This is a genomic window from Tabrizicola sp. T74, from assembly GCF_057219935.1.
The window spans coordinates 1-50,046 of the sequence record NZ_JBXVVT010000010.1; the positions used below are offsets into that span (position 1 = coordinate 1).

A 50,046-nucleotide genomic window follows, 5' to 3' on the forward strand; every position below is an offset into this window, starting at 1 on the left:
AGACAGTGAAGCTGACACTCACATCATCGGGCCGAAACCCTAGTGAGCCGATATGCAAACGTCTGACGCCGATGCGCCCAAACCGCCCGCATATCCCTTCATCTTCCAGCAATGTCAAAGAGCGCGGACACAAAACACGCAGCACGCCAGAACTTCTGGCTGTACTGCCATCTTGCCTCCGAAGATTTCGCGGCGTTTCACCACCGCTTCCGTCCCTTCCCGCCGCCGTTTCCAGCACCGTTCCGTTTCGGTGAGGCGGCTTTTAGTCCCGCGTCTCGGGACCCGCAAGCGGAAAATGACAGGAAGATGACGTTTTTTCAGGAACACGCCACTTCCCGCCTGAAATCAAGGCGTTATGCCGCCCCGCCCGCCATCCCGGACGGGTCATGCGTGACCCTGCCCCCGGCAATTGTCAGCGCGATTCCCGTCTTGCCCATCCGATCCGCCGGAATCGCCTCGATATCCCCGTCGATCAGCACCAGATCGGCCGCCATCCCTTCGCGCAGCGTCCCCGTCAGCCGCTCCATATGCGCGGCCCAGGCTCCGCCCGCCGTATAGGCGCGCAGAACCGCCATAAGGCTGACGCGCTCATCCTGGCAGCCTTCATAGGGTACACGGGTCAGCGCCGCCTGGATGCCGCGCATGACGCTGACATCCGTCACCGGCCAGTCCGAGGCAAAGGCCAGATGCGCCCCCTGCTCGGCCAGGGTCCGGGTCAGATAGGCATCCTTCCAGCGATGCTTGTGGAAGACGTGGTCCATCGTCGACATCGGGAAATCCATCGCCCCCGGCGGATGCGGCGGCTGGACCGAGGCCGTGATCCCCAGCGCCCCCAGCCGTGGCACATCGGCCCGGTCGATCAGCTCGATATGCTCGATCCGGTGGCGCAGGTCCGGTCGCCCCGCCGCCTCGTACCCGTCGATCGTCTGGCGCACCGCCCCGTCGCCGATGGCATGGACCGCGATCTGCAAGTCGCGGCGCGAGATTTCGCGGCAGATCTCCTTGAACCGCTCCGCCTCGAACAGGGGCTCACCCCGCTCGGTCGTCCCCGGATAGTTGTGCAGCATATAGGCCGTGCGGCTGTCCACCACCCCGTCCTGGAACATCTTGACGAAACCGCTGGTCACCCAGTCCCCCGTGAACTCCGCCGCCATCGTGGAGGCCCGGTCCAACTCCGACAGTTCCATATGCGGCTTGAAGTGGAACGGCACCTTGACGCGAGCCGTCAGCCGCCCCTCGGTCTCCATCTCGGCCAGGAGGACGCAGGTATAGCGGTTGCCGTCCATGTTCACCATGGATGTGATCCCCTGCGCCGCACAATGCGCGAGGCCCGCCGCGACCTTCGCCTTGTCCTTCGCGCGCTGCTCGGCGCTTGGCCAGGGGTCCGGCTCGCCGCCCGTGGCGATCCCCAGCTGCAGATGCAGGTCCCCGGTCAGCGCCAGCACCGGGCTGAACGCCTCGAACTCCAGCAGCTCCCCCGTCGCCGTGCCATCCGCGCCCATCACCACGACATGACCGGGGGGCATCGTGGCTCCGCGCAACAGCCCCGCCGCCGTCAGCGCCGCCGTGTTGGCCCAGACCGTGTGGTGATCGGGCGACATCATCGCGATGGGGCGGTCGGCGATGACCCGGTCAAGATCATGCCGCGTGAACGGATGGTCGAGGATCTCATAGGCCGCGCCCTGCGCCATCAACAGCGGTAGGCCCGGGTTCTTTGCCGCATAGTCCCGGAAGGCCGCCGCCAGCGCCTCAAAGCCCACAACTCCGCCCAACTGCAGCTGCGTCAACTCGTTCCCGCCCAGGACCAGATGCAGGTGGCTTTCGACGAAGCCCGGCAGCAGCGTCCGCCCCCCGGCATCCACCACTCGCGTCGCAGGCCCCGCCAGGGCCTCGACCTCGGCCTGGCTTCCGACCGCCAGGATGCGCCCGCCCGCGAAGGCCACCGCCTCGGCCCGCGGACGGCCCTCGTCCATCGTCAGGACCTTCGCATTGGTGATGATCGTTTCGGCAGCCATGCCAACCTCTTCCAGCTTGCTCTTTTGACAAATACTCCACGGGTAGCACATTGGGTTCGCCATTGGTTCAAGAAACCAATGTGCTGGGGGGTGTGAAACCCCCGCTCCGCCCTCAGCCCCGCGCGATCCGCTCGGCCATGACGCAGAGCATTTCGAACATCAGCGAAATCCCCAGCCAGGCCGTCCCGCCCGACTGGTCGAACGGCGGCGAGACCTCCACCAGGTCCGCCCCCACCACGTCCAGCCCGCGTAGCCCCCGCGCCACCTGCAATGCCTGCCAGGAGGTCGGCCCCCCCACCTCGGGCGTCCCCGTCCCCGGCGCGAAGGTCGGGTCGACGAAGTCGATGTCATAGGTCACATAGACCGGCCCTTGGCCGACAATCTCCCGCGCCTCGGCCATCACGTCCTCGGCCCCCCGGGCATGGAACTCGGCGATGGGGATTATCCGGATGCCGTTCGCCTCGGCGAAATCCCAGTCCTCGCGGCCATAGGCCGTACCCCGAATGCCGATCAACACATAGCGCTTGGGGTCCAGAAGCCCCTCCTCCACCGCCCGGCGGAAGGGCGTGCCGTGGTTATAGCGCGAAGTCCCGAAATAGATGTCGTTCAGGTCGGTATGGCTGTCGAACTGTATCATCCCCACCGGTCGCGCCTTCGCCACCGCCCGCAGGATCGGCAGGGAACACAGGTGATCCCCGCCCCCCGTCAGTGGCCGGATCCCCGCCGCCACCACTTTCGAATAGAACGCCTCCATCCGCGCCATCGAATCCATCAGGTCGCCCGGATTGGGCGCCACGTCCCCCAGGTCCGCACAGCGCGCCAACTGGAACGGCGCCACCCAGGTCGCCCCGTTCACGGCCCGGATCATCGTCGACAGGTCCCGCAGCTGGCGCGGCCCATGCCGCGGCCCCGGCCGGTTCGTCGTCCCCCCGTCCCAGGGCGCGCCGATCAGGCCGATCTGCACCTCCCCGAACCGTGGATGGTCGAACCCCACATGCGGCAGCCGCATGAAGGTCGGCACCCCGGCAAAGCGCGGCAGGTCAAAGCCCGAGACCGGCTGGAAGAACGCGTCCGACATCACTGCCCCCCTGATTCCCCGGCCATCTGACCAAACCGGCCCCGCCTTGTCAGGCCCCAATGCGACATTCCTCCCGGGGAAAGCTGCCGCCAGCCCAATCCGCCCCTTGACCCGACAACCGCTATCCGTCCTTATCAGGGCAGCGTTTCGCCCAAGGATTGCCTCGATGTTCTCCAAGACCTCCGACCCGACCTCGGCCCCGACCGCCCCTTCGGTCCCGCGCCCATCGGCCCCCGGCTCGAACTCCGCGCGGTCCGTGCTTGGCGCTGATCTGAAGATCACCGGCGAGATCACCTCCTCCGGCTCTGTCGAGGTGTTGGGTGAGATCGACGGCAACATCACCGCGAACGGCCTCATCATCGGGCAGGAAGGCCGGGTGAAGGGCACCGTCAACGCCCATACGGTCGAGGTAAAGGGCAAGTTCGACGGCAAGGTCACCTGCGAAAGCTTCACGCTGCGGGCCTCCTCCGTGGTCAAGGCCGATGTCACCACCGCCGCCATCGTCATCGAAAGCGGCGCGCAGATCGAAGGCCGGTTCCTCAAGCCCAAGGGCTGACATGTCCGCCCTTGTGACCCGAACCGACGCGGGCGGCATCGCCACCGTCACTCTCGCCTCGCCCGGCACGCTGAACGCGCTCTCCACTCCGATGCTGCAGGCGCTGGCCGACACCTTCACCGCCATCGCCGCCGATGACCGGGTCCGCGTCGTGATCCTTGCCGCCGAAGGCAAGGCCTTCTCCGCCGGGCACGACCTGAAGGAAATGCAGTCCTACCGCAGTGCCCCCGACGAAGGCCGCGCGCAGTTCCAGGCGCTCTTCGACCGCTGCTCTGCCCTGATGCAGCAGATCGCCGCCCTGCCCCAACCCGTCATCGCCCAGGTCCAGGGTGTCGCTGCCGCTGCCGGCTGCCAGCTTGCCTGCACCTGCGACTTGATCGTCGCCTCGGAAACCACCCGCTTTGGCGTGAACGGCATCAACCTCGGCCTGTTCTGCTCCACCCCCGCCGTCGCCCTCTCCCGCCGCATCGCCCCTGGTGCCGCCTTCGAGCTTCTGACGACCGGCGACTTCCTCTCCGCCCCCCGCGCCCAAGCAATGGGCGTCGTCAACCGCCTCTCCCCGCCCGACCGGCTGGAGGAAGACACCCGCGCCCTCGCCGCCCAGATCGCCACCAAAGACCCCGCCGCGATCCGCCTTGGCAAACGCGCCTTCCAGGCCCAGCTTGGCCTGCCGCTGAACCAGGCCTACCAGGTCGCCGGTGCCGCCATCGTCGAGAACGCGCTCCGCCCCGACACAGCGCAAGGCATCGAAGCCTTCCTCACCCGCAAGTAGGTCGGGGCCTGCCCCGACTCCCCCTCGCCCCGCAGATCGGGCTGTAGGTCGGGCTTCAGACCGACTCCCGCCGCGCCAGCAACGCTGCCATCAACGCCAGCCCCACCACCGCCAGCCCCAGGCAGACTGCATAGACCAGCCCCGCTCCGCCCAGCGCAAGCAAACCCGCCCCCACCGACGGCGCCGCCGCCGAGGCGAGGATCGGCGCCACCGCCGCTGCGCCCGAGATCGCCCCGAACCCCTGCCGCCCCAGCACCTCAGCGATCAGCACCGGCCGCAGGATCGAGGTCAGCCCGATCCCCGCCCCCTGTGCCAGCGCAAAGGCAAAGATCAGCAGCGGCGCGGCTCCGGCCATCCAAAGCAGCACTCCCGCCACCACGATCGACCCCAGAGAGGCCATCGTCGCCTGCCCCGTCGTCACCCGCGCCCCCGCGGCCAGCAGGACCAGCCGCCCCGCCACCTGCGCAGGCCCGACGCAGGCCGCCGCAAAGGCCGCCACGGCGGGAGCAGCCCCCCGGTCGGCGAACAGCACCAGCGCATAGGTGATCAGGATGCCGTGGTTGAGGTAAACCGCTAGGAACCCCAGCGCGATGGCCCAGAAGGCAGGGCGCCGCAGTGCCGCCTGCAGCACCCCCGGCGGGCTTGGCGGGATAACATGCCCCGCCCGCTCCCGCCGCCGCAACTGCCGCACTGCCACTGCGTTCAACGGTGCCGCCAGCAGCACCAGCCCGGCAAAAGCGACCAACGCCCCCTGCCCGCCCAAGGCAGTGCCCCACCAATGCCCCAGGGGAAAGGCCACCGTACCCGCAAACCCCGCAACCAGCGTCACCTGAGTGATCGCCGCCCGCGCCCCGTCACCGAGCCGCCGCGTCAGGAAGGCAAAGCAGGTCTCATACAGGCTTCCGGCCTGCGCCACGCCGATCAGAGCCCACAGGACCAGCCATCCGGTCAGGCTGCCCGTCAGCCCCAACCCCGCCACGCCCAGCGCGCAGAGGACCGGCAGCCAGACCAGCATCTCGCCGCCAAGGCCCCGGTCGACCAGCCGCCCGGTGAACGGTGTCAGTCCCGCCATGACCAGGAAGGCGAGCGTCGGTCCCAGCGCCAACTCGCCCTTGGTCCAGCCCGTTGCCGCAACCAGATCGGGCAGCAGGGCCGGGAAGGAATAATAGCAGCCCGCATAGATCAGCGTTTGCCCCAGCGCGAGCAACCAGACCGCCGATCCGCCCTTCTCCGTCACTGCAGCAAAACCTCCTCGTGCGCCTTCGGCTTCTCGTCGGCAGCGCGCCAGCGAGGAGGGACGAAGTCCAACGACGAGCGGTCGGGAGGCGCGGATTTCAAGACCTTAACATTCCCCTAACGTCCGCGAGCAAGTGCTTGATCCCAAAGGGAACGCGGCAACTGTCCACCGTGGACACGATCCCCGTCACACCCCGTAAATCGCCCCGAACTTCTGCTCCAGATAGTCCAGAAGTGGTCCCTCCGACGGCTCGAACCCGCAGGCCCGCCGCACGACGTCCCGGGGCTCATAGAGGCCCCCATGCCGCTGCAGCCGCTCCCGCAGCCAACCCGTCGCCGCCGAGACATCGCCCCGCGCCATCTGGCCGTCCAGGCCCGGAACCTCCGCCCGGAGCGCCTTCACAAGACACCCCGCATAGACGTTCCCCAGCGTATAGGTCGGGAAGTAGCCGAAGAGGCCGCAGGACCAGTGGACATCCTGCAGCATCCCGTTCGACGGCCGGTCCACCGCCACCCCGAAGTCCGCCCGGAACCGGTCATTCCACGCCGCCTCCAGGTCCTCAACCTGCAGGTCCCCGCGGATCAGCGCCCGCTCCAGATCGAACCGCATCATGATGTGGAGGTTGTAGTGGACCTCGTCGGCCTCGGTCCGGATATACCCCGGATGCACCCGGTTCACCGCCTTGTAGAAGGCGTCCGCGTCGGCAATCCCGAAATCCCCGAAGACCTCCCGCATCCGCCCGAACAGCCACCCGGTAAAGGCCCGCGACCGCCCCAGCTGGTTTTCATACGACCGGCTCTGGCTCTCATGCACCCCCATCGACACGCCCTGCCCGATGGGCGTCAGCGCGTAGGCGGGATCGATCCCCTGCTCATAGGCCGCGTGGCCCACTTCGTGGATCGTGGAGTAGAAGCAGTTGAACGGGTCCGTCTCCGACACCCGCGTGGTGATCCGCACGTCATGGCCGGAGCCCGAGGAGAACGGATGCACCGCCAGGTCCACCCGGCCCCGCGACCAGTCATAGCCAAAGACCGTCGCCAGTTCCTTCGACAGCGCCAGCTGCGCGTCTTGCCCGAAGGTGCCGACCACCCCTTTCGGAGCCTCCGCCCCCAGCACCTTCTCCCGCAACGCCACCAGCCTGGGCCGCATCGCATCGAACATCGCCGCGATTGCCGCCCCGGTCATCCCCGGCTCATAATCGTCCACCAGCGCGTCGTATGCGTCTCCCCCCGCCGCCAGCGCCGCGCCCTCGGCCCGCTTCAGCTCCACCACCTTCCGCAAGGTCGGCAGGAACCCCGAGACGTCCTCGCGCCCCCGACACTCCGCCCAGACACCCTGAGCCAGGGACATCGTCGTTGCGATCTCCTCCGCCAGCTTCGCCGGGACCTTCATCGTCCGATTGTAGGACCGCCGGATCTGCCGCAACTGCGCCTCGCCCACCGCGTCGGGGGCCTTTGCCGCCTCCAGCCAGCCCGCAATCCGCGCATCCGTCCGCCGCGCGTGCAGCACGCCCTCCAGCGCGCCGATCTCCTCGGCCCGCTGCCCGGCAGAGCCCTCGGGCATTACCGTCTCCTGATCCCAGCCCAGCCGCCCTGCGACCTGCGCCAATGCCTCGGTCTGACGCTGGAAGGCCATCAGTTCCTGAAACGCGCTCATGCCGTGCCCTCCCGGATCGATCCCGCGACCGGATACTGAGACAAATGCCGCGCCCGCAGGATCAGCACCCACAGGATCACCGCGCCGATCTGGTGCGTGATCGCAACATGGACATGCGCCACGGTCAGGACCGTCGCGATGCCCAGCGCCATCTGCACCACCATCATCGCCATGACCTGGTGGAAGGCCATCTGCGTCGCCTGGTAGCTGGACTTGCGGCCCCGCAACCACACGACCACGGCGAAAACGAACAGAAGATACCCGGACATCCGGTGGATGAACTGCACCATACCCGGGTTTTCAAAGAACGCGTGCCAGACCGGCAACGTCCCCCCGTTCCCGTCCGGCACATAAAAGGCATCCGCCGGGAAGAACTGCCCGTTCATCAGCGGCCAGGTCGGGAAGGCCCGTCCGGCGTCAATGCCCGCGACCAGTGCGCCCAGTACGATCTGCAGGAAGGCGAAATGCATCAGCCCGGTGGAGAGGCTGAAAAGTTTCGCCTCCCGCCCCCGCCGCGCGGTCATCAGCTCGGCCTCGGACCGTCCCAGCAGGAAGATGTACCACGCCAGCACGCCAAGGATGACGAATGCCAGCCCCAGATGCAGCGCCAGCCGGTAGGAGGCGACGTCCAGCATCGTGCCCGTCAGGCCAGAAGACACCATCCACCAGCCGACCGCACCCTGCACTCCGCCAAGGACGCCCGGCAGGATCAGCCGCCCGGTCCAGCCCGGCGGGATCGCCCGCGCCAACGCAAAGCCCAGAAGACCCACGAACCAGACCAGTCCGATCACCCGGCCCAGCTGGCGATGCCCCCATTCCCACCAGTAGATGACCTTGAACTCCTCCAGGCTCATCCCCTTGTTCTGCAAATGGTATTCCGGAATGGCGCGGTACTTGTCGAACTCCGACTGCCATTCCTCGGCACTCAGCGGCGGCAGCGCACCGGTAACGGGCCGCCATTCGGTGATCGACAGACCCGAGTCCGTCAGCCGCGTGAGGCCCCCCACCGCGATCATCGTCGCAACCAGCAGGAAAAGGGCCACCAGCCACAGTCGGATGCCGCGCCGCGCCCCCTTGGGTCGGGCGTCGATCCCGCCACCCGTCGGCGTGACCGCGGCCTGCTGCTCCGACCCGACCTCTTCGAAAATGCTGCGCTTGGTGGCCATCCGGAACCCCTTTCGTCCTGGCCGGGACACTAGGCCCCCCTACCCCCGCCTTCAAGGCCCTGCGACTTAACGCGCCCCCTTGGGGGCTCCTCGTCTCCTTCGTCGCTCGTCGCTGACGCCCCAGCGACGAGAAGCCGAAGGCGCACGAGGAGCGTTCCGGGGGACCCACGCTTGAGCATCCGCCCCGCTTCCTGTATCCCCGCGCTTCAACCGCGTCCCGAAAGCCCCTCAGATGAAGTTCCTCGACCTCGCCAAAGTCTACATCCGCTCCGGTGGCGGCGGGGCCGGCTGCGTGTCGTTCCGGCGCGAAAAGTTCATCGAATTCGGCGGCCCCGATGGCGGCGACGGCGGCCATGGCGGGTCAGTCTGGGCCGAGGCGGTGGAAGGCCTCAACACCCTCATCGACTACCGCTACCAGCAGCATTTCTTCGCCAAGTCCGGCCAGCCTGGCATGGGTAACCAGAAGACCGGCAAGTCGGGCGACGACATCGTGCTGAAGGTCCCCCTCGGGACCGAGATCCTGGACGAGGACGAGGAAACCGTCCTTGCCGACCTCACCGAACCCGGCCAGCGCGTCTGCCTTGCCGAAGGTGGCAACGGCGGCTGGGGCAACCTGCGCTTCAAGTCCTCGACCAACCGCGCGCCGGCCCGGGCCAACCCGGGGCAAGAGGGCATCGAGCGCACCATCTGGCTGCGCCTGAAACTCATCGCCGACGCGGGGCTTGTGGGCCTGCCGAATGCGGGCAAGTCCACCTTCCTCGCCGCCGTCTCGAACGCGCGGCCGAAGATCGCCGACTACCCCTTCACCACGCTGGTCCCGAACCTCGGCGTCGTCGGCATCGACGGGCACGAGTTCGTCATGGCCGACATCCCCGGCCTGATCGAGGGCGCCTCCGAGGGCCGGGGTCTGGGCATGCAGTTCCTCGCGCACGTCGAACGCTGCAAGGTCCTGCTCCATCTGGTCGACGGGACGTCTTCGACAATCACGAAGGATTTCAAGACCATCGTGACCGAACTTGAGGCCTACTCTGAAGTCCTGGGCGACAAGCCCCGCATCGTCGCCTTGAACAAGACTGACGCGATGGATGCCAAGCAGATCAGCGACCGCCGCCGCGCGCTGGAGAAGGCCTCCGGCGGCCCAGTCCATGTCATCTCCGGCGTTTCCGGCAAGGGCCTGCCCGAGGTCCTGCGCGCCCTTTACGCCACCATCACGGCGGAGGCCCCGGTGGAGGAGACCGCGCCGTGGCAACCTTGACGCTCCACGCGCCCGACATCCGCACCGCCAAGCGGCTGGTCGTCAAGATCGGCTCGGCGCTTTTGGTGGACCGCAAGACCGGCCTCAAGCAGAACTGGCTCTCCGCCCTCGCCCTCGACGTAGCCGAGGCGAAGACGCGCGGCACCGATGTCGTCCTCGTCTCCTCCGGCTCCATCGCCCTTGGCCGCAAGGTCCTCGGCCTGCCCGAGGGCGTCCTGACGCTCGAACAATCCCAAGCCGCCGCCGCTGTCGGCCAGATCCGCCTCGCCCGCGCCTATGAGGAGGTGCTCGCCCCCCACGGCATCACCACCGCGCAGGTGCTGGTGACGCTGGAAGACACCGAGGACCGCCGCCGCTACCTGAACTCCCGCGCGACGATGGAGACGCTTCTGGGCCTCGGCGTCGTGCCGATCGTGAATGAGAACGACACCGTAGCCACCGATGAAATCCGCTTCGGCGACAACGACCGGCTGGCGGCGCAGATCGCGGTGACGGTCGGCGCGGACCAGCTGATCCTCCTCAGTGACGTCGACGGCTTCTACACCGCGAACCCCAAGGAAGACCCCAGCGCCACTCGGTTCGACGTGGTCGACACGATCACGCCGGAGATCGAGGCGATGGCCGGCGATCCGATCAGCGGGCTCTCAAAGGGCGGGATGAAGACCAAGCTCCTCGCCGCCAAAACCGCCGTTGCGGGTGGTTGTGCGATGGCGATCATGGAGGGGTCGACCCTCCGCCCGCTGAAAGCGCTGGCCGAAGGGGCGACGCGGACCTGGTTCGTCTCGGCCGCCGACCCGCAGGTCGCGAGGAAACGCTGGATCAACGCGATGAAGCCGAAGGGCGAGCTGCTGCTGGATGCCGGTGCAGTGACGGCTCTCAAGGCCGGAAAAAGCCTGCTCCCGGCAGGGGTTACCAAAGTGACCGGCAGCTTCGGGCGGGGCGAGCCAGTGGCGATCCTGTCGCCCGAAGGCGTGGTTCTCGGCAAGGGCCTGGTGCGCTATACTTCCGCCGAGGCCCGCAAGATCGCCGGGCACCGGTCGGGCGAGATCGAGGCAATCCTCGGCTACCAGGGCCGCGCGGCGCTGGTGCACCGGGACGACATGGTGGTTTGAGGGGCCCAAATTCCTTGCGTAAGGAATTTGCCAAAATTCTTACTCAAGAATTTTGGCCCCCGGACGGAAACGGAGCGAGACAATGGACGGCCAGTTCACCGACCTGATGACCGACATCGGCCAAAAAGCCCGTGCTGCAGCGGCTGAACTCGCCTGCGCCTCGTCGGAACGGAAAGCCGCCGCGCTCATCGCCGCCGCCGATGCCGTCTGGCGGCGGAGGCAGGAAATTTTCGACGCCAACACCCTCGACCTCGACGCCGCCGACCAGCGCGGCATTACCCCCGCGATGCGCGACCGCCTGCGGCTGGACGACACCCGCCTGCGTGGCATCGTCGACGCGCTGCGCCAGATCGCCGAACAGAAAGATCCCGTTGGTCGCGTCCTCGCCGAATGGGACCGCCCCAACGGCCTTCACATCCAGCGCGTCGCCACCCCTCTCGGCGTCGTCGGCGTGATCTACGAATCCCGCCCAAACGTCACCGCCGACGCGGGCGCGCTCTGCCTGAAATCCGGTAACGCGGTCATCCTGCGCGGCGGCTCGGAAAGCTTCGAGACGTCCGAGGCCATTCACTCCTGCATGCTCGACGGCCTCAAGTCCGCCAACCTCCCCGCCGCTGCCATCCAGTTCATCCCCACCCGCGACCGCGAGATGGTGACGGCCATGCTGCAGGCCACCCAATACATCGACGTCATCGTCCCCCGCGGCGGCAAGGGCCTCGTCGGCCTCGTCCAGCGCGAGGCGCGGGTCCCCGTCTTCGCCCACCTCGAAGGCATCTGCCACGTCTATGCCGACCGCGACGCCGACCTTGAAAAAGCCCGCCGCGTCGTCCTGAACGCCAAGACGCGCCGCACCGGCATCTGCGGCTCGGCCGAGTGCTTGCTCATCGACTGGCAGTTCTACACGAAGCACGGCGGCGTCCTGATCGAGGACCTGCTGAAGGCCGGCGTCGAGGTCCGCACTGAAGGCGAGCTTCTGAAGATCCCCGGCACCAAACGCGCCGCGCCGGATGATTTCGGCCGCGAATTCTTGGACATGATCATCGCGGCCAAGCTGGTCGACGGCGTGGATCAGGCCATCGACCACATCCGCAAATACGGCTCCAGCCACACCGAAGCGATCCTGACCGAGAACGACGCCACCGCCGAACGCTTCTTCCAGCGCCTCGACAGCGCGATCCTGATGCGCAACGCCTCGACCCAGTTCGCCGATGGCGGTGAGTTCGGCATGGGCGCGGAAATCGGCATCGCCACCGGCAAGATGCACGCCCGCGGACCCGTGGGGGCCGAGCAGCTCTGCAGCTTCAAGTACCTGGTGACCGGCGACGGAACCGTCAGAACGTAAGCCGGATCGTCGTATCCCCGATCTCGGTAATCAGCCGCCGCCCCTGCCGCGCCAGCTCATCCGGCACCAGCGCGAAATGCACCTGGTTCGCCCCGATCTCGGCCGGGGCGCGCGGCTCGGTCAGCACCTCCCATAGCGCGGGGTCGACCTTCAGCCGCGGCGCCTCGGCCAGGACCTGCCAGCCATTGTCTGACCGCGTCGCGCTGATCTTGCCGCCGTAGGCCAGGGCACTTTCAAGGCATTGCAGCAAGAGGAACGCCAGCCGCACCTCGCGCCGGGACAGGTCCGTCGGGCTGGTCCAGGCATAGCTGATCCGCCCGCCGCGCCCGAGGTCGCCGAGGATCGACACCACCTCGGACCGCGCGATCCGCTGGTCGCTGGACGCCTGCCCGAAACACACCCGAAAGAACCGGATCCGCGCATTGGCATTGGCCACGCTTTCCGAAATCAGCGTCATTTCCGGGCGCACGCCGCCCGGCTCCATGGCCAGAAGCTCCACCCCGTTGCCTATCGCCCCGATCGGGCTGATAAGGTCATGGCAGATACGCGAGGCGATCAGGGCGGCGAGGTCGGGCTTGTCTTGCATCATCGAACCGGGCGAAAGGACTTCATTTGGCGGCGCTTCTTGAACCGGGCATGCTGGTGCGACACCCGGATCAGGCGGATTGGGGTCTTGGTCAGGTACAGTCGAACATCGACAACAAGGTGACAGTGAACTTTGAAAACGCCGGGAAAGTCGTGATCGACAGCAAGCGCGTCTTCCTTCTGCCAGTGGCGGGCCCCGATCACCCATAGTGCGAATCCGGCCGGGAAACTCAACCGGGAATTGCTTCCCCTGCGGCCTAACCGGCAAACGGTTGCATTGCTGCCGCCCCGTGTCTAAGTCAGACCCGTCGAACGCGTGATTGAAGGCCCGAGATCGCCGCGGATGTCTGCCGAAGAATCCCCCTATGTCGTTAGGCTGGCGACCTCGCCCGATGACCTGACCGCCGCGCAGTCGCTGCGCTATCAGGTCTTCGTGCGCGAGCTTGGCGGCGACGGCCCGTTGGTCGATCACCAGAAGGGCCTGGAACGCGACGCCTTCGACCCGCATTTTGACCACCTGATCCTCGTCGACCGCCGCATCGACCCGGCAACCCACGCCCATGTCATCGGCGCCTACCGCATCCTGCCCTGCGACCGCCGCCCCTCTGCCGGCCGGTTCTACTCGGAAACCGAGTTCGACCTCTCTCCCCTCCTCGCCTCGGGCCGCCGCCTCCTGGAACTTGGCCGCTCCTGTGTTCATACCGACCACCGGGGCGGCACTGCCATGTTCCATCTCTGGAACGGGCTGGCGGAATATGTCCTCGACCGCGGGATCGAGATCCTCTTCGGCGCCGCCTCCTTCCACGGCACCGATGTCGCCACGCTGGCGCAGCCCCTGTCCTACCTGCACCACCACCACCTCGCCCCCCCCGACATGCGGGTCCGCGCGCTGCCGCCGCACCGTCAGGACATGGACCTGGTCCCAGCGGCCAGCCTGGACCGCCGCGCCGCCATGTCGGCCACACCCGCGCTCATCAAGGCCTACCTGCGGCTTGGCGGCTTTGTCGGCGACGGCGCCTGGATCGACCGCGCCTTCAACACCACCGACGTCTGCCTCGTGATGGACACCGGCCAGATGTCGGCCCGCCATCGTGAGTTCTACATCCGCAAGGCCGGCCCATGACCGCCTGGCAGGACGTCCCCCCGCCGCCCTTGCGCGTCACGCCCCTCGGCTGGCTGCGCGTCCTCTGGCGTGGGACACTGGTGGGCCTTCTCACCTACGGTGGACTGGTCATCCACCTCCTCGTCCGCCTGATCGAATGGCCCCTTTTCGGCCAACAGCGCCCCGTCACCCCCCATATCACGCGCTTCGTCTGCCGCACCGCGCTCGGCCTCCTCCACCTGCCGCTCACGGTCCACGGCACCCCGATGACAAAGCCCGGAGCCATCGTCGCCAATCATTCCTCCTGGCTTGACATCTTCGTCCTGAACGCGGTCCAGACCATCTACTTCGTCGCCAAGTCCGAGGTCGCCAGCTGGCCCGGCATCGGCTGGCTCGCCCGCGCCACCGGCACCGTCTTCATCGCCCGCAAGGGGACCGAGGCGAAGAAGCAGCAGGACATCTTCGAACAGCGCCTCCAGGCCGGGCACCGCCTGCTCTTCTTTCCCGAAGGCACCAGCACGGACGCGATCCGGGTCCTGCCGTTCAAGTCGACCCTGTTCCAGGCCTTCTACTCCCCGGCCCTCGAACGGACGATGCATATCCAGCCGGTCACCGTGATCTTCCACGCCCCCGCGGGCGCAGACCCGCGCCACTATGGCTGGTGGGGCGACATGGACTTCGCCAGCCACCTACTGAAAACCCTCGCCACCGCCCCGCAGGGAAGGGTCGAGGTCATCTTTCACCCCGAGGTCCCGGTGGATGCCTTCGAGGGCCGCAAGGAGCTCGCCCAGCATTGCGAACGGGTCATTCGCACGGCGCATGTCAACGCAGTCGAATGATTCCCTGCAGCATTTGCCCTTGGTCAAATACTCCCGCCGGAGGCATCCAACGCCAGCCACCCCCGGGCAAAGGTCCGGTCAGCGCGTCAGCGTAGGGTGGGCGATCCGCCCACCGCCCGCTAAGACCTGCCGCAGCACCTTCGCCAAGGGTCGGCCCTTCGCCAGCTCGTCCACCAGCTTGTCCAGGATCCGGATCTCGCGCATCAAGGGCTCTTCGATCGACTCGATCCGCACGCCACAGATCACGCCCGTCACCCGGTCCCGGGCCGGATTCAGTCCCGGAGCCTCGGCGAAGAAGCGCTCCAGTGACGGTCCCTCCTCCAGGACCGCAGTCAGGCTCGCCGCATCATGCCCGGTCAGCCAGAAGACGACCTGATCCAGCTCCGCGCGGCTCCGGCCCTTCCGCTCCACCTTCGTCAGATAGACCGGATAAAGCTTGGCGAAGCTCATCCCGTAGATGCGATGCGCCACCTCTGTGCCTCCCGTAGGGTGGGCGATGCGCCCACCGCCCGTTCACTGCAACCGGCGGAGCAGCTCCAGCGACGGCTCGCCGGTCACCGGCAGCCCGACACTTGCCTGATAGGCGCTGATCGCGGCCCTCGTCTTCGCGCCGATCACCCCATCCGACCCCTCTGTGTCGAACCCCGCCGCGGTCAGCCGCCGCTGCAACTCCTGCCGGTCGGCCTTGGTCATCCCGCTTGCATCCGGCCCGAAGGCGGCCTGCACCGGACCCCGGCCCAAAAGCCGGTCCGACAGATGCCCCACGCCAATCGCGTAGTTCTGCGCGTTGTTGTAGCGCAGGATCGTGGCAAAGTTCTGCGTCAGCAGGAAATGCGGGGCCCCTCCACCATTCCCGCCCGCGATGATCGATCCGCCCGCCAGCGCACGCCCATCCGCAGACCGCACGCCCAGGCCCGCCCAGGCCTCGGCCGACTGCCCCTTGCCGCGCCCCAGAAGGCCTGCGTTGAACCCCGCAGGCAGCACGACCTCCATCCCCCAGGGCAGCCCGCGGGTCCAGCCGGACTGCGCCAGATAGGCTGCCGTGGAGGCCAGCGAATCCGTCGGATCTTCGCCCCAGATGTCGCGCCGCCCGTCGCCGGTGAAATCCACCGCATAAGCGAGGTACGAGGTCGGGATGAACTGGGTATGCCCCATCGCGCCCGCCCAGCTGCCCGTCATCGCTTGCGGAGAGATATCCCCCGCCTGCAGGATCTTCAGCGCCGCAACCAGCTGGCTTTCGAAGAACTCGCCCCGCCGCCCCTCATAGGCCAGCGTCGACAAGGCTGACACGACCGGAACATTCCCCCGCCGCGTGCCGAAAAAGCTCTCCAGCCCCCAGACCGCCGCCACGACATGACCCTCGACGCCGTAGCGGCTTTCGATGGACGACAGCACCCCACCGTATTGCGCATACTTCTGTCGACCCAGCGCCACCCGTTCGTCCGAGGCGGCGATGTTCAGGTAGTCCTCCAGACTGCGCTTGAACTCGGTCTGGTTGCGGTCGCGCTCGATCACCTCGGGCAGGAACCCCGCCCCCCGGAAGGCCGCATCGATCGTCCCGGTCGAAATGCCGCGCGAGGCCGCGCGCGCCTTGAACCCGTCGACCCAAGCGTCCCAGCCCGCATTCGGCACTGCGCGCGGAGCGGGGTCCGGCGCGCGATACCCGCCACCAGCGCCTGAGCGTCCCGCTGCCACGCAGGCCGACAACAGCGCCGATCCCGCGAGGAGTACTGCCATACGCCGCGGAAAGACCTCCGCCGGACCCGTCTCTGCCATGTCGCTGCCCGTCTCATGTTCTCGTTATGCCGCGATGATACGCAAGACCCGCGCCAAAGGCCAAGAGCCGATCCGTCCGACAGCCCCAGCACGCCGCGTCACCGGCAATAGCCCGCCGGGTCTCAAGGCCTATTCGCCCAAGTCCTTCACGAAGGTCTCGCCATTCCCTTCGGGCCGGTAGCCGCAGGCGGCATAGAAGGCGTGGGCCGTGATCGTGCTCTGCAACCGGCATCGGCGTGCACCATGCCGCCAAGCTTCGGCCTCCAAAGCCGCAAGCAGAGCCTTGCTGACCCCGGAAAAGCGTGCATCGGGGTGGACGTAATTCAGCAGGATCATGCCTTGCAGCGTGGTTGCGCCGACCCCGACAACTGCACCGTCGCGATCCGCGACCATCAGCACGGCATCGTCCTGTGCGACCCACTTCGCCCAGTTCTCCAACGTCTTGTTACGCAACCAAGGATCAAGCTCTTCAGCATCATTGTGATGGTCGGCCACGCAAAGTTCGGTGATCGACCGGCGCAAGGTCCGGACCGCCGCCGTGCCATCGGCAAGGGTCGCCCGCCGGATCAGGACCATGCCACCGCCTTCCTGCGCTGCCACGGCGAAGTTTGGGCAGCGTCAGACGGCCAGTCAACGCGAAAATCCTGGTGAACAGACGGTTAGCGTCCGCAAGCAACCAATTGATTCTTATTTGACTTCCAGAAATGTCCACCGTGGACACTTCGCTCACTCCCCCTGCTTCTTCAGCTTGTAGGCGATTTGCCGCAGCATCCCGTGGAAGGTCTGCACCTCGGCCCGGGTCAGCCCCAGCCGCCCCCACATGTTCCGCAGGTTGGCCTTCATCCCCTCGACCTTGGTCGCCGGAAAGAAGAACCCCGCCGCCTCCAGCCGCTCCTCGAAGTGGTCCGCAAGCCGCTCGACCTCCTCACGGTTCGCCAGCTCGGTCCGGGCCATCTCCTGGACGACGGCCGGCACCTCATAGCCCTGCCGGCCCCACTCGTACCCCATCAGCAGCACGCACTGCGCCAGGTTCAGCGAGGGGAATTCCGGGTTCACCGGGACCGACACCGTCGCATTGGCCCGGATGATGTCCTCGTTCTCCAGCCCCGCCCGTTCCGGCCCGAACATCACGCCGACCCGCTTGCCCTCGGCCGCCAGCGCCCGCGCGACCGCCATCGCATGTTCCGGGGTGACCACATCCTTCACCAGCTCCCGCCGCTGCGAGGTGGTGGCGAAGACATAGTCGCAGTCCGCGATCGCCGGGGCGAGGTCGGGGTAAAGCTGCGCGTCGTCCAGCAGACGCCCCGCCCCCGATGCCATCGCCACAGCCTTCGGGTTCGGCCAGCCGTCGCGCGGCCCCACCACCCGCATCCGTGTCAGCCCGAAGTTCAGCATCGCCCGCGCCGCAGCCCCGATGTTCTCGCCCATCTGCGGCCGGACCAGGATGAAGACGGGGGGGATCATGCGCCACCTTTGCGGAAAACCTGCCGCCAGATAGGCCAGCGCGCACCGCGTGACAAGCGCCGCGCCCAATGTAGCCAAGCCGCCCAAACGCTGATAGACGGGCCGGAACAGGAATTCGGAGCCCGAAATGGCCGCAGACGACCGCCCGCAGATCACCCTGATCAGCCCCCCGACCTTTGATCCCGACAGCTTCTCGGACCGTCTGGGCCTGGTTCTGGACGGCATCGATATCGCCTGCCTGCGCCTGTCGCTCGCCACCCGGGACGAAGACACCCTGATGCGCGCCGCCGATGCCGCACGCGAGGCGGCCCATGCCCGCGACGTGGCCGTGGTGATCGACAATCACCTGATCCTGGCCGAGCGCCTTGGGCTGGACGGCGTCCACCTGACCGACGGCTCCCGCAACGTGCGGAAGGCGCGGAAGGACCTTGGGGCGGACGCCATCGTGGGGGCGTTCTGCAAGGGTTCGAAACATGACGGCATGACTGCGGGTGAGGCGGGCGCGGATTACGTCGCCTTCGGCCCCATCGGCGCGACCAGCCTGGGCGACGGCAGCCAGGCCCCGTTCGAGCTTTTCGAATGGTGGTCCGAGGTGATCGAGGTCCCGATCATCGCCGAAGGCGCGCTGACGGCCGAGCTCGTGGCAAAGTTCGGCCCGGTCACCGACTTCTTCGCGGTGGGCGAGGAGATCTGGGGGTCCGATGACCCCCTTTCCGCACTGAAGGCAGTGCTGAAGCCTCTGGGCTGAGGGGAAGACCAGAAAGCGGGCGGATAGGCAGGTCAGCGTTCCCAAGGCATCTTGGTCGGCTTGCCCGCCTCGTCCCATGCCGCTTTGTGCGTGACTTGCGCCAAACTGTCGAAGACCATTTCCAGCGCCAGCTGCCCATTTGCATGCCACTCCTTGCGGAATTTGGGCAGGCCGAAGGCATAGTCGATCTCTTGCCGCAGCTGCCCTTCGTGCGACCAGATCCGCGAAATGCCATCCGGAATGCCAAAGCGGAACCACTGCAATGTGACGATCTGCCCCTGCGGCCCGCGTTCGACCACCGCACCGGTAAAGGGTTCTCCGCCGTAGAGCAGCTCTTGCGCATCCGAGTACTCGCAATCGTCGAAGTCGACTGACGAAGCGGGAAGCTCGATCATTCGAAGTTCCTCCTGCAAAACCGGGGGGATGATACGAGAAACCGGATGTGTTCGGCAGTCGGGTTATCCCGATCCCCAGCGAACCAAAGGCACTAGCCCTGCAACGCCCAAAAGCGCTCACTGGCCAGAGAGAGGACAACATGCGGAAGGTCGGCATGACGCGCCAGGCAATGCTTCACGTCCCGACCGGTTTCGACGAAGCCCAGCTTCGCCAGTACGTTGGCCGACCGCGTGTTGCCCTCGAAATAGCCCGAGGTCAGTGGCGCATCGCTGCCAGCGAAATGGGCCGCCACAAGGCAACGTCCGGCCTCGGTCGCATAGCCAAACCCTTGGGCGCGGGGCGCAAGCCAGTACCCAAGCACGTCATCCTCGATGGACATGATCCCGGCAAATCCGGCTGCGTCCTCGATGACGAAGACTTCACCCGGGCGGGCGATCTCCGTGAGGAAGAACCGGAAGTCCGCCGCGGTATACGGATGCGGCACCACCGCCAGCCAACCCGAAACTGCATTGTCATCGATGGCCGTAACGACCTCCGCCTCATCCGAGGCGGCGACAGGTCGCAGGGTCAGCCGTGCGGTCTTATGGCGGACGGCAAGGGCCATCGTCCGCTAGTGCAGCTTGCGGATATAGGTCCAGGTCGGCACGTTCACGCCCCGCGCGACGGAGAAGCTTTCGGCGTCGCCCAGATACTGGAACCCTGCATTGGTCAGGACGCGGGCCGAACCCGGGTTGTCCTGGAAGGCTTCCGCAAACATCGTGCAGTTCTTCTGCGGGTTCGCAGCCACCAGCGCCTGCACGGCCTCGGACGCGATGCCGTGATTCCAGAAGGCAGGCGCCACCCAGAACGCCACCTCGGACTGGTTGCGGTCCATCTTCTTCAGGGAAATCACCCCCAGCACCTCGGGCAGGTCCGACCGCGTGCCGTCCATGACCCAGATGTCCTCTTCGCCGCCAGCGGCCATCGCACGGGCGCAGAACGCCTCGGCCGCGCCGGGGGGCAGCGGATGGGGAATGCCTTGCGTCGCCTCGGCCACACGCTGGTCCCCCGCATAAAGCGCAAACAGCCCGGCATCGGACTTGCGCACCGGCCGCAGGACAAAGCGCTCGGTCGCAATTTCGACCGGGGCGGCGATCTTCTCCAGGATCATGGCTTCCCTCCTTCGAAGCACATGTGGGGATTGTCGGCTAACCGCGCAATCGCCCGAATGTTTGGCCCTTTCGGGGTGAGGTCGTGACGCATTGCCACAATCTGCAATTGACCCCCGGGAAACGAGAAAGGGGACCGGCCCTTCGGCCGATCCCCCATCTACAATCCGATTGTAAAGGTTCGGCTTACTCGGCTGCCTCCGCAGCGGGGAGGACCGAAATGAAGGTGCGGCCCTTGAGACCTTTCTTGAAGGTCACGCGGCCCTCGACCGTGGCGAAGATGGTATGGTCAGTGCCCATGCCCACGCCTTCGCCCGGGAACCACTGGGTCCCGCGCTGACGGCAGATGATGTTGCCCGGAATGGCGTGCTGGCCACCGAACAGCTTCACCCCAAGACGACGACCGGCCGAGTCGCGACCGTTGCGGGACGAACCGCCTGCTTTCTTGTGTGCCATGGGGGATTACTCCTGCGCTGCAGCGGCCTTGGCGGCACGCTTCGGTTTCTCGGCGGCGGCAGCCGGCTTGGCGCCGGGGGCCTCATGCGCGGCGACGCGGGCGGCAGCGGTGCCGACGGCGGCCTTCACGCCCGACTTGTCGGCGCCCTTTTCCAGGACCTCGGTCACGCGCACCAGCGTCAGGTGCTGGCGGTGGCCCTTGGTGCGCTGGCTGGAGTGCTTCCGGCGGCGCTTGACGTAGTGGATGGTCTTTTCGCCTTTGATCTGGTCGATGACCTCGGCCTGCACGGCCGCGCCCTTGACCAGCGGCGCACCCACGGTGGTGCCGACCATCAGGATGTCGTTGAACTGGATCTTGTCACCGGCAACGGCGTCGAGCTTCTCAACGCGCAGGACGTCACCCGCCTGCACCTTGTACTGCTTGCCGCCGGTCTTGAGGACCGCAAACATGGTCTTTCCTTCCATCGCTCCGCGCCCTGTGGCCCCCATTCCTGGGTGTTCTCGGGGAATTCCCCGCCTCGGACAGCGCGCCCCGGATGGGGCGTCATTGACAACATGTGTCCCGGCCCAAAGTCGCCTCTGGCCGGGATGCGCGCTTATGCGGTGAAGCCGACCGGGTGTCAAGGGCGGAACGGGCGATCCGTCGCGAGGTCTGGCCGGGAAAGATACCAAATGGTACGCTACCCGCAACTGCGATCAAGACAGGGGTCGTCCCTGCGTGCCATCACCCGCAGCGGAGGTCCCATGCTCATCGCCCGCGCCCAGTGGTACATCGAAAGCTTTCTGGCCGAGCCGCTGACGCTGGAGCGCATTGCCGCGGATTGCCGGGTGTCGACCTTCCACCTGACCCGGACTTTCACGGTCCTGACCGGGATGCCGGTGATGCGCTATGTCTGGCGGCGCCGGCTGACCCGAGCGGCCGAGGCGCTGGAACAGGACGCGCCGCCGGTCATGACCGTCGCACTCGACGCCGGATACCAAAGCCACGAGGCCTTCTCGCGCGCCTTCAAGGCAGAGTTCGGCCTTTCCCCCCGCCAGCTGCGCACCGCGCGGATCGCCCCGGACCGGCTGGTCAAACCCACCTTCATGAGGAGGACACCCATGCCCAGAACCCTTGCCCCTCCCGCCGTCGAAGCCATGGCAGAGCGCCGGATCGTCGGCCTCTCCCGCCGCTATGACATGGAAACCCGCAGCGCCATCCCGGCGCAGTGGGCCGCCTACAACGAGGATGACACGCCGCCCGACGGCTGGGTCCCCGACCGCTGGTACGGCGTGATTTCCGGGTTCAGCGCGGCCGGGGACGAGTTCGACTATCTTTGCGGGGTCGAGGTTCCCCGGCCAGGCCCCCTGCCCTTCGGCCAGACGGCGATCGTTGTCCCGCCCGGCCGCTATGCCCGCTTTGCCAGCCGCAACCATATCTCGACAATCGGCGCGGTCTGGATGGAAATCTACTCCGACTGGCTGGGCCAGGACGGCTTGCACCCCCGGCAGGCGCCGTCGCTCGAGTTCTATCCGGTCGAGTTTGACGGCCGTACCGGCGACGGCGGGTTCGAGATCTGGGTGCCGGTGGAATAGCCCCGGCCCCGGGGCGCGCGGCTCAGATATCGCGCCCCTGCATGGCGAGCCCTGCGGCCCTGCCCAGATCATGCGACACCTCGCGGAAAACCCGGTCAAAGGCGGTGAACAGCGCCGCGTTAAGGCGCTGGCCCGCCGGGCTTTCCCAGAAGGCGACATAGGCCTCCATCTCGTCCTCGCTCAGCGGCGAATAGGCCAGCCCCAGATAGGCGTAAAGCCAGGTCGAGGTGTCCGACCGGACCTGCTCTTCCTGCGCCCAGACGTCCGACAGGATCTGGTCCTCGGGCAGGTTCGCCCCATATGCGCCGCTGCTGGCCATGCCGGTCATGAACGCGAGGTTGCCCGACAGGGCGCCCGCGACGTTCTGCTCCACGAGATCGGAGGCCTCTATCATCCGGCGAATCTGGGCCACCTTGGGGTCCCGCGCCGCCGCCGCGTCGTCTGCCGCGACCCGGGCAGCCTCTTCCGCGGCAGTGTCCAGAAAGGCCCGGCGCGCCTCGATCTCCAGGCCGATGATCTTGCGGCCAAGGTCCGACCCGAAGAACCCGGTGATCGCGTCCAGCGTCTCGGCGTCGCCCACCAGCTGCTCCTGCAAGGCCGCGTCAAAGCCCGACCGCAGCCGCTCGACATCATAGATCGCCGAAACCGCAGCCTGCCATTCCCCGCCCCCGCCCGCCGGGAACATGTCGGTCTCCAGCGTCTCGCCATGGGCCAGGCCCTCTTCGCGCAGGACGGCAAACAGCGCGTCCAGCTGCAGCACGGCACCAAGGTCGGCCGCCTCGGCCCCGGCAACCGGCGGCGTCCCCTCGGCCTCGGCTCTGGCTCCGGCGAGTCCGGAGAAGGCCATCAGGGCCGCAAGAACGACATGCTGAAGACGCATGGGGCTTTCCTTTCCGCCAGACTGCAGGGTGGTCCAGCCCAGAGTTAGGGCCTTGCGCAACTCTTGCCAAGCGGACCGGACGCAACTGGCCGTGATCGGCCGCACAGCGTCCCAACTCCGGCTCGGCCGCCCCGACATGCTGCACTTCCTCGCGCGACAGGCCATAAGCGCCCCAAAGCAAGATTTGCCCCTTGCGCATTGCGCGGCACCCGGCTATCCACCCCGCCACATAGACGACCCCTGAAGCGCGGAGAGGTGACGGAGTGGTCGATCGTGGCGGTCTCGAAAACCGTTGTAGGTTTGCGCCTACCGTGGGTTCGAATCCCACCCTCTCCGCCACTTACCATTGAAATGTAAGCATAATTTGACAGAAATGATGGATTACCCATCATCGCGCCCATCAACTTGAAAACGATTGGCGGGGGCTGGTCTGGCAGTTAGTTACGGTAAAGGTCGCGCTGCACGTCCACAAAGGCTTTCCGGATCACCGGAACGTCGCCCAGCGCTGCCTTGGCATCAGCAAGGGAACCATATCGGGCCGTCAGGTAGTCGCCTAGTTTGCGCGTGGCCAGTTCCGTCTCGCCCAGCGCCTCATAGGCCCGCAGGACGCCCAAAAGGAACTCCCGCATCTTCGCATCCGCCGATGCCAGACCATCGCCACGGGCGGCTTCTGCGCGATCTGCGCGGGTCTTGGGCGGGGTGGTGAAGCGGATGTACGCCAGCACGTCGAACAGGTCGCTGTTCGGGGCGTCGATCAGGCGGCGCATGTCAGACAGCTTGTCAGCATCGTAGCCGCGCTGTTCCAGCAGGGCGATGAAGTGTTCCCGGCTTTCCGGGTTGCTCCATTGCCGCCGCAACTCATCCTCGGTGGCGATCATGCCGGACAGGTCACCGAACAGCCGTTCAAGGAACTGCTGGGCCGTCATCGGCTTTCCGTCCGGCCCCCAATAGGTGGTCGCGGCGATGTACTGGATCGTGCGTTCCTTGCCGTCTGCCAGCTTGATGATCAACTTCGGCTTGGGATCATCCCCGCCGTCCTCACCGCCAACTTCGGGCGGCTCTGGCGGTTCCGGGGGTTCCGGTTTGGGTCCGGGCGGCTTCGGCGGTTCGCCTTCGGGCGGCATCGGTTCGCCGTCCCACTCTGGATCGTTGAAGTTCTCGTGCGCCTTCACGAAGTCATAGATCGTGAAATAGTCCTTCCCGTCATAGGTTCGCGTTCCCCGCCCAATGATTTGCTTGAACTCGATCATCGATCGGATGGGGCGCATCAGCACGATGTTTCGGACGTTCCGCGCGTCTACCCCGGTGGACAGCTTTTGCGATGTCGTCAGGATCGTCGGAATGGTCTTGTCGTTGTCCTGGAAATCTCGCAGGTGCTGTTCGCCCAGCTTGCCATCATCTGCCGTGACGCGGTGGCAGTAGTTCGGGCTGGGGTTCGTCTTGGCCTGATTGATGTAGTCCCGCACCCGCAGAGCGTGTTCCTGCGTCGCGCAGAAGACCAGGGTTTTCTGCCGCTTGTCGATCTGGGCCATGAACTCGGCCACCCGGCTGCGTTCGCGGGCTTCGATGATCAGGCGGGTATTGAAGTCGGCCTCGGTGTATTTGTCCTTCTCCACCTCGCCCGCGACGATCTCATCCGTGCCATCCCAGACATACTCATCAATCGTGCTCGCCATCTGGCGCACCTTGAAGGGCGTAAGGAAGCCGTCCTCGATCCCCTCGCGCAAGCTGTACACGTAGACCGGATCGCCGAAGTAGGCGTAGGTGTCGGCGTTGTGCTTACGGCGGGGCGTAGCGGTCAGGCCAAGCTGCACGGCGGGCTTGAAATACTCCATGATCCCGCGCCAGTTGCCTTCGTCATTTGCGCCGCCCCGGTGGCATTCGTCGATGATGATGAAGTCGAAGAAGTCGGGCGGATAGCCTTCGTAGCTGGGCTTTCCGTCGCCTGTCATGAAAGTCTGGAAGATCGTGAAGAAGATGCTGGCGTTCTTCGGGACACCCCCCTTCTTGCGGATCGAGTCGGGGTCGATCCGGGCCACCGCGTCGGAGGGGAAGGCAGAAAAGGAGTTGTACGCCTGATCCGCCAGAATGTTGCGATCCGCCAGGAACAGGATGCGCGGGCGGCGCGTGGGTTCGCCCGACAGGTTCCAGCGGGCGTGGAACAGCTTCCAGGCGATCTGGAACGCGATGGAGGTCTTGCCCGTCCCCGTTGCTAGGGTCAAAAGGATGCGCTTGTCGCCCTTCCCCACAGCCTCTAGTACGGCATTGATGGCGATGTGCTGGTAGTAGCGCAGTTCCCACTTGCCGCCCGCCACCTCGAACGGCACCGCACCGAAACGTTCGCGCCAGTTGTTCACATCGGCAAAACAGCGATCCCAAAGCTGATCGGGCGTGGGGAAGGGCTGCACGTCGCCTTCCGTCCCCGTCACCATATCGGCCTCGTACCAGCCCAAGCCATTGGTGGCATAGGCGAGGCGGGCTTTCAGGCGGGTGGCATAGTCTTTGGCTTGGGCAAGGCCGGTGGTGTGGGCAAGACCCGCCCGCTTGGCCTCGATCACGGCAAGCTTCTGGTCGCGGTAGATCAGGACGTAATCGGCGCTCAGGCGATCCCCTCGCTTGCCCCCCGGCATGATGCGACCGGGGCAGATCACCTCACGCCGCACCCTGGCCCCCGGAACCGTTGTCCAGCCCGCAGCGGCAAGGACCGGATCAATCCGGTCGGCGCGGGTGTCGGCTTCGGTTTCGTCGTCAAACGCCATGCCGATCAAGCACCTTCTGGGCCAAGGAGCCTGGCCCGCATAAGATAGATGTTGCGCACAACCTGACAGACCTTACGCGCTTCATCCAGAGTGTCGGCATAGCTGTTGGCATGGGCAATATTGTTCCGCAGCGACTGGATGTCTGCCAAGTCGTGCCTCAGGTTGGCTCCAACTCCTTCAAGTAGTCCTGCTTTCCTGACCAGATCGGCCTTATCCGCGAACTGGGTGAAGGCGATTGCACTCACGTAGGTGTCAGAGCGTCGGGATCTTTCGATCTCCTCCTTGAGCTTGAGTTGCCTGCCTTCAGACAGCATTGCCAGCCAATCCTCGGGGCTTTTCCACTGGCGCTCAATTGCCAGAGCCATCGCCATTTCGAAACTTGTGATAAGCGCAAACAGCGCTGCGCGGACAGGCAGTTGCTGAATATCGAACAGGCTGACTAGCCCCGCGATGCGGTTTCCCGAAACGACAAGGTTTGTCGGGTGAGTGTCTGCCTGCTGGATGAAGTCGAAGATGCTGGCATCCGCTCCAATGACTATCTCTTCTGAGAGACGCCGGAAATCCTCACCGATGCGCGCTTTGGGGGCGGGTCGGTCAAACCAGCGCCCAGCGTCATACAGGCCCGTGACCTGGCCACGCTCGTCCACTACCGGGAGATAGCTGAACTTTTCCGGGTTCCGCCCAGCGACGTCATGCGCGGTATCTTCTGGCGTGCATGTCAGAAAGCTTTCACGCGGGACCATAATTAGGGCAACTGTCAGCCGCCCCTGGACACGCCGAAGGTTTTCGATGCTGGTATCCCGGCTCACGTCAGTTCGCCTGAGAAAACTTTTTGCAGAAGGGAATGGCGGAAGGTATCGAGGGCTTCCAGCTTTGAACGATATTCGGTTTCCAGCGCACGGGATTCAGCTAGAGTCTCATCAAGCAATGTCGCAATGTCGCACTGGCGTTCCAGGTCCGGCAACTGAAAGCAATACTTGAATAGGTGTTCTCGGTTCACCTTGGGCATTCCAGCCCGAGCAGAGCCTTTAATCGCGTATTCCGTGAAATCTGGTCCAAGTAGCAGATAGAACAGGTAATCGCGTTCCAGAATGCCCACCTTGGGGAGCAACGGATAGACGTCTGCGCTGCACAGTCCGTCAAAGTCAGGGCGGCTGGCCTTGCGAAGGTATGGGCGGATTTTGCTGTAGAGGACCATGCGCCTATCAAACAGGAACTTTCCCGATGTCAGACCTTCTTCTGCAGCGGTCTGGACATCAATCAATTGGTCTGAACACGTTGCCATGTTTCCCGCACCGACATGCGGCAGCGATGAGTACTCAGGCAGCTTCGGATCAACGAGGGTTGACGCAATCTCGGTGACATCTGCCATCGTGACTGTGCGCCCGCTTCCCGCGTAGTGGGTGAACGCTTCCCTGTGAATGGCACCAAACAACTCCCGCGAATCTGTGAGATTGGCTTCGGCGTTGGCGCGGGCGCGGGAGAGGCCTTCGAAGGCTTCATCCAGAACCGCAACGATCCGCTTCTGTTCGTCCAGCGGCGGGAGGGGGATGCGCACCGTCGAGACCAGGCTCGTGTTCAGATTTCGGACGGTCGAACCGGCGGCAAGTCGATCAAACTGCGCGTACACCTGCGGCGCACCCAACAGATGGTAGAGAAAATCTTGATCCACCCGTTTCAAATCGGGTGTGAGAACTAACCAGCCGTCATGAATGCAGCCCGTGGTTTTCAAAATGTAGGGTCGCCCAAAACTCATCGAGTTAGACAAAAGAAAGTCGCCGTCCTTCACCAACCGTGAACGCGCAACGCCCTCTTGGGTGATCTTCTCCTCAGTTTCGAAAATGTACTTCCCGCTCTTCGTGGCATCACCGATCTTGATCCAGTTGATGCCGTCAGGGTTTTTGGTCAGGTACTTCTGTATTGGGCGCGGCGATCCACCTCGTGCTATCCGGGCTATCTCTCCGATGGTTGTTTCGCTCCACCCAGCCTTCACAGCAGCCCCCTGATCCGCTCAAGGATTTCCGCCGTCTCGGAATCGCGGGCAAGGATCGCGTCGATGATCGCTTCCGGGCTGCGCAGGGCCTCAGCCTCTGGCGCACTAGGGTTCTTCACCGACAGATCAAAGGTCGCCGGGTCCACATCCGCCACGTCCACGACCCATGACTTCGGACCCGTAACGAACCCGCGCTGCAACTCCACAAACTCGGCCATGTCGTCATCGTTCAGCGGGTTCGTCTTGCCCATGCTGCGGCCCGGATCAAGCTGGTAGTACCAGATTCGCCGCGTTGGTTCGCCCTTCTGGAAGAACAGCACCACCGTCTTGACCCCGGCCCCCTGAAAGGTGCCCTGCGGGCAATCAAGGATGGTGTGCAGGTTGCACGCCTCCAGCAGTTCCCGCCGCAGGGCCACGCTGGCATTGTCGGTGTTGCTCAGGAAGGTGTTCTTGATGACCACTGCAGCGCGCCCCCCGGCCCGCAGCTTGCGGATGAAGTGTTGCAGGAACAGGTATGCCGTCTCGCCCGACTTGATGGGGAAGTTCTGCTGCACCTCGCGCCGCTCGCCACCGCCAAAGGGCGGGTTGGCAAGGATGATGTCGTGGCGGTCCTTCTCCTGTATGTCCATCACGTTTTCATTCAGCGTGTTGGCATGGATGATGTTCGGGGCCTCGATCCCGTGCAGGACCATGTTCATGATCCCGATGACATAGGCGAGCGACTTCTTTTCCTGACCGAAGAAGGTCCGGCGTTGCAGGGTTTCATAGTCGGAGGCCGAGATGCTTGGGCCGCGCATGTAGTCATAGGCTTCGCAGAGGAAGCCCGCCGACCCCACCGCGCCATCATAGATGGTCTCGCCGATCTGCGGGTTGATCACGCAGATCATCGCTCGGATCAACGGGCGGGGCGTGTAATACTCCCCCCCGTTGCGCCCCGCGTTGCCCATGCGGCGGATGCGGGTTTCGTAGAGCGATGAAAGTTCGTGCTTGTCGGCCTGGGTCTTGAATTGCAGGCCGTCCGCGATCTCCAGAACGTCGCGCAGGATGTAGCCCGACCGGAACTTGGACCGCAGTTCGGTGAACACTTCGCCGATCTTGTACTCGATGGTATCCGGCCCCGTGGCGCGGTCGTGGAACAGGGCCAGGTGCGGGAACAGGTCTTGATCCACGAAGCGCACCAGGTCGTCGCCCGTCATGGCGGCGTTATGGTCGAACTGCCCGTTCAACTTTGGCGCAGCCCAGCGATCCCAACGATAGCGGCCATCAATGATGGGGGCGTAATCCTTCCCTTCCAGTTCCGCCCTGTCCCGCCGTTCGCTTTCCAGATCGTGCAGGTATTTCAGGAACAGCACCCAGGACGTCTGTTCGACGTAATCCAGTTCGTTCGAAATGCCTTCCTCGGCGCGCAGGGCTTTCTCGATGGAGTTGAAGGCGTTCTCGTACATGCAAACCGTCCTTTGAATCTGCGTCATTCTTTCCAGAACGAAGCGGGCGCGGCAAGGACAGAAGGACGGAATGGCAATCGGCCCTAGCCCATGCCCCTGATCAGTTCTGCCTGCCGTGCAGGGGATACGGGGCAATAAGCGCTGAGGGTCGTGGCGATGTTTTCGTGGCCCAGGTTCATCGACCAGGCCTTGAACTGTTCCGGGGTCATGCAGAAGTCGTTCGCAAGGATACCCAGCGTCTTGCGGAAACTGTGCGGTCCGAAGGGCGGCAGGCCCGCACCGATGAAGGCAGTCTTGATCACTTCGCGGATTTTCCCCGCGTTGCCGTAGGTCTCGCGGGACAGGCCAAGGCAGGCAAATCCGCCATCATTCAGGCCCATAAGGGGCTTCGGGAACAGGGCATCGCCGGGACCGAACAGTTCATCCTTGCGCAGGAACTCTACCCAGTTTCGGAAGCAAGGAAGGTATTCGGGATCGACCGGGAAAAACGTGGTGGCGAAGGTCTTGGCGAACTTGGTCTTTACGTCGCGGGCATCCTGATAGACGCAGCCCTGCACTAGGTCGACGTGCTTTAGCCGCAGGGATGCAAGCGCGCCGTCCCGCGCCCCGGTCAGCATCAGAAAGGCGAAAAGGGCCTTGTCGCGGCGTTGCAGGGGCGTAGCGCTAGGCATCTGGGTGAAGGCGTGGCGGCACTGTTCGAGGGTTGGAAATGGGGTGTCCCGGTCCTCATGGGCAACGCGCGCGTCCTTGGCGTTCAGATTGAAGTATTCGGCATCTGCATAGCTGATCCGGGACCGATAGCCCGGCTGCCCTGCCAGCCAATGGACAAAAGCCTTCACGGCGCGAAGCGTGCTATCGACCGTGGCTTTGGACAGAGGCTTGCCAGTCTTGGCACTCTTGGCGTCCGACAATTGAGCCTTGAACTTCACTGCCTGTTCGATGTGGAAGCGCTTGAAGGGCTTGAAGCCCGTGCTGCCTTCGAAGCGAAGAATTGCGTCGGCGGCTTTATCCACCGTCGCCATGTCTGCGCGCTTCGCTTCGCGCAGGAACTGCAGATAGCGCCGCTTGATCCGCTCGTTTTCTTCGACGCATTTCCTAGCCATTTTGATACCCTTTCAAAGTGACAGTTTCAGAGGGGTTTCGACGCATCCCTTAGGCTGTCCTTCCGTCCTTTTCCGCCAAGGCGAAGATTTCGCGGAAGTGGTCGATCTTCGCCCGGCTGATCATACGATTGCAGGTGCCGCCACAGACCTCGCACAGGCCCACCAGCCGTGATGTGGTGGCGGTCTGGGAAATGCAGTCCACCAACATGCCCATCGGATTTCGGGGGGCTTTGCAGCTAAGGCAGTAGAGTTCGGTGGGCCGCAGGGCCGCCTTCCTTTTGGCCGACTTGGCCCGCAGGAAGTCTTTCAGGGCATCGCCCAAGATGAGGTAAGGGCGCTGGGCCTTCATCGTGGGCAAGCCGTTCTTGGCCCAGGCGCGAACTGTGCCCATTGAAACGCCCAGCGCAGACGCGGCTTCCTCAAACGTGTAGCTGCGCGCCGCGCGCAGGACGCGGTGGGATCGGTGTTTAGTCATGATCCGACCTCGCCCTAAGTGCTCTACGGGGCAATCGCATCACTTGGCGCTAGCTTTCGCTTTCAGGGCTTCCCAAGCCTCAATCTCGGACAGCCGCCAGCGGGTGCAGCCGGGGGACAGTTTCACAGGTCGGGGAAACGTGGGATCTTCCCGGACCCAGCGACGCGGGGTCAGGTGGTGGACGCCAAAGCGTTCCCCAATCTGACGGTCGGACATATAGACTTCGGGCATTCGAATCTCCTTGCGTTGCCTTGCAGGGAGATTGGACGCATTGCATTAGGTGCGAAATCTAGGGACGGGCATCTTCCCCTAGGGAAGATGATCTTCCCTAACCATCGGGAAGGACAATCTTTCCTTCATCCAGCGCGCGCTGATAGCCCAAGCCCACCCATGTCAAAAGCTCATCGTCGGGGACAAGAATGGGCGATCCGGACAAAGAGGCGGGGTAGTGTCGGGTCAGGTCCCAGATATTCCAGGAGCCGGTGTCTATGATTTCCTGCAGTTTGGCTTGGATTGTGACTGCAGTCTGGATCAGGGCTTCGGTGGCAACCGGGGTATCATCCCAGATATGCCCATGCTCAAAGTATCCGCCCGCCGCAACCCGCGCCGCGCAGATATGGGCGACGCTTCGATACTTCCGAAACGTTCGTTGCAGGGAAGCCGGATCATCGGTCATGGGTTGGACTTTATCCTTACCCTTCGGAGCGAGACCGGCGCGCCACGTTATTCCACCGAGTTCACCAGCACTGCACGAGGCGAGGATCGAGGCGCGCCGAAGGCTTGGCCGGTAGGGGGACTTTGCCAGCCAAAGAAAGGCAAACACCATGAACCCGACCGAATAGAGCTGGGCCGTGCGCTTTTCGAGTAGATTGGACGCCGTCAGCATAAGCTCAGAGGGCCGATACTGATCTTCCCCTACCCTTCGATATTCGTCCTGTTCCAACGCGGCGATGAACAAGGCTTGCGCCTGATCCCTCGGGCTTTCTGGAAAGAAGCAAGCTGCCAGCATTCTGTGAGCCGCATTTGGGGCAACGCTAAAGCCGTCATCCGAAAGAATGATGTGCCGCATGTCAGAGCCTTACGACTTTGGCCGACTTGGGCGCTGCAGTCAGAAACTCGCCCCACTCCCTCATCATCCGCCGCCGCTTCTCGATCATGTCCCCACGCCGGTAGGACGCCTCCACCGCGTTGCTGATTTTGTGGGCAAGGGCGACCTCGGCCATTTCGCCGGGGAAGTTCGTCCGTTCGGCCACCCAGTCGCGGAATGTTGAGCGCAGACCATGCGGCACGGCAGGGCGCTTGGACACGCGGTCCACAAACCCAGACCCACCCTCGGCAAGGTCGGTTTCGCTCATGCGCCGCATCACCGCCGACACAGTCATATCGGAAAGCTGCCCACCGCGCGCCGCCGGGAACACCAGCGGGTTGTCCTTCATGCGAGGAAGGGTCTTTAGAAGGGCCACCGCATCGGCGGTCAACGGGACGCGGTGTTCACGTCCCATCTTCATCCTTGCTGCTGGAACGATCCACAGGGCTTTGTCTAGATCGACTTCGTCCCACGTCGCCCCCCGCACTTCCTGCGACCGCGCTGCGGTCAGGGCAAGGAACTCCAATGCCCGCGCGCCCATCCCCTCTCGGGTCTTCAAAGCGGCAAACCAGCGCGGGGCGTCTTCAAGGGTAAGGGCGGGCTGATTGCCTTCCTTGGCCACCTTGGACGGTGCGGGTAGAAGTTCCTTGAGGTTACCGGCCCAGCGCGCGGGATTGTCACCTTTGCGGTGCCCGGCCACGGTCGCCCAGGACAGGACGCTTTCGACCCGACCGCGCAAGCGGGACGCGGTTTCAGTCTTTTCGTGCCATAGGGGCTGCAGGACGCGCAGCACGTCCCGAACGTCTATGTCATGCACCATCATCTTGCCCAGCACGGGCAAGGCATATTGGGCCAGGGTGTTTTCCCACTGCTGGCGGTGCTTCGCGTTCTTGAACGCATCCAGCTTGGCCTTGAGATAGCTATCGACCGCCTTCTCGAAGGTCAGACCGCGCCCCGATGCGGCAATCAGTGCAGCTTTTGCTGCCTGCCGTTCGGCAACCGGATCAAGGCCTCTCTCGATCTTTTCGCGGGCCTCACGCGCCTTGTCCCGCGCCATCGCCAAGGTCACGGTGGGGAAGCCACCCAGGCCGATATCCCGCCGCAACTTTCCGACGGTCGTGCGCAGTATCCAGGACCGGCCACCGCTGGGTGTGATCTGCATGTAGAGGCCGGTTACTCCCCCGACCGCGAACAAGGCGTTACCCTTGCCCGTAGGGTGCGAAAGGTTGCGAACCTCAAGCGCAGACATTTCGACGGCAACCTTTGGCATCGAAAATCACCCATCATCCAGCCCACTAAAGGGAATGTAACCTTGTGCATGGGGTCGCACAAGGTCGCATAGGCCGGATGATGGGTTTTTGCTAAGTTTTCTTGGACACGCCTCTTGTCATGTATCTGATTGCCATAAGGAAAATCGCCGGAATGGCGGGCACCCTCTCCGCCACATTACCTTGATTTTACTAAGTTTTTAATCGCCTGGGTTCGAAGTTTCCCAAGTGTCGTCGCACTAGTCGCCGCCCTGTCCGCAGTCCACCCTTGTCGACTTGTAGGGTAGATCGTGTGGTTGGTCCGCTGGACGCTGATCTGACTGCTGAGCTACCTCCACCCAACCTTACCCCGCCAATGGCCCAGTACCACCGCCTGCCCTTCCGTCCGAGATCAGGTCCATCGAGGCAAACTTGCGGGCGAGGTACTAGGCTTCCTCGTAGGTCGTGGATGCGGTGGCGATGTAGCCCAGATGCTGCGTAGAAGGCGCGAGGGCCGAGAACAGAGTCACCGGCTCGAACCGCGAAACCTTCGCGTTCCCGCCGCCTTTGGCGTTGGCCAGACCGTCGGCCAGGAAATTGGCGTCGAAGAGGCCGCGCTCGGCCTCGTTCGCCAACTTCACATGGAAGTCGAAACTCTTCGCCCCGTCGGCGGGACTGTCGGGATGCCGCCCGGCAGCGACGTGCTGACCGCCGTCGGGCAGGAATGCGCCCGGGCGGATCTTGCGAGGTTTGAGTCGGGCGGGTCATGGGATGTCGTGTCATCGGGTGTGGGAAGGCCGGTGACTGCCGGGGCGGGATAGGCCCCAGGCACCCCGGAGGAAAACCTCCGGCAGGGCTCGCCGGTCGAAGAACGGGGCCAGCTGCCCTCCTGCCCGGACAAGACGGTCAAGCTGAGCGGGCGAGGTCGGATTTGCTTCGGTGAAGTCGCGGTCCGCGGCGCAAAGGCTGGTCGGCAAGGTCCGCACCGCGAAGAAGCCGAACAGCGGGCGCAGCTGATGCTCGATCACCAGCGCATGCCGGTCGCCCCCGTCCGTAGCGGTCCGAAGGACCGGCTTGCCCGCCTGCGCCAAGGGGCCGAAATCGGTCAGGTCATAGGCTGTTCCCACCGCCTGCACCTCACTTGCGGCGGCAGCGACGATAGTCTGGACCAGGACCGGGAATTCGACGGGCGATCCAGGTTTCCGGCCTGTCCGATGATGGCGTGGGTCATGGGCAGATCTCATCTCGATTTTCTTGATCGTGATTTAGCTTCCGCCGGTCGCAGGCTTCTGGCCATTGCATAGTCGGACGCAAAAAACGGAAGAGATCCCCGCCTTCCAGCACTGCCAGAGCGGATGTTTCTTCCCTCCTCCCCTCGCGCGCCTAAGGTTGCGGCTGGCTGCACGGACTGTCTGGCCAGTCTCTCGGTCTTCTCCGGAACCGGCCTAGACGATAGCGATGTTCCCTTTCCCCGGGCGAGTTTGGAAATATATTCATGGCAGCTGTGATGGTATTTGAGGGCTACCAAGGTGTCGGCCATGCTCAGGGCCCCTATTCTCCCCGACCTTGACGGATCGCCCGCCCCGCATTGGCAGCATCGGTGGGCGATGACCGATCCAGGCGCGCTGATCGTCGAACAGCAGGTCTGGGCGCGGCCCTCGCCGCGCGTGTTCTATCCCGCTGGCAGCAGCTGAATGTCGCGGCGGCGCTGCTGTCGCCCCTGCAGATCCGGACCTCGCCCTTCACCTGCCAGAGACGACGTCGGATACAGTCGAAGACCTCGCTGCGGAATGGGTCGTCTTGTGCGCGGCCTTTGCTTATGCCTTCGTCCTGACAGCACTTCTGTCGCCAGCGCCGTAGCTGCCGGTCCGGCCCGCGACCGAGCCGACACGGGTCCCGAATGCGCGGTCGACCTTCTGGGTTTCAGACCCCGATGGGCATCAGGCTTTCGTCGCGGGTGACTGGGCGCGGCGCGATCAGGTCGCGCCACTGCGAATAGGCGCGGCTGATGGGCGGGTTCGCGGTCCGGCGCAGATGCCGACCCCGGCCAGGTTGCGGGTTCCCGCCATTTGGCCCCCAGACGACGGTCCCGCGGGACAGAGTATAGCGGGGCATGCCGGTGACGGTGAAGCCCTCGAAGACATTGTAATCGATGGCGGATTTCTGCGTGGTGGCACTGATCGTTTTCGTGGCCTTCGGGTCGAAGACGACGATATCGGCATCCGCCCCCACCAAGATCGAGCCCTTCTGCGGGAAGATGTTCAGGATCTGCGCGATGTTGGTCGAGGTCACCGCGACGAATTCGTTCATCGTGATCCGCCCCGTCGCAACCCCGTGGGTCCAAAGAAGCGAAAGCCGGTCCTCCAAGCCCCCCGTCCCATTCGGGATCTTGGTGAAATCGCCCCGGCCCATCTGCTTCTGCTTCGTCGTGAAGGCGCAGTGGTCGGTGGCGACGACCGACAGCGTTCCGGCGGCAAGACCGGCCCAAAGGCTGTCCTGATGCCGCTTGTCGCGGAACGGCGGCGACATGACCCGCTGGGCCGCATGGTTCCAGTCGGGGTGCTGATACTCGGTTTCATCGAGAAGCAGGTGCTGGATCAGCGGCTCACCCCAGACCCGCGTCCCCGCCTGTTTCCAGCGCCGGATCGCCTCATGCGCTTCCTCGCTGGAGGTGTGGACGATGTAGACCGGCACGCCCACCGCGTCCGCAATCATGATCGCGCGGTTGGTGGCCTCGCCCTCCACCGTCGCGGGGCGGGAATAGGCGTGGGCCTCGGGGCCGCGGTTCCCTTCGGCCAACAGTTTCTGCTGCAGCCCCGCGATGAGGTCGCCGTTTTCGGCGTGGACCAGCGGGATCGCCCCCAGTTCCCGGCAGCGGGTGAAGGACGCATACATCTCGTCGTCGTTCACCATCAGGGCACCCTTGTAGGCCATGAAGTGCTTGAAGGTGTTCACCCCCCGGTCAACGCAGGTGGCCATCTGCTCCCAGATCTCCTTCGACCAGCCGGTGATCGACATGTGGAAACCGTAGTCGATGCTGGCCTGCCGCGCCGCGCGTTCCTCCCACAGGGCAAGCGGCCCCAGAAGGTCGGTGGGGTTGGAGATGATGTGGTCGACGATCATCGTCGTCCCACCGCTGGCTGCGGCGAAGGTCCCGCTTTCCCAGGTCTCGGCGGTGCTCGTCCCCATGAACGGCATCTCCAAGTGGGTATGCGGGTCGATCCCGCCGGGCATGACATAGGCCCCTTCTGCGTCGATCACCGTATCGCCCGTCAGGTCCGGCCCGATGGCGATGATCTTCCCGCCGTCGATCAGCACATCGGCACTGTAGATCAGGTCGTGGGTGACGACGGTGCCGCCCTTGATGACAGTGGTCATGACTTCTCCTTCGGCGGGACCGCGCTGCAGTCGCGCGTTGTCATCGCCAGGTTCCCGATAGCGACCCGTGCGCATCCCTGCCCCCGGCCTGCAGCGGAAAACCTACGGTCGTCGCGCTCCAGCGGCGAGACGAAAGCAAGTGCCGCCGGAACCCTCCTCGCGCCGTTGCGTGGATCTTCGGCAGTTCGTCCCGGGTTGGCACAAAGATTGGGACAATCCTGTCTCCAAACGGGGCTGCGCGCACTGCCTGCACTCGGGCGCAGGGAAAGTTGTCAGGCTAGGCGCACCCCGCTACCAGCGCAGAACCCGCGACCCGATCAGCGTGGCGGCAACCGTGACCCCGCCGATGGCCAGCCCGTACCAGGTGACATAGAAGAGCGGGCTGTCCTCGATGCAGTGCATGGCATAGGCCATCGCCGCCAGCCCGCTGCCGCCCAGGCCCGCCGCGAACCCCGCCAAGGCCGGTGCCGTAGGGGCCCCCCGCCGCAAGGCCAAAAGGATCGCCGTGACCGGCAGAATCGACAACAGCGGGATCGTCACCAGGCAGGTAACCATGGTCTTGCCGACCAGCGCCATCTGCCGCCCCTCGGCCGGGGTTGCGACATAGGCCCAGACCAGCAGCCCCAGCGCAACTGCTACCGGCAGGGACAGGGGCCACACCCGCGCCAGGCTGCGGCCCTCGGGCCGGGCCAGCACAAGGGCAAGCCGCAGCCCAAGGAGACCCAGCGCCCCGCTCAGCACGTAGCGCATCGCCGGCAGGGGGGTGACGAGCGACTGCATCAGGTCAGCCCGGAAGCCCAGGATCAGCCAGACCAGCAGCACCGCGCCGGCCAGGGCAAGCGCCAAGGTGGGCCACAGGACGCTCCGCGGGGGCGGCTCGGTCCGGCTGTCGGCGGCCAGTGCGGCGATAAGGTCGTCGGTCTTCATTTCAGGTGCCTCTCCCGCAGGGCGGCCAAGGTCCGGAAGGCGCGGTGCAGGGCTACTCGGACCGCGCCCTCCGTCATGTTCAGCGCCTGCCCGGCCTCGGCCGCGCTGGCACCCTCGATCCCGATCATCCGGACCAGCCGGCCCGACCGGTCATCCAGCATCCCGATCATCCGCGCCATGTCGCCCGCTTCGGTCGGATCGGGACCGGGTTCGGCGACCAGGATCTCGTCGAAATCCTCGATCGGCAGTTCCACCTTGCTGCCCCGCGCGCGGAAGGCGTCGACGACCTTGTAGCGGGTGATGGCATACAGCCAGGGTCGGACCGGGGCGCCTTCTTGCCAGGTGTGCCGCTTCAGATGCACGGCGAGCAGGACCTCTTGCACGACGTCCTCGCAGACCGCCTCGCCCAGGCCCCCGGCCCGCGCGCGCACGATGCCGCGCAAGGTGGGGGTGATCGCCCGCAGAAAGCCCGCATAGGCCCGCCCGTCGCCTGCATTCGCCCTGGCCAGCATGGTCGCCCAATCATCCATCGAAAGACGCATTCCTTGCCTGCAATTCGCGACGCGAGCCTTTCTGTTACACCGGGTCCCGGCCTGCCGGGCGGGATCGGGTGGGGAGAGGGTGTCGGCGCCCCCCGGCTGCAGGAGGCCTAGAGGATGCCCCCGCCCGGCGTCAACAGGGATGGCCCTGGGCGGGCACCCGGGGAAAGGCTGTCCACGGTGGACAGACAGGGTGGGATGTTTGGAATCAATGGGTTGGTCGCGGCCATTAGCGAAGACTTAACGATTCGATCTTGGGTTGTCCGGGCGGGCTGTCCGGACAGGTGAAAAACGCTCGCCCCTTGGTAGATGTTAACGAATGCGGGGATCGGGAGGGGCGGCTTTGCTGGATGTGATCAACAGTACAACCTGCGCGTTTCTTTGGTGGAACCAATGGGGCGATTTTGGGGTGGGGGCCGCAAGATAATCCGGTGGGAGAGTGTCAGAGGGGATTGACAGCTCACGGCCGCGTGAGGTTGCCTGAGAGCGTGGTTAACGGCCTGGTGCGCGGATGGACGGGGTTGGAGTGAGGGGTGTGGGGTGGGTGTGGAGGGCAATAGCTGAACAATTTAGGCGGACCCTAAAGATAGTGGCTTACATTCCTGTTGCGCCGTAATCGTTAAGTCCGTGCTCCTTAAGTGTAAGAAGTCAACCGTGGCAAAAGGATTTCGGAAGTTCTGCGCTTTGCTTGATTGGCGGAAACGCACTTCCATTGTGGGCAGATCTGATGCGTAAAGGGCACAACTTAGGGCGCAGACGGACTCGAAACATTGCGATAGCAATGTTCTTGTGTGTTTGGATTCCTTTGACAGTTTCTTGGTTGCTATGGGATGGTTTCGATACCTTCTTTAGTCGCCCGGAGGATATGGAGCTTTTGATAATCTATGGCCCAGTCGTATTCCTCCTGCTGTGTCTCTGGGATGCTTTTGTAGAGCGTAGAGAAAATAAAGGGAGTGACAAGAAGTGAACCCTCAAGATCCGAACGGTGACGATAGTGAAATTCGAGGTTACGAGTACTTTGGATGGGGCCTTGAGGGATTAATTGCCTTTACACTTGATGATGGAAGCAAACTGGCTGCGAAAGCGACCGGTGGAATCGGCGTCGTGGCCGGTGTGGTTGTTGGTGTCGGCACCCACGGTTCGGACGGCGATCTAACGGGCAGAGACAAGGCAGAGATAGCAGGCGGTGCAGTTGCTGGCGGAGCGATGGCAGTCGTCGGCTACGGTTTAGCGGCGGTGGGTGCCACTCTAACCGCGCCACTTACCGGAGCGCTAGTTGTGACCGGGATCGTCGTGGGTAGTGCTGGCGAGGCAATTGGTGGGTTGATTTATGACCTATATGCCTTGGAGGACCCCGATGGAGGTGTGAACGGAAAGAATCAAATGTCGCCTGGTTCTCATGGCTACGGCGTGCCAATGCCATTGGATGTACTTTTTAACATGCAGGAAGGCATTGGCCAAGGCGATATGGGTGGCACTCTAACCGTTGGCAATGAGTTTAACGCACTTGATCTGATTTCTGAGCTCATTCGAATGGGCCAGATGTCGCAGATACCTAGCAATAGTGCAGATCGCGAAAGTGATGACGCCGCATCGGCGGGAGAAAGCATACGACGGGTAGGCGAAGCGATTGACAACATCCTGGACAAGGGCGGCACTGCAACAGGAGCTGCAGGAAACGTCATCAAGGCCGGGGCAAACGCAGTTGCCAGTGCAGTCGACGGCGCAATAAACATCTTCCAGAAGGCTCAAGTCGCCGCTTCAGCAGCGCATCAGCGGGAGTATAATCGGGATCGGCAGGATGGCGGCGGAGGCGTCGCTACCAAGACATCGGGCAAGACCTCCGGCGACAGTTGGGCGGATCGCAACGGCGGTGGCAGTGGCGGCGGCGGCTCAGACTCCGGCAAGGCGGCCAATGGTGGTCCGACCAAGACCACCACGGTCACGAAAGACAGCAACGGCAACACCAAGACGACCACCACCACCAAGTGGGAGTCCGGCGTCACGCAGACCAAGACGAAGCAGACCATCGACACGCCAGCGGGTAAGAAAGAGGTCGTAAAGACCGAAACCAAGGCTGCCCCCAAACCCAAGGACGACCCCAGGAAGACCGGTCCGCAGCCTGTCCTCCTCGACCTCGACGGCGATGGGGTCAAGATCACGGAATACCAGAACTCCACCCAGTTCATGACCGGGAAGGATGGCCTGCAGCACCGCTCGTCCTGGGCGGGCGCGGGGGATGGGGTGCTGTTCTATGACCCCGACGGGCGGAATGCGATCACCGAACATCGGCAGTATGTCTTCACCGAATGGAACCCGACGGCGGCGGGGGATCTGGAGGCGCTGCGCTCGATCTGGGACACGAACAGCGATGGCAAGCTGACGGCGGCGGACGCGGAGTTCGCGAAGTTCAAGGTGCTGGTCACCAATGCCGATGGCTCCACCACCGTGATGACGCTGGCGCAGCTGGGGATCACCGAGATCAACCTGACGGCCAATACGGTGAACATCGAGCTGCCCGATGGCTCGGTCATCACCGGGCAGACGACGTTCACCCGGGCGAACGGGACGACGGGGACGGTGGCGAACACGACGCTCACGGCCGATGCGGCGGGGTATCGGGTGGTCGAAAGCGCGGTCACCAACATCGCGAATGAACGGGTGCTGACCCAGACCGGCTATGACAAGGATGGCGGCGTCGCCTTCCGGGTGGTCTCGGTCACGAATGCCTCGGGCACGGCATCGTTGCGGTTCTACGACGACAACGGCGACGGGGTCACCGACCGGGTGCAGCGGATGGACCGGGTGACGAACGGCGACGGATCGAAGACCGAGACGGTGGTGAACCGGATCGGCGCGGACTGGACGGTGGGGATCCTGACCAGCCGGACGGTGACGACGACCAGCGCGGACGGCAAGGTCATCACGATCCAGCGGGACTCGGTCGGCGGCGGCTGGTTCGACCAGCGCGAGGTCTGGACGACGCACGCGGACGGCAGCCGGACCGAGGTGCTGCAGGACCTGGCGCAGAACGGCACGGTGATCCATGGCCGGACCGAGACGGTGTCGGCCAATGGGCTGGTACGGTCGGAGGGGACGGACCGGGACGGCAACGGCGTGGCCGAGACGGTGGAGAGCCACTCCATCGTGATCGCGGCGAACAACAGCCGGACCGAGGTGACCGAGATCCGGAACGGCGACGGGACCTTGCGGGCCGGAGAGACGGAGACTGTCAGCGCGGACGGCAAGGTGCGGACGGTGGCGCTAGACCTTGACGGGAACGGGACGGTCGACCGGACCGATGCGATGTCGATCACCGGCCAGGCCGGGACGGCGACGACATCCGTGGCGACGGTGCGGAACGGGGACGGGAGCACTCGGTCCGTCACGACGGTGGTGCAGTCGGCGGATGCGCTGACGAAGACCACCAGCGCGGATGTCGATGGCGATGGCGATATCGACCTGACGACGGTCGACCAGACGGTGATCAACGCCGATGGCAGCCGGGTCAGGACGGTGACGGCGACGAATACGGACGGCTCGGTCCGGGGCCTGATGCGCGAGACGCTGGGCGCGGACAAGGTGACGGCCACGACCTGGGTTGATGGGAACCAGGACGGGGTGTTCCAGGCGACGGACCTAGTGCGGCAAGTGACGGTGAACGCGACGACCCAGGCGCGGACGGAGACCACCTGGGCGCGGAACCCGGATGGCTCGGTGAGGGCCGTGACGGTGGCGGTGACCAGCGCGGACGGGTTGGTGACCAATTCGACGGTCGATGCGGACGGGGATGGCGACACGGACATGTCGATGTCGGACATCACCACGGTCTCGGGCGGCGTGGCGACGCGCACGGTGCAGACGGTGAACCAGGACGGGGGCCTCCGGTCGCGCGAAGTGACGGTGACCAGCGCCAACGGGCTGACGGTCAGCCGGACGGTGGATGTCGACGGGAACGGGACGCTCGACGCGCAGACGGTGGACGCGCGGGTGCTGAATGGCGATGGCAGCGTCACGCGGACGGTGTCAGAGTTCGCCGGGAACGGGACGACGCTGACCGGTCGGACGGTGCGGGTGGAAAGCGCGGACCGGCGGACGGTGACGGTGACAACGGACGCCAATGGCGACGGGGCGACGGACCGGGTGGCAAGCCAGGTCGAGACGGCGGATGGGTCGGTCACGCTGACCGAGACGAGCTTTGCCCCGGCTGGCGCGGTGACGGCCCGCACGGTGACGGTGACCAGCGCCAACGGGCTGGTCAGCACGGCCTCGGTCGATGCCAACGGCGATACGGTGAACGAGACAGTGGTCACCAACTCGACCGCCTTGAACCTGAATGGCTCTCGCGTCCAGACGGTGGACGTGAACAACGGCGACGGGTCGAACCGGACGCTGACGGTGACGACGGTCAGCGATGACGGGCTGGTGGTGACCACCCAGGCCGACATGGACGGCGACAATGCGTTCGACCGAACCACAAGCTCGACCCGGGTCCTGAATGCCAATGGCAGCGTGACCGAGACGGCGCAGTCGCGGGCGCAGAATGCTGCCCTTCTGTCCCAGGTCCAGACAACGGTCAGCGACGATGGGCTGGTCACAACGGTGCGGTCCGATGCCGATGGCGACGGCGATTTCGACCTGGTGACGACGCAGACCACCACGCTTCTGACCAACGGCGGCCGGACCGAGGTGTCTGAGCTGCGCACCGATACCGGCATTTTGCGTGCCAGAACCACGACTACATCGACAGATGATGCCAGGAATATCACCCGGTCGACCGATGTGAACGGCGACGGTGTGAACGATGCGGTGTGGACCCGGACCGTTGCCGACACGGGCGTCACGACCGAACAGTCGGCCCGCTATTCCGCCACCGGCGCGCTGCAAAGCCTGACCCGGACGGTCACCAGCGATGACGGCCTTTCGGTCACCGAAGGCTGGGACCGCGACGGCGACGGCATTCAGGAACGCCGCAGCATCAGTGACACGGTGTTGAACGCCAATGGCTCGACCACCACCACGACGACCGGCCGAGGCGCCAACGATGCGGTCTATGCCCGCAGCACCGTCACGACCAGCGACGACCGGCTGACCACGACCCGGACGGACGACGTCGATGGGGACGGGACGACTGAATTCACTCAGACCCAGACCCGCACGATTGCCGTCAATGGCGTCGTCACGGACACGGTCCAGACGACCTCGGAAAACAACAGCCTTCTCAACCGGACTGTCACGGTGACCAGCGCCGACGAGCGCACCGTCACGCAATCGACCGACCTCGACGGCAATGGCGTGAATGACCGGCAGACCGTCACCACCATCGCCAATTCGGGCACCACGACCAGCACGACCACCTATTTCTCCACGGGCGGGGCGGTCGAGGGCCGCTTTATCCGCACCACCTCTGCCGACGGGTTGGTCACCACCACCGCGCATGACACGAACGGCGATGGCCGGGCAGATCTGTCCTCGACCGACCGGACCACGCTGTCGGTCACGGGCGAGGTTTCGCGCAGCGTGACCTACACCAACGAGCGCAACCAGATCGTCGGGCAAGAGCAGTCCCGCGTCAGCGACGACGGCAACCGGTCGACGGTCATGCTGGACCTGAACGGCGACCAGGTGTTCGAGTTCCGCACCGATACCACCCGGACCTATTCCGCCAATGGCGATGTTGTCGTGCGTCAGGTGACGAAAGACGCAACCGACGATTCCATCTCGGATGTTCTGACGACCACCAGCGGCAACGGGCTGCGGACCACCGTGGTCACCGACTTCACCGGCGACGGCAACGCCGACCGCAACCTTTCCCTGATCCGGTCCGCCGATGGCAGCTGGGTCGAGACGAACACGCTCTACTACCCCGGCTCGCGCGTGACCGAGACAACGACCCGGTCGCAAAGCGCGGATGGTCGCACCCTTACCACGACGCGGGACCTGAACGGCGATGGCAAGATCGACCGCAGCATCGTCGCGGTCACCGACCTATCATCGAACCTGCAGGTCGACTACAAGGACGTCCGCCTGGACAATTCCCGCAGCATCCTGATCACCGAGAAGGTCTCGGCCAACGGGATGGACCGGTCGTTCACCTTCGACGTGGACAACGACAACAAGAGCGACTTCGCCCGCTTTACCGACGTGACCTTCAACGCCGACGGGTCCACCACCGAGACCTTCCGCGAAATCTACGAGGCGAACCAGGCGATCTACGGCACCTACGGCGCGAAGAAGGTGGTCTACACCGAGGTGACGACGACCTCGGCCAACGGGCTGCAGTCGACCACGCAGATCGACGCCGATGGCGACGGTGTGGTGGACGCGACCACGACCGAGACGACGACCATCGGCCTGAACGGCAGCCGCACCGTCGTCAGCGAGACGCGCTATGCCGATGGCGACCTGCGGTCACGGTTCGAGACGGTGACGAGCGCCGACGGGCGGACCACGACCTCGACGGCCGACTACGACGGCAATGGGATCGCAGACAAGATCACGGACAGCCGGATCCTCGCCGACGGCTCGCGGCAGGTGGTGGACACCTCGTTCGGCCAGGGCGGCGCGAAGATCCAGACCTTCGTCACCACCACCTCGGCCGACGGGCTGGTCACGCGGATGACCCGTGGCACTGTGGAACAGGTCATCACCCGGTCCGCGGTCGACCCCGACAGCTATACCTGGACCAATGGCGTCACTGCCTCGACCACTTCGACCAACGTCGTCGTGTCGCACCAGATCGACGCCCTGGGGATCGAGACCTGGACGATGACCTCGCGGTGGCTCGGCGCTGGCAATGTGGCGCAGTCCAGTACCAGCACCGTGCGCCTGGACGCAGCGGCCAAGGAACGCGTGCTGGCCGAAGCCGCGCGCATCTTCGACACGATCCTCGACCGCGACATGGACGTGACCGAGATCGAGATGCTGGTCCCGCGGATCGCCAATGGCCAGCTGGACGAACTGGCGCTGGCGAACGACCTTCTGGCGTCGTCGGAATTCGCCACGCGCTATGGCACGCTGTCGAACGCCGAATTCGTCACCCAGATCTACCTGAACGCATTGGGCCGCGTGCCCTCGCTGGTCGAGCTAAGCGAAGGGATCGCGGCGCTGGCCATTGGCGCCTCGGGTGGCGCATCTGGACCTGGCGGCATCAGCCGCGGCAACTTTGCGGCAGGGATTTCCGAAGGGATGGAGCACGTGGTGGTCGGCAATGGCCACATGTCGACCAACAACTTCGACGTCATCATGAACCCGGCGGTGTTCGAGCGTAGCCTCGATGAGGCCTATGTCCGCAACCTGGTCGAAAGCCTGGTCGACGTGGTCTATGACCGCGCGGCGACGGTGCAGGAGATCACCTATCTGACCGGTCTGATGCTGAAGGGCACGGACAACCCCGACGACATCGCATTGAAGCTTCTGGCAGTGCGGGGCGACCTGCAGGGCGTGGCGTCGAACAGCCTGTTCGGGCTGACCGGGGCGGCGCTGGTTCAGCAGGCTTTCGTCAACGCGCTTGGTCGTCAGCCCACTGCACAGGAACAGGCGATCTGGGAGGCGCATCTGTCCACCGGCAGGATATCGGTGGCGCAATTCGTGGCCTCGCTGGCGCAAAGCATGGACCACATGTCGGTAGGGGTGGATTCGGCTGCGACCGTTGTTCCGACCGTAACCACTCTGAACGGCACCAGCGCGGCGAATGCGCTGACCGGGACGGCGGGCCAGGACATCATCAACGGGTTCGAGGGGAACGACACCATCGTTGCCGGCGACGGGTCAGACCGGGTGATCGGCGGCACGGGGGCGGACGTCCTTTGGGGCACGAACACAACCGGGGCCACGGCCTCGAACGGCAGCGACACCTATGTCTGGTCCAGGGGCGACGGCAACGACACGATCAACGACTGGAGCCAGTCGCTGCTTGAGACGGACACGCTTCAGTTCACCAATGTTGCCTCTACCGAAGTGGCGCTGAGTTTCTCGGCCGCAGCGGGGGCTGACTTGTTGGTGACCATCGTGCCGACGGGCGAAGTGATCACCATCGACGAGCGCTACCAGAACACGACTTGGAGCTACGGGATCGAGCGGATCGTCTTCAGCGACGGCGTGATCTGGAACCTGACCGACATCCTGCAGCGCGCGCGGCTGAACGGCGACAATGCGGGCACAACGCTGACCGGAACCGGGTATCAGGACAACATTTACGGTTTGGACGGCAACGACGTCTTGAACGGTGGCGACGGGAACGATGTGCTGTATGGCGGGACAGGGTTGGATGCGCTGAACGGCGGAAACGGCAGCGATGCCTATTACTGGCAAAGAGGGCACGACGGGGATTCGATTTCCGACGTGGGGGCATCCCTGACCGAGATCGACACGCTGTACCTTACCGACGTCCTGCCGAATGAGTTGCGACTGCAGCGCCTGACCGGCTCGGCTGATCTGAGGGTCGACGTCTACGCTTCCGGTGCGAATCCGGGTGACCTGATCCGCATCGTGAACCAGTTCCCGGCCACCGACAACGGCAGCGGGATCGAGCGGATCGTCTTTGCAAACGGCGTTGTGTGGAACCTGGCGGACATTCTCGCCCGGACCGTCACGCCGGGTGCCGGTGGCAACGACCTCCGGGACGGGACATCACACGACGACTACATCGACGGCAATGATGGCAATGACACGATAAATGGTCTGGCCGGTGACGACCGCATGGAAGGCGGTGCTGGCAACGACGTCCTGGATGGCGGCGCGGGTAGCGATCTGTACGAATGGGCGGGTCAGGGCAGCGACACGATCAACGACACGGGCACGTCTCTGCTTGAAGTGGACCACCTGCGTCTGCGCAGCGTCCTGTCGTCGGTCGCCACTCTGACGCGGGCGAACGGGAGCAACAACCTGGTCATCACCCTTTCGACGGGTGAGACGTTCACCATCACCAATCGCTTCCTGTCCGCAACCTCGGGCGTCGGGATCGAGCGGATCAGCTTCATGGACGGCGTGATCTGGGACTTGCAAGACATCCTTGCCCGTACCCGGGTGGACGGAACGGCAGGCAACGATGCCCTGACCGGCGTTGCCTACCGCGACAACCTTTACGGCTTTGCCGGCAACGACACGCTGACCGGCAACGACGGCGATGACGTGCTGGTCGGGGGTCTTGGCGTCGACTCGCTGGTCGGCGGCAATGGCAGCGACTTCTACCAATGGACGCGGGGTGACGGGAACGACACGATCAACGAGGCGGGCACCACTGCGGGCGAGGTCGATACCCTGGTCCTGACCGATGTCGCGTCCACTGGCGCGGTGCTCGCGCGGTCGGGGGCGAACATGACCGTCACCGTGCCGCAGTCCGGCGAGGTCATCACTGTCCTGAACCGGTTCGCCACAACCGGCGGCACCGCCGGGATCGAGGCGATCGAGTTTTCCGACGGCGTCGTCACCCGCGTCCTGCAGGATCAGGTGGCGCTGTTTGCGACGACGGGAACGGTGGCAGGAGAAGCCCTGACCGGCACGATCTATGCTGACAGCCTCAGCGGATTGGCCGGGAACGACACCCTTACCGGCAATGATGGCAACGACGTTCTTGTCGGCGGCACTGGCAATGACTCGCTGGTTGGTGGCAACGGGACGGACAGCTATGTCTGGACCAAAGGCGATGGCAACGACACGATCAACGACACCGGCGCGCTTATGTCGGATACGGATCGTCTGACGCTGACAAACGTCGCGTCCACGGACGTCCAACTGACCCGCGCGAACGGTAGCAACCACCTGGTGATCCGCGTGGTCAGCACTGGTGAGGTCCTGACGGTCATCAACCGCTTTGAGTCTACGGCCAGCAACCCGAACCCCTCGGGCCTTGGCATCGAAGTTATCGGTTTCTCGGACGGCGTTACATGGACGCTGACAGACATCCTGGCGGCCACCCGACTGGACGGAACTGCTGTTGCCGAAACCCTGACCGGAACGGTCTACCGCGACAATATCACGGCGCTCGACGGCAACGACGTTGTGAATGCAGGCGATGGGGATGACGTCATTGTCGGCGGCCTCGGGGCGGATTCACTTGCCGGGTCGAACGGCAGCGACACCTATCGCTGGACCAAGGGCGACGGCGCTGACACGATCAACGACGCGGGCGCGTCGCTGACCGAAGTCGACACGCTGGTCCTGACCAATGTCACCACAGCGGACGGGATCCGGATGAACCGTGCGAACGGCTCGACCGACCTGACGATCCTGATCGAAAGCACGAACGAGACGATCCGGGTCGCTGGGCAGTACACGGGCGTGACGGCCGGAAACGGGATCGAGCGGATCGTCTTTGCCGACGGCCTGGTCTGGCAGCTGGACGACATCCTGGACCGGGTGCGCGTGTCGGGCGGCTCGTCCAACGACAACGTCACCGGGACTGCCTTCGACGACAACATGTGGGGCTTCCTTGGTAATGATACCCTGACTGGCAACGCCGGCGACGACACGCTGACAGGGGGACAGGGCAACGACCAACTGGACGGTGGGGCAGGCAACGACCGTTACGTTGTCCTGCTGGTCGACGGCAACGACACGATCAACGACACCGGGACCTCGATCTACGAAATCGACACGTTCAGGATTTCGACGGTCGCGCCAAGCGCTGTTAATCTTTACCGAGTCAGCGGGTCGAACGACCTGCGGATCGAGGTCGATGACGGCGCCGGAAACATCCAGGTCCACATCGTGAAGAACCAGTTCGCGGACCCGGCGTCGGGCGTCGGCATCGAAGCAATCGAGTTTGCCAACGGAGCGATCTGGACGAGGGCGGACATTCTGTACAAGACCGGCACCTATGGGATTGGGCTTGCGAACGACAATCTGGTGGGCTCGGCCAGCAACGACAGGATGTATGGCGGCGCTGGCAACGACAAACTGAACGGGGGAGCGGGCGACGACTTCCTTGTCGGCGGCTCGGGTGCCGACACGATCACCGGCGGCGCGGGTTTTGACATGGCTTCGTACGCAGATGCGACCCAAGCTGTGTCCGTTGATCTGCGCGTGTCAGGAGCGCAGGCAGGGAATCCGGGCGGCATAGAAGTCGGTGACGTCTTGCAGGGCATCGAGCAGCTTGAGGGCTCGGCCTTCAGAGACACCCTGCATGGCAACAACGAGTCGAATTATATCCTTGGCGGGAACGAGGCCGACCTCATCTACGGCTACGACGGCTATGACCAGATCCGCGGCGGGTCGGGCTGGGATACGATCTACGGCGGCGACGGTGCGGACGACATCCGCGGCGATCACAACTCGGACTCGCTCTTTGGCGGGGCCGGCGGCGACACGATCGAAGGCGGCAGCTTCAACGACCAGATCTTCGGCGGCACGGGGGATGACTACATCATCGCGGGCACCGGCATCGACGTGCTCTGGGGCGAACAAGGGTCGGACACGTTCCTTTTCACCGACCAGGCCTTCGAGACCGATACCATCATGGACTTCGAGGACGGCATCGACCGGCTCTGGTTCGCCCCTGCCGCCGCCGATGACCTGAGTGACCTCACCATCACCGGGAACGGCACCACGTCGGTCACCATCGCGCTTGCGGCGAACACCATCGTCCTCAACTCGGCCACGGCGATCAACCTGACCGCCGACGACTTCCTCTTTGCCTGACGGTTGGCCCCAGTTGGATCGGACGAGTGTGTCAGGTATGAAGGAACTGAAGGCAGCCCGGCGTGAATCGGCCGGGCTGATCCTGGCGGTGGTGCTGTTCAGCGTCGTCGTCAACCTGCTGATGCTGACCGGGCCGCTTTACATGCTGCAGGTCTATGACCGGGTCCTTGGCAGCGGGTCCGAGGCGACGCTGGTGGCCTTGTCAGTGCTGGTGATTGTCCTGTTCCTGGCGATGGGTGTGCTGGAATACGCGCGCGGCAAGGTCATGGCCATCGTCGGCGCCCGGTTCCAGGAA

General features: G+C 64.7%; 42 protein-coding genes, 1 tRNA gene and 1 pseudogene. 14 read left to right on the plus strand and 30 right to left on the minus strand.

The annotated features are described in order from the left end of the window. Positions 1-353 precede the first annotated feature (353 nt). Both AC2EAL_RS21055 and speB read right to left on the minus strand, forming a co-directional pair. The gene (locus tag AC2EAL_RS21055) at positions 354-2,015 is read right to left on the minus strand and encodes an amidohydrolase (RefSeq protein ID WP_484726204.1); all 1,662 of its coding nucleotides are present in this window, start codon (positions 2,013-2,015) and stop codon (positions 354-356) included. A 112-nt stretch (positions 2,016-2,127) separates the two neighbouring features. Then, complete coding sequence (gene speB / locus AC2EAL_RS21060; RefSeq protein ID WP_484726205.1) at positions 2,128-3,093, minus strand: agmatinase; 966 nt, start codon at positions 3,091-3,093, stop codon at positions 2,128-2,130. A gap of 166 nt (positions 3,094-3,259) precedes the next feature. Between speB and AC2EAL_RS21065 the strand changes: the two genes are divergently transcribed. Together AC2EAL_RS21065 and AC2EAL_RS21070 are read left to right on the plus strand one after the other, a co-directional pair. Beyond that, complete coding sequence (locus tag AC2EAL_RS21065; protein ID WP_484726206.1) at positions 3,260-3,649, plus strand: bactofilin family protein; 390 nt, start codon at positions 3,260-3,262, stop codon at positions 3,647-3,649. 1 nt (position 3,650) lies between these two features. Then, a complete protein-coding gene (locus AC2EAL_RS21070) occupies positions 3,651-4,421 on the plus strand; it encodes an enoyl-CoA hydratase (protein ID WP_484726207.1) in 771 nt (256 codons plus the stop codon). Positions 4,422-4,476: 55 nt separating this feature from the next. Here the strand turns inward: AC2EAL_RS21070 and AC2EAL_RS21075 are convergent, their stop codons facing one another. The 3 genes from AC2EAL_RS21075 to ctaA form a co-directional block, all read right to left on the minus strand. Beyond that, complete coding sequence (locus tag AC2EAL_RS21075; protein WP_484726208.1) at positions 4,477-5,658, minus strand: MFS transporter; 1,182 nt, start codon at positions 5,656-5,658, stop codon at positions 4,477-4,479. 186 nt (positions 5,659-5,844) lie between these two features. After that, complete coding sequence (locus AC2EAL_RS21080) at positions 5,845-7,314, minus strand: carboxypeptidase M32 (protein WP_484726209.1); 1,470 nt, start codon at positions 7,312-7,314, stop codon at positions 5,845-5,847. Beyond that, positions 7,311-8,480, minus strand: a complete 1,170-nt coding sequence (gene ctaA / locus AC2EAL_RS21085; RefSeq protein WP_484726210.1) for a heme A synthase — start codon at positions 8,478-8,480, stop codon at positions 7,311-7,313. The genes AC2EAL_RS21080 and ctaA overlap by 4 nt, the downstream gene beginning before the upstream one ends. Before the next feature lie 232 nt (positions 8,481-8,712). Here ctaA and obgE point away from each other — a divergent pair, with 232 nt between their 5' ends. The 3 genes from obgE to AC2EAL_RS21100 all read left to right on the plus strand — a co-directional run bounded on the left by obgE (position 8,713) and on the right by AC2EAL_RS21100 (position 12,189). After that, a complete protein-coding gene (gene obgE, locus AC2EAL_RS21090; protein ID WP_484726211.1) occupies positions 8,713-9,735 on the plus strand; it encodes a GTPase ObgE in 1,023 nt (340 codons plus the stop codon). Next, positions 9,723-10,847 carry a glutamate 5-kinase gene (gene proB, locus AC2EAL_RS21095; protein ID WP_484726212.1) on the plus strand — a complete coding sequence of 375 codons (1,125 nt, stop codon included), beginning with the start codon at positions 9,723-9,725 and terminating at the stop codon, positions 10,845-10,847. Before obgE ends, proB begins: the two co-directional genes overlap by 13 nt. 82 nt (positions 10,848-10,929) lie before the next feature. Then, positions 10,930-12,189 carry a glutamate-5-semialdehyde dehydrogenase gene (locus tag AC2EAL_RS21100; RefSeq protein ID WP_484726213.1) on the plus strand — a complete coding sequence of 420 codons (1,260 nt, stop codon included), beginning with the start codon at positions 10,930-10,932 and terminating at the stop codon, positions 12,187-12,189. Here AC2EAL_RS21100 and AC2EAL_RS21105 read toward each other — a convergent pair. Continuing rightward, complete coding sequence (locus tag AC2EAL_RS21105) at positions 12,179-12,775, minus strand: histidine phosphotransferase family protein (RefSeq protein WP_484726214.1); 597 nt, start codon at positions 12,773-12,775, stop codon at positions 12,179-12,181. The genes AC2EAL_RS21100 and AC2EAL_RS21105 overlap by 11 nt on opposite strands. Before the next feature lie 50 nt (positions 12,776-12,825). On the opposite strand from AC2EAL_RS21105, the gene AC2EAL_RS21110 reads away from it, so the two are divergent. The 3 genes from AC2EAL_RS21110 (at position 12,826) to olsA (ending at position 14,715) form a co-directional block, all read left to right on the plus strand. Beyond that, complete coding sequence (locus tag AC2EAL_RS21110) at positions 12,826-12,984, plus strand: DUF3553 domain-containing protein (RefSeq protein ID WP_484726245.1); 159 nt, start codon at positions 12,826-12,828, stop codon at positions 12,982-12,984. Positions 12,985-13,117: 133 nt separating this feature from the next. Next, complete coding sequence (gene olsB / locus AC2EAL_RS21115; protein ID WP_484726215.1) at positions 13,118-13,897, plus strand: L-ornithine N(alpha)-acyltransferase; 780 nt, start codon at positions 13,118-13,120, stop codon at positions 13,895-13,897. Further along, positions 13,894-14,715: a lyso-ornithine lipid O-acyltransferase gene (gene olsA, locus AC2EAL_RS21120; RefSeq protein WP_484726216.1), complete on the plus strand. Its 822-nt coding sequence runs from the start codon at positions 13,894-13,896 to the stop codon at positions 14,713-14,715. The genes olsB and olsA overlap by 4 nt, the downstream gene beginning before the upstream one ends. Positions 14,716-14,793: 78 nt before the next feature. Here the strand turns inward: olsA and AC2EAL_RS21125 are convergent, their stop codons facing one another. The 4 genes from AC2EAL_RS21125 to AC2EAL_RS21140 all read right to left on the minus strand — a co-directional run bounded on the left by AC2EAL_RS21125 (position 14,794) and on the right by AC2EAL_RS21140 (position 17,955). Next, positions 14,794-15,186 carry a DUF2200 domain-containing protein gene (locus tag AC2EAL_RS21125; RefSeq protein WP_484726217.1) on the minus strand — a complete coding sequence of 131 codons (393 nt, stop codon included), beginning with the start codon at positions 15,184-15,186 and terminating at the stop codon, positions 14,794-14,796. 42 nt (positions 15,187-15,228) lie between these two features. Beyond that, positions 15,229-16,452: a lytic murein transglycosylase gene (locus tag AC2EAL_RS21130; RefSeq protein ID WP_484726218.1), complete on the minus strand. Its 1,224-nt coding sequence runs from the start codon at positions 16,450-16,452 to the stop codon at positions 15,229-15,231. Positions 16,453-16,620: 168 nt separating this feature from the next. Next, positions 16,621-17,091: a GNAT family N-acetyltransferase gene (locus tag AC2EAL_RS21135; protein WP_484726219.1), complete on the minus strand. Its 471-nt coding sequence runs from the start codon at positions 17,089-17,091 to the stop codon at positions 16,621-16,623. Between the two features lie 126 nt (positions 17,092-17,217). Further along, the gene (locus AC2EAL_RS21140; protein WP_484726220.1) at positions 17,218-17,955 is read right to left on the minus strand and encodes an RNA methyltransferase; all 738 of its coding nucleotides are present in this window, start codon (positions 17,953-17,955) and stop codon (positions 17,218-17,220) included. Positions 17,956-18,082: 127 nt separating this feature from the next. Here AC2EAL_RS21140 and AC2EAL_RS21145 point away from each other — a divergent pair, with 127 nt between their 5' ends. Next, a complete protein-coding gene (locus AC2EAL_RS21145) occupies positions 18,083-18,703 on the plus strand; it encodes a thiamine phosphate synthase (RefSeq protein WP_484726221.1) in 621 nt (206 codons plus the stop codon). 32 nt (positions 18,704-18,735) lie between these two features. Here AC2EAL_RS21145 and AC2EAL_RS21150 read toward each other — a convergent pair whose 3' ends face one another. The 5 genes from AC2EAL_RS21150 to rplU all read right to left on the minus strand — a co-directional run bounded on the left by AC2EAL_RS21150 (position 18,736) and on the right by rplU (position 21,153). Continuing rightward, complete coding sequence (locus tag AC2EAL_RS21150) at positions 18,736-19,098, minus strand: toxin-antitoxin system YwqK family antitoxin (RefSeq protein WP_484726222.1); 363 nt, start codon at positions 19,096-19,098, stop codon at positions 18,736-18,738. A gap of 92 nt (positions 19,099-19,190) precedes the next feature. Beyond that, a complete protein-coding gene (locus tag AC2EAL_RS21155) occupies positions 19,191-19,703 on the minus strand; it encodes a GNAT family N-acetyltransferase (RefSeq protein WP_484726223.1) in 513 nt (170 codons plus the stop codon). 6 nt (positions 19,704-19,709) lie between these two features. Beyond that, positions 19,710-20,249, minus strand: coding sequence for a GNAT family N-acetyltransferase (locus AC2EAL_RS21160; protein WP_484726224.1), 540 nt, complete (start codon positions 20,247-20,249; stop codon positions 19,710-19,712). 184 nt (positions 20,250-20,433) lie between these two features. Beyond that, positions 20,434-20,703 (minus strand): 50S ribosomal protein L27, encoded by a 270-nt coding sequence (gene rpmA / locus AC2EAL_RS21165; RefSeq protein WP_484726225.1) that lies wholly within the window; start codon positions 20,701-20,703, stop codon positions 20,434-20,436. Between the two features lie 6 nt (positions 20,704-20,709). Continuing rightward, positions 20,710-21,153 carry a 50S ribosomal protein L21 gene (gene rplU, locus AC2EAL_RS21170; RefSeq protein ID WP_484726226.1) on the minus strand — a complete coding sequence of 148 codons (444 nt, stop codon included), beginning with the start codon at positions 21,151-21,153 and terminating at the stop codon, positions 20,710-20,712. Between the two features lie 294 nt (positions 21,154-21,447). Between rplU and AC2EAL_RS21175 the strand changes: the two genes are divergently transcribed. Further along, positions 21,448-22,278: a GyrI-like domain-containing protein gene (locus AC2EAL_RS21175; RefSeq protein WP_484726227.1), complete on the plus strand. Its 831-nt coding sequence runs from the start codon at positions 21,448-21,450 to the stop codon at positions 22,276-22,278. A 22-nt stretch (positions 22,279-22,300) separates the two neighbouring features. Here AC2EAL_RS21175 and AC2EAL_RS21180 read toward each other — a convergent pair whose 3' ends face one another. Continuing rightward, complete coding sequence (locus tag AC2EAL_RS21180; RefSeq protein WP_484726228.1) at positions 22,301-23,158, minus strand: DUF2059 domain-containing protein; 858 nt, start codon at positions 23,156-23,158, stop codon at positions 22,301-22,303. A 249-nt stretch (positions 23,159-23,407) separates the two neighbouring features. Between AC2EAL_RS21180 and AC2EAL_RS21185 the strand changes: the two genes are divergently transcribed. Further along, positions 23,408-23,497: transfer RNA gene (locus AC2EAL_RS21185), tRNA-Ser, on the plus strand. 98 nt (positions 23,498-23,595) lie between these two features. Here AC2EAL_RS21185 and hsdR read toward each other — a convergent pair. The 11 genes from hsdR to AC2EAL_RS21240 all read right to left on the minus strand — a co-directional run bounded on the left by hsdR (position 23,596) and on the right by AC2EAL_RS21240 (position 34,511). Then, positions 23,596-25,917, minus strand: a complete 2,322-nt coding sequence (gene hsdR, locus AC2EAL_RS21190) for an EcoAI/FtnUII family type I restriction enzme subunit R (protein ID WP_484726229.1) — start codon at positions 25,915-25,917, stop codon at positions 23,596-23,598. A 5-nt stretch (positions 25,918-25,922) separates the two neighbouring features. Next, on the minus strand, positions 25,923-26,726 hold the full coding sequence (locus AC2EAL_RS21195) for a CBS domain-containing protein (protein ID WP_484726230.1): 804 nt from the start codon (positions 26,724-26,726) through the stop codon (positions 25,923-25,925). Continuing rightward, positions 26,723-27,910: a restriction endonuclease subunit S gene (locus tag AC2EAL_RS21200; RefSeq protein ID WP_484726231.1), complete on the minus strand. Its 1,188-nt coding sequence runs from the start codon at positions 27,908-27,910 to the stop codon at positions 26,723-26,725. The genes AC2EAL_RS21195 and AC2EAL_RS21200 overlap by 4 nt, the downstream gene beginning before the upstream one ends. Continuing rightward, a complete protein-coding gene (locus tag AC2EAL_RS21205; protein ID WP_484726232.1) occupies positions 27,907-29,355 on the minus strand; it encodes a class I SAM-dependent DNA methyltransferase in 1,449 nt (482 codons plus the stop codon). Before AC2EAL_RS21205 ends, AC2EAL_RS21200 begins: the two co-directional genes overlap by 4 nt. Positions 29,356-29,438: 83 nt before the next feature. Continuing rightward, positions 29,439-30,458, minus strand: a complete 1,020-nt coding sequence (locus AC2EAL_RS21210; protein ID WP_484726233.1) for a tyrosine-type recombinase/integrase — start codon at positions 30,456-30,458, stop codon at positions 29,439-29,441. Between the two features lie 49 nt (positions 30,459-30,507). Further along, the gene (locus tag AC2EAL_RS21215; RefSeq protein WP_484726234.1) at positions 30,508-30,933 is read right to left on the minus strand and encodes a helix-turn-helix domain-containing protein; all 426 of its coding nucleotides are present in this window, start codon (positions 30,931-30,933) and stop codon (positions 30,508-30,510) included. 39 nt (positions 30,934-30,972) lie between these two features. Further along, entirely contained in the window at positions 30,973-31,164 is a 192-nt protein-coding gene (locus AC2EAL_RS21220) for a helix-turn-helix transcriptional regulator (protein ID WP_484726235.1), read from the minus strand. 97 nt (positions 31,165-31,261) lie between these two features. Then, entirely contained in the window at positions 31,262-32,002 is a 741-nt protein-coding gene (locus tag AC2EAL_RS21225; RefSeq protein WP_484726236.1) for a hypothetical protein, read from the minus strand. Position 32,003: 1 nt separating this feature from the next. Next, positions 32,004-33,290 carry a tyrosine-type recombinase/integrase gene (locus tag AC2EAL_RS21230; RefSeq protein ID WP_484726237.1) on the minus strand — a complete coding sequence of 429 codons (1,287 nt, stop codon included), beginning with the start codon at positions 33,288-33,290 and terminating at the stop codon, positions 32,004-32,006. 423 nt (positions 33,291-33,713) lie between these two features. Next, entirely contained in the window at positions 33,714-33,908 is a 195-nt protein-coding gene (locus tag AC2EAL_RS21235) for a hypothetical protein (protein WP_484726238.1), read from the minus strand. 138 nt (positions 33,909-34,046) lie between these two features. Continuing rightward, positions 34,047-34,511, minus strand: a complete 465-nt coding sequence (locus AC2EAL_RS21240) for an NADPH-dependent FMN reductase family protein (RefSeq protein ID WP_484726239.1) — start codon at positions 34,509-34,511, stop codon at positions 34,047-34,049. A gap of 294 nt (positions 34,512-34,805) precedes the next feature. Here AC2EAL_RS21240 and AC2EAL_RS21245 point away from each other — a divergent pair, with 294 nt between their 5' ends. Continuing rightward, positions 34,806-34,961: an alpha/beta hydrolase gene (locus AC2EAL_RS21245; RefSeq protein WP_484726240.1), complete on the plus strand. Its 156-nt coding sequence runs from the start codon at positions 34,806-34,808 to the stop codon at positions 34,959-34,961. Positions 34,962-35,190: 229 nt separating this feature from the next. Here AC2EAL_RS21245 and hydA read toward each other — a convergent pair whose 3' ends face one another. The 3 genes from hydA to AC2EAL_RS21260 all read right to left on the minus strand — a co-directional run bounded on the left by hydA (position 35,191) and on the right by AC2EAL_RS21260 (position 38,102). Continuing rightward, complete coding sequence (gene hydA / locus AC2EAL_RS21250) at positions 35,191-36,645, minus strand: dihydropyrimidinase (protein WP_484726241.1); 1,455 nt, start codon at positions 36,643-36,645, stop codon at positions 35,191-35,193. Between the two features lie 291 nt (positions 36,646-36,936). After that, a complete protein-coding gene (locus AC2EAL_RS21255; RefSeq protein ID WP_484726242.1) occupies positions 36,937-37,572 on the minus strand; it encodes an NrsF family protein in 636 nt (211 codons plus the stop codon). After that, positions 37,569-38,102 carry a sigma factor gene (locus tag AC2EAL_RS21260; RefSeq protein ID WP_484726243.1) on the minus strand — a complete coding sequence of 178 codons (534 nt, stop codon included), beginning with the start codon at positions 38,100-38,102 and terminating at the stop codon, positions 37,569-37,571. Before AC2EAL_RS21260 ends, AC2EAL_RS21255 begins: the two co-directional genes overlap by 4 nt. A 1,551-nt stretch (positions 38,103-39,653) precedes the next feature. On the opposite strand from AC2EAL_RS21260, the gene AC2EAL_RS21265 reads away from it, so the two are divergent. Both AC2EAL_RS21265 and AC2EAL_RS21270 read left to right on the plus strand, forming a co-directional pair. After that, positions 39,654-49,751 (plus strand): calcium-binding protein, encoded by a 10,098-nt coding sequence (locus tag AC2EAL_RS21265; protein WP_484726244.1) that lies wholly within the window; start codon positions 39,654-39,656, stop codon positions 49,749-49,751. 37 nt (positions 49,752-49,788) lie between these two features. After that, positions 49,789-50,046: pseudogene (locus tag AC2EAL_RS21270) on the plus strand (type I secretion system permease/ATPase); the annotation flags it as partial.

Coding starts and splice junctions, on each gene's coding strand:
- AC2EAL_RS21210 (WP_484726233.1), bottom strand. CDS start 30,458: ATGGCTAGGAAATGCGTCGAAGAAAACGAGCGGATCAAGCGGCGCTAT.
- AC2EAL_RS21150 (WP_484726222.1), bottom strand. CDS start 19,098: ATGATCGAGCTTCCCGCTTCGTCAGTCGACTTCGACGATTGCGAGTAC.
- ctaA (WP_484726210.1), bottom strand. CDS start 8,480: ATGGCCACCAAGCGCAGCATTTTCGAAGAGGTCGGGTCGGAGCAGCAG.
- AC2EAL_RS21055 (WP_484726204.1), bottom strand. CDS start 2,015: ATGGCTGCCGAAACGATCATCACCAATGCGAAGGTCCTGACGATGGAC.
- AC2EAL_RS21265 (WP_484726244.1), top strand. CDS start 39,654: ATGTCGCAGATACCTAGCAATAGTGCAGATCGCGAAAGTGATGACGCC.
- AC2EAL_RS21245 (WP_484726240.1), top strand. CDS start 34,806: ATGCTCAGGGCCCCTATTCTCCCCGACCTTGACGGATCGCCCGCCCCG.
- speB (WP_484726205.1), bottom strand. CDS start 3,093: ATGTCGGACGCGTTCTTCCAGCCGGTCTCGGGCTTTGACCTGCCGCGC.
- AC2EAL_RS21130 (WP_484726218.1), bottom strand. CDS start 16,452: ATGGCAGTACTCCTCGCGGGATCGGCGCTGTTGTCGGCCTGCGTGGCA.
- AC2EAL_RS21065 (WP_484726206.1), top strand. CDS start 3,260: ATGTTCTCCAAGACCTCCGACCCGACCTCGGCCCCGACCGCCCCTTCG.
- rpmA (WP_484726225.1), bottom strand. CDS start 20,703: ATGGCACACAAGAAAGCAGGCGGTTCGTCCCGCAACGGTCGCGACTCG.
- AC2EAL_RS21155 (WP_484726223.1), bottom strand. CDS start 19,703: ATGGCCCTTGCCGTCCGCCATAAGACCGCACGGCTGACCCTGCGACCT.
- AC2EAL_RS21080 (WP_484726209.1), bottom strand. CDS start 7,314: ATGAGCGCGTTTCAGGAACTGATGGCCTTCCAGCGTCAGACCGAGGCA.
- AC2EAL_RS21105 (WP_484726214.1), bottom strand. CDS start 12,775: ATGCAAGACAAGCCCGACCTCGCCGCCCTGATCGCCTCGCGTATCTGC.
- AC2EAL_RS21215 (WP_484726234.1), bottom strand. CDS start 30,933: ATGACTAAACACCGATCCCACCGCGTCCTGCGCGCGGCGCGCAGCTAC.
- AC2EAL_RS21260 (WP_484726243.1), bottom strand. CDS start 38,102: ATGGATGATTGGGCGACCATGCTGGCCAGGGCGAATGCAGGCGACGGG.
- olsA (WP_484726216.1), top strand. CDS start 13,894: ATGACCGCCTGGCAGGACGTCCCCCCGCCGCCCTTGCGCGTCACGCCC.
- AC2EAL_RS21220 (WP_484726235.1), bottom strand. CDS start 31,164: ATGCCCGAAGTCTATATGTCCGACCGTCAGATTGGGGAACGCTTTGGC.
- AC2EAL_RS21230 (WP_484726237.1), bottom strand. CDS start 33,290: ATGCCAAAGGTTGCCGTCGAAATGTCTGCGCTTGAGGTTCGCAACCTT.
- AC2EAL_RS21145 (WP_484726221.1), top strand. CDS start 18,083: ATGGCCGCAGACGACCGCCCGCAGATCACCCTGATCAGCCCCCCGACC.
- AC2EAL_RS21180 (WP_484726228.1), bottom strand. CDS start 23,158: ATGCGTCTTCAGCATGTCGTTCTTGCGGCCCTGATGGCCTTCTCCGGA.
- AC2EAL_RS21110 (WP_484726245.1), top strand. CDS start 12,826: ATGCTGGTGCGACACCCGGATCAGGCGGATTGGGGTCTTGGTCAGGTA.
- AC2EAL_RS21175 (WP_484726227.1), top strand. CDS start 21,448: ATGCTCATCGCCCGCGCCCAGTGGTACATCGAAAGCTTTCTGGCCGAG.
- AC2EAL_RS21140 (WP_484726220.1), bottom strand. CDS start 17,955: ATGATCCCCCCCGTCTTCATCCTGGTCCGGCCGCAGATGGGCGAGAAC.
- AC2EAL_RS21160 (WP_484726224.1), bottom strand. CDS start 20,249: ATGATCCTGGAGAAGATCGCCGCCCCGGTCGAAATTGCGACCGAGCGC.
- hsdR (WP_484726229.1), bottom strand. CDS start 25,917: ATGGCGTTTGACGACGAAACCGAAGCCGACACCCGCGCCGACCGGATT.
- AC2EAL_RS21225 (WP_484726236.1), bottom strand. CDS start 32,002: ATGCGGCACATCATTCTTTCGGATGACGGCTTTAGCGTTGCCCCAAAT.
- AC2EAL_RS21100 (WP_484726213.1), top strand. CDS start 10,930: ATGGACGGCCAGTTCACCGACCTGATGACCGACATCGGCCAAAAAGCC.
- olsB (WP_484726215.1), top strand. CDS start 13,118: ATGTCTGCCGAAGAATCCCCCTATGTCGTTAGGCTGGCGACCTCGCCC.
- AC2EAL_RS21070 (WP_484726207.1), top strand. CDS start 3,651: ATGTCCGCCCTTGTGACCCGAACCGACGCGGGCGGCATCGCCACCGTC.
- AC2EAL_RS21255 (WP_484726242.1), bottom strand. CDS start 37,572: ATGAAGACCGACGACCTTATCGCCGCACTGGCCGCCGACAGCCGGACC.
- AC2EAL_RS21240 (WP_484726239.1), bottom strand. CDS start 34,511: ATGAGATCTGCCCATGACCCACGCCATCATCGGACAGGCCGGAAACCT.
- rplU (WP_484726226.1), bottom strand. CDS start 21,153: ATGTTTGCGGTCCTCAAGACCGGCGGCAAGCAGTACAAGGTGCAGGCG.
- hydA (WP_484726241.1), bottom strand. CDS start 36,645: ATGACCACTGTCATCAAGGGCGGCACCGTCGTCACCCACGACCTGATC.
- AC2EAL_RS21205 (WP_484726232.1), bottom strand. CDS start 29,355: ATGTACGAGAACGCCTTCAACTCCATCGAGAAAGCCCTGCGCGCCGAG.
- obgE (WP_484726211.1), top strand. CDS start 8,713: ATGAAGTTCCTCGACCTCGCCAAAGTCTACATCCGCTCCGGTGGCGGC.